This is a genomic window from Micromonospora maris AB-18-032 (assembly GCF_000204155.1).
GTDB lineage: Bacteria > Actinomycetota > Actinomycetes > Mycobacteriales > Micromonosporaceae > Micromonospora > Micromonospora gifhornensis.
This window is the reverse complement of record NC_015434.1, coordinates 6,322,892-6,379,702: the sequence shown is the minus strand read 5'-3', so window position 1 is coordinate 6,379,702 and position 56,811 is coordinate 6,322,892. Positions and strand designations below refer to the sequence as shown.

Annotated in this window: 53 protein-coding genes, 2 tRNA genes and 1 other RNA gene (2 of these 56 only partly in view); 20 read left to right on the top strand and 36 right to left on the bottom strand. The window is 69.3% G+C overall.

Annotation, left to right across the window (positions count from 1 at the left end):
- The 5 genes from VAB18032_RS28315 to VAB18032_RS28295 all read right to left on the bottom strand — a co-directional run.
- Positions 1–224, bottom strand: partial view of an ABC transporter ATP-binding protein gene (locus VAB18032_RS28315; RefSeq protein ID WP_013736372.1) — the start only. It extends 571 nt beyond the left edge of the window; only the first 224 of its 795 coding nucleotides appear in the window; the start codon lies at positions 222–224; its stop codon lies beyond the left edge, outside the window.
- Positions 221–1,249 carry a branched-chain amino acid ABC transporter permease gene (locus tag VAB18032_RS28310; RefSeq protein ID WP_013736371.1) on the bottom strand — a complete coding sequence of 343 codons (1,029 nt, stop codon included), beginning with the start codon at positions 1,247–1,249 and terminating at the stop codon, positions 221–223. Before VAB18032_RS28310 ends, VAB18032_RS28315 begins: the two co-directional genes overlap by 4 nt.
- Positions 1,246–2,121, bottom strand: a complete 876-nt coding sequence (locus VAB18032_RS28305) for a branched-chain amino acid ABC transporter permease (protein WP_013736370.1) — start codon at positions 2,119–2,121, stop codon at positions 1,246–1,248. The genes VAB18032_RS28310 and VAB18032_RS28305 overlap by 4 nt, the downstream gene beginning before the upstream one ends.
- A 66-nt stretch (positions 2,122–2,187) precedes the next feature.
- The gene (locus VAB18032_RS28300; RefSeq protein WP_013736369.1) at positions 2,188–3,414 is read right to left on the bottom strand and encodes an ABC transporter substrate-binding protein; all 1,227 of its coding nucleotides are present in this window, start codon (positions 3,412–3,414) and stop codon (positions 2,188–2,190) included.
- On the bottom strand, positions 3,405–3,920 hold the full coding sequence (locus VAB18032_RS28295) for a hypothetical protein (RefSeq protein ID WP_013736368.1): 516 nt from the start codon (positions 3,918–3,920) through the stop codon (positions 3,405–3,407). The genes VAB18032_RS28300 and VAB18032_RS28295 overlap by 10 nt, the downstream gene beginning before the upstream one ends.
- A gap of 139 nt (positions 3,921–4,059) precedes the next feature.
- On the opposite strand from VAB18032_RS28295, the gene VAB18032_RS28290 reads away from it, so the two are divergent.
- Positions 4,060–4,650, top strand: a complete 591-nt coding sequence (locus VAB18032_RS28290; RefSeq protein WP_013736367.1) for a TetR/AcrR family transcriptional regulator — start codon at positions 4,060–4,062, stop codon at positions 4,648–4,650.
- A gap of 33 nt (positions 4,651–4,683) precedes the next feature.
- On the opposite strand, the gene VAB18032_RS28285 is transcribed toward VAB18032_RS28290, so the two are convergent.
- From VAB18032_RS28285 to VAB18032_RS28275, 3 genes are all read right to left on the bottom strand, one after another.
- The gene (locus VAB18032_RS28285; protein WP_043722253.1) at positions 4,684–5,214 is read right to left on the bottom strand and encodes a thioredoxin domain-containing protein; all 531 of its coding nucleotides are present in this window, start codon (positions 5,212–5,214) and stop codon (positions 4,684–4,686) included.
- Between the two features lie 39 nt (positions 5,215–5,253).
- On the bottom strand, positions 5,254–5,811 hold the full coding sequence (locus tag VAB18032_RS28280; RefSeq protein ID WP_013736365.1) for a hypothetical protein: 558 nt from the start codon (positions 5,809–5,811) through the stop codon (positions 5,254–5,256).
- A gap of 256 nt (positions 5,812–6,067) precedes the next feature.
- A tRNA-Ser gene (locus VAB18032_RS28275) sits at positions 6,068–6,152 on the bottom strand.
- An 81-nt stretch (positions 6,153–6,233) separates the two neighbouring features.
- Between VAB18032_RS28275 and ffs the strand changes: the two genes are divergently transcribed.
- From ffs to VAB18032_RS28235, 9 genes are all read left to right on the top strand, one after another.
- An RNA gene (gene ffs / locus VAB18032_RS31000) (signal recognition particle sRNA small type) lies at positions 6,234–6,323 on the top strand.
- Between the two features lie 268 nt (positions 6,324–6,591).
- On the top strand, positions 6,592–9,492 hold the full coding sequence (locus VAB18032_RS28270) for a DNA polymerase III subunit gamma and tau (RefSeq protein ID WP_013736364.1): 2,901 nt from the start codon (positions 6,592–6,594) through the stop codon (positions 9,490–9,492).
- A gap of 237 nt (positions 9,493–9,729) precedes the next feature.
- Positions 9,730–10,038, top strand: coding sequence for a YbaB/EbfC family nucleoid-associated protein (locus VAB18032_RS28265; RefSeq protein WP_013736363.1), 309 nt, complete (start codon positions 9,730–9,732; stop codon positions 10,036–10,038).
- An 8-nt stretch (positions 10,039–10,046) separates the two neighbouring features.
- A complete protein-coding gene (recR, locus tag VAB18032_RS28260; protein WP_013736362.1) occupies positions 10,047–10,640 on the top strand; it encodes a recombination mediator RecR in 594 nt (197 codons plus the stop codon).
- A 340-nt stretch (positions 10,641–10,980) separates the two neighbouring features.
- Positions 10,981–12,645 (top strand): ABC transporter substrate-binding protein, encoded by a 1,665-nt coding sequence (locus VAB18032_RS28255; protein WP_043722246.1) that lies wholly within the window; start codon positions 10,981–10,983, stop codon positions 12,643–12,645.
- A 77-nt stretch (positions 12,646–12,722) separates the two neighbouring features.
- Positions 12,723–13,727, top strand: coding sequence for an ABC transporter permease (locus tag VAB18032_RS28250; RefSeq protein ID WP_013736360.1), 1,005 nt, complete (start codon positions 12,723–12,725; stop codon positions 13,725–13,727).
- Positions 13,724–14,692, top strand: coding sequence for an ABC transporter permease (locus VAB18032_RS28245; RefSeq protein WP_013736359.1), 969 nt, complete (start codon positions 13,724–13,726; stop codon positions 14,690–14,692). The genes VAB18032_RS28250 and VAB18032_RS28245 overlap by 4 nt, the downstream gene beginning before the upstream one ends.
- 4 nt (positions 14,693–14,696) lie before the next feature.
- Entirely contained in the window at positions 14,697–15,791 is a 1,095-nt protein-coding gene (locus tag VAB18032_RS28240) for an ABC transporter ATP-binding protein (protein WP_043722242.1), read from the top strand.
- Positions 15,788–16,891, top strand: coding sequence for an ABC transporter ATP-binding protein (locus tag VAB18032_RS28235; RefSeq protein WP_013736357.1), 1,104 nt, complete (start codon positions 15,788–15,790; stop codon positions 16,889–16,891). The genes VAB18032_RS28240 and VAB18032_RS28235 overlap by 4 nt, the downstream gene beginning before the upstream one ends.
- Before the next feature lie 129 nt (positions 16,892–17,020).
- Here VAB18032_RS28235 and VAB18032_RS28230 read toward each other — a convergent pair whose 3' ends face one another.
- Complete coding sequence (locus VAB18032_RS28230) at positions 17,021–17,464, bottom strand: hypothetical protein (RefSeq protein ID WP_013736356.1); 444 nt, start codon at positions 17,462–17,464, stop codon at positions 17,021–17,023.
- A complete protein-coding gene (locus VAB18032_RS28225) occupies positions 17,446–18,108 on the bottom strand; it encodes an HNH endonuclease family protein (RefSeq protein WP_013736355.1) in 663 nt (220 codons plus the stop codon). The genes VAB18032_RS28230 and VAB18032_RS28225 overlap by 19 nt, the downstream gene beginning before the upstream one ends.
- A 108-nt stretch (positions 18,109–18,216) precedes the next feature.
- Here VAB18032_RS28225 and VAB18032_RS28220 point away from each other — a divergent pair, with 108 nt between their 5' ends.
- Entirely contained in the window at positions 18,217–19,656 is a 1,440-nt protein-coding gene (locus VAB18032_RS28220; RefSeq protein ID WP_043722235.1) for an MFS transporter, read from the top strand.
- A 30-nt stretch (positions 19,657–19,686) separates the two neighbouring features.
- On the opposite strand, the gene leuA is transcribed toward VAB18032_RS28220, so the two are convergent.
- The 3 genes from leuA to VAB18032_RS28205 form a co-directional block, all read right to left on the bottom strand.
- Complete coding sequence (gene leuA, locus VAB18032_RS28215; protein ID WP_013736353.1) at positions 19,687–21,459, bottom strand: 2-isopropylmalate synthase; 1,773 nt, start codon at positions 21,457–21,459, stop codon at positions 19,687–19,689.
- A gap of 218 nt (positions 21,460–21,677) precedes the next feature.
- Positions 21,678–22,226, bottom strand: a complete 549-nt coding sequence (locus tag VAB18032_RS28210; RefSeq protein ID WP_013736352.1) for a nitroreductase family protein — start codon at positions 22,224–22,226, stop codon at positions 21,678–21,680.
- 84 nt (positions 22,227–22,310) lie between these two features.
- Positions 22,311–23,093: a hypothetical protein gene (locus VAB18032_RS28205; RefSeq protein WP_013736351.1), complete on the bottom strand. Its 783-nt coding sequence runs from the start codon at positions 23,091–23,093 to the stop codon at positions 22,311–22,313.
- 255 nt (positions 23,094–23,348) lie between these two features.
- Between VAB18032_RS28205 and VAB18032_RS28200 the strand changes: the two genes are divergently transcribed.
- Complete coding sequence (locus VAB18032_RS28200; RefSeq protein ID WP_013736350.1) at positions 23,349–24,614, top strand: aspartate kinase; 1,266 nt, start codon at positions 23,349–23,351, stop codon at positions 24,612–24,614.
- A 5-nt stretch (positions 24,615–24,619) separates the two neighbouring features.
- The gene (locus VAB18032_RS28195; RefSeq protein WP_013736349.1) at positions 24,620–25,681 is read left to right on the top strand and encodes an aspartate-semialdehyde dehydrogenase; all 1,062 of its coding nucleotides are present in this window, start codon (positions 24,620–24,622) and stop codon (positions 25,679–25,681) included.
- 206 nt (positions 25,682–25,887) lie between these two features.
- Here VAB18032_RS28195 and VAB18032_RS28190 read toward each other — a convergent pair whose 3' ends face one another.
- Positions 25,888–27,306, bottom strand: coding sequence for a sensor domain-containing diguanylate cyclase (locus tag VAB18032_RS28190; RefSeq protein ID WP_013736348.1), 1,419 nt, complete (start codon positions 27,304–27,306; stop codon positions 25,888–25,890).
- 186 nt (positions 27,307–27,492) lie between these two features.
- Here VAB18032_RS28190 and VAB18032_RS28185 point away from each other — a divergent pair, with 186 nt between their 5' ends.
- The 4 genes from VAB18032_RS28185 to VAB18032_RS28170 all read left to right on the top strand — a co-directional run bounded on the left by VAB18032_RS28185 (position 27,493) and on the right by VAB18032_RS28170 (position 29,638).
- The gene (locus tag VAB18032_RS28185; protein WP_013736347.1) at positions 27,493–28,272 is read left to right on the top strand and encodes a phosphodiesterase; all 780 of its coding nucleotides are present in this window, start codon (positions 27,493–27,495) and stop codon (positions 28,270–28,272) included.
- A 321-nt stretch (positions 28,273–28,593) separates the two neighbouring features.
- Entirely contained in the window at positions 28,594–29,052 is a 459-nt protein-coding gene (locus VAB18032_RS28180; protein WP_126711404.1) for a lamin tail domain-containing protein, read from the top strand.
- 47 nt (positions 29,053–29,099) lie between these two features.
- The gene (locus VAB18032_RS28175; protein ID WP_013736345.1) at positions 29,100–29,330 is read left to right on the top strand and encodes a hypothetical protein; all 231 of its coding nucleotides are present in this window, start codon (positions 29,100–29,102) and stop codon (positions 29,328–29,330) included.
- 71 nt (positions 29,331–29,401) lie between these two features.
- Positions 29,402–29,638, top strand: coding sequence for a hypothetical protein (locus VAB18032_RS28170; protein WP_013736344.1), 237 nt, complete (start codon positions 29,402–29,404; stop codon positions 29,636–29,638).
- Positions 29,639–29,674: 36 nt separating this feature from the next.
- On the opposite strand, the gene VAB18032_RS28165 is transcribed toward VAB18032_RS28170, so the two are convergent.
- From VAB18032_RS28165 to VAB18032_RS28085, 18 genes are all read right to left on the bottom strand, one after another.
- Positions 29,675–30,424, bottom strand: coding sequence for an SDR family oxidoreductase (locus VAB18032_RS28165; protein WP_013736343.1), 750 nt, complete (start codon positions 30,422–30,424; stop codon positions 29,675–29,677).
- 88 nt (positions 30,425–30,512) lie between these two features.
- Positions 30,513–31,766 (bottom strand): ATP-grasp domain-containing protein, encoded by a 1,254-nt coding sequence (locus VAB18032_RS28160; protein ID WP_013736342.1) that lies wholly within the window; start codon positions 31,764–31,766, stop codon positions 30,513–30,515.
- Positions 31,767–31,788: 22 nt separating this feature from the next.
- Positions 31,789–32,733 (bottom strand): TauD/TfdA family dioxygenase, encoded by a 945-nt coding sequence (locus VAB18032_RS28155; protein WP_013736341.1) that lies wholly within the window; start codon positions 32,731–32,733, stop codon positions 31,789–31,791.
- A 231-nt stretch (positions 32,734–32,964) separates the two neighbouring features.
- The gene (locus VAB18032_RS28150; RefSeq protein ID WP_013736340.1) at positions 32,965–33,807 is read right to left on the bottom strand and encodes a GntR family transcriptional regulator; all 843 of its coding nucleotides are present in this window, start codon (positions 33,805–33,807) and stop codon (positions 32,965–32,967) included.
- Between the two features lie 92 nt (positions 33,808–33,899).
- Positions 33,900–34,649, bottom strand: a complete 750-nt coding sequence (trpA, locus tag VAB18032_RS28145) for a tryptophan synthase subunit alpha (protein ID WP_013736339.1) — start codon at positions 34,647–34,649, stop codon at positions 33,900–33,902.
- The gene (trpB, locus tag VAB18032_RS28140) at positions 34,646–35,839 is read right to left on the bottom strand and encodes a tryptophan synthase subunit beta (protein ID WP_013736338.1); all 1,194 of its coding nucleotides are present in this window, start codon (positions 35,837–35,839) and stop codon (positions 34,646–34,648) included. Before trpB ends, trpA begins: the two co-directional genes overlap by 4 nt.
- 109 nt (positions 35,840–35,948) lie before the next feature.
- The gene (locus tag VAB18032_RS28135; RefSeq protein ID WP_013736337.1) at positions 35,949–37,202 is read right to left on the bottom strand and encodes an MFS transporter; all 1,254 of its coding nucleotides are present in this window, start codon (positions 37,200–37,202) and stop codon (positions 35,949–35,951) included.
- Positions 37,199–38,443 carry an ATP-grasp domain-containing protein gene (locus tag VAB18032_RS28130; protein WP_043722224.1) on the bottom strand — a complete coding sequence of 415 codons (1,245 nt, stop codon included), beginning with the start codon at positions 38,441–38,443 and terminating at the stop codon, positions 37,199–37,201. Before VAB18032_RS28130 ends, VAB18032_RS28135 begins: the two co-directional genes overlap by 4 nt.
- Before the next feature lie 54 nt (positions 38,444–38,497).
- Positions 38,498–39,532, bottom strand: coding sequence for an SGNH/GDSL hydrolase family protein (locus VAB18032_RS28125; RefSeq protein WP_013736335.1), 1,035 nt, complete (start codon positions 39,530–39,532; stop codon positions 38,498–38,500).
- A 49-nt stretch (positions 39,533–39,581) separates the two neighbouring features.
- A complete protein-coding gene (locus VAB18032_RS28120; protein WP_013736334.1) occupies positions 39,582–40,646 on the bottom strand; it encodes a helix-turn-helix transcriptional regulator in 1,065 nt (354 codons plus the stop codon).
- A 6-nt stretch (positions 40,647–40,652) separates the two neighbouring features.
- Positions 40,653–41,888 (bottom strand): ATP-grasp domain-containing protein, encoded by a 1,236-nt coding sequence (locus VAB18032_RS28115; RefSeq protein WP_013736333.1) that lies wholly within the window; start codon positions 41,886–41,888, stop codon positions 40,653–40,655.
- 50 nt (positions 41,889–41,938) lie between these two features.
- Positions 41,939–42,589 carry a LysE family translocator gene (locus VAB18032_RS28110; protein ID WP_013736332.1) on the bottom strand — a complete coding sequence of 217 codons (651 nt, stop codon included), beginning with the start codon at positions 42,587–42,589 and terminating at the stop codon, positions 41,939–41,941.
- A 37-nt stretch (positions 42,590–42,626) separates the two neighbouring features.
- Complete coding sequence (locus tag VAB18032_RS32190; protein WP_013736331.1) at positions 42,627–42,767, bottom strand: hypothetical protein; 141 nt, start codon at positions 42,765–42,767, stop codon at positions 42,627–42,629.
- A gap of 31 nt (positions 42,768–42,798) precedes the next feature.
- Positions 42,799–44,634, bottom strand: a complete 1,836-nt coding sequence (locus VAB18032_RS28105; protein WP_013736330.1) for a carbamoyltransferase family protein — start codon at positions 44,632–44,634, stop codon at positions 42,799–42,801.
- A gap of 38 nt (positions 44,635–44,672) precedes the next feature.
- Positions 44,673–46,679: an iron-containing redox enzyme family protein gene (locus tag VAB18032_RS28100; protein ID WP_013736329.1), complete on the bottom strand. Its 2,007-nt coding sequence runs from the start codon at positions 46,677–46,679 to the stop codon at positions 44,673–44,675.
- Between the two features lie 535 nt (positions 46,680–47,214).
- Entirely contained in the window at positions 47,215–48,189 is a 975-nt protein-coding gene (locus VAB18032_RS28095; RefSeq protein WP_043722217.1) for an SGNH/GDSL hydrolase family protein, read from the bottom strand.
- A gap of 428 nt (positions 48,190–48,617) precedes the next feature.
- Positions 48,618–48,691: transfer RNA gene (locus tag VAB18032_RS28090), tRNA-Pro, on the bottom strand.
- 68 nt (positions 48,692–48,759) lie between these two features.
- Complete coding sequence (locus VAB18032_RS28085; protein ID WP_043722212.1) at positions 48,760–49,653, bottom strand: metallophosphoesterase; 894 nt, start codon at positions 49,651–49,653, stop codon at positions 48,760–48,762.
- Positions 49,654–49,678: 25 nt separating this feature from the next.
- Between VAB18032_RS28085 and VAB18032_RS28080 the strand changes: the two genes are divergently transcribed.
- A complete protein-coding gene (locus tag VAB18032_RS28080; RefSeq protein WP_013736326.1) occupies positions 49,679–50,134 on the top strand; it encodes a GatB/YqeY domain-containing protein in 456 nt (151 codons plus the stop codon).
- A gap of 66 nt (positions 50,135–50,200) precedes the next feature.
- On the opposite strand, the gene VAB18032_RS28075 is transcribed toward VAB18032_RS28080, so the two are convergent.
- Complete coding sequence (locus VAB18032_RS28075; protein ID WP_013736325.1) at positions 50,201–52,663, bottom strand: penicillin-binding protein; 2,463 nt, start codon at positions 52,661–52,663, stop codon at positions 50,201–50,203.
- A gap of 404 nt (positions 52,664–53,067) precedes the next feature.
- On the opposite strand from VAB18032_RS28075, the gene VAB18032_RS28070 reads away from it, so the two are divergent.
- Positions 53,068–53,400, top strand: a complete 333-nt coding sequence (locus VAB18032_RS28070; protein WP_013736324.1) for a WhiB family transcriptional regulator — start codon at positions 53,068–53,070, stop codon at positions 53,398–53,400.
- Between the two features lie 19 nt (positions 53,401–53,419).
- Here VAB18032_RS28070 and bagB read toward each other — a convergent pair whose 3' ends face one another.
- Genes bagB through VAB18032_RS28055 form a run of 3 tightly spaced genes read right to left on the bottom strand, consistent with a single transcriptional unit; the run spans position 53,420 to position 56,217 of the window.
- On the bottom strand, positions 53,420–54,571 hold the full coding sequence (gene bagB, locus VAB18032_RS28065; RefSeq protein WP_013736323.1) for an ArsA family ATPase: 1,152 nt from the start codon (positions 54,569–54,571) through the stop codon (positions 53,420–53,422).
- Between the two features lie 54 nt (positions 54,572–54,625).
- Complete coding sequence (bagA, locus tag VAB18032_RS28060) at positions 54,626–55,603, bottom strand: ATPase BagA (RefSeq protein ID WP_013736322.1); 978 nt, start codon at positions 55,601–55,603, stop codon at positions 54,626–54,628.
- 26 nt (positions 55,604–55,629) lie between these two features.
- Positions 55,630–56,217 (bottom strand): Rv0361 family membrane protein, encoded by a 588-nt coding sequence (locus tag VAB18032_RS28055; RefSeq protein ID WP_013736321.1) that lies wholly within the window; start codon positions 56,215–56,217, stop codon positions 55,630–55,632.
- Positions 56,218–56,543: 326 nt separating this feature from the next.
- On the opposite strand from VAB18032_RS28055, the gene VAB18032_RS28050 reads away from it, so the two are divergent.
- Positions 56,544–56,811, top strand: the 5' portion of a protein-coding gene (locus VAB18032_RS28050; RefSeq protein WP_013736320.1) for a hypothetical protein. The gene runs 188 nt beyond the window's last position; 268 of the gene's 456 nt are visible here — the first part of the coding sequence; its start codon is at positions 56,544–56,546; its stop codon lies beyond the right edge, outside the window.

Genomic DNA, 56,811 nt, shown 5'->3' with positions numbered 1-56,811 from the left:
GCGGTGATGTTGCGGTGGCCGATGTGCACGGAGCCCTCGGCGATCGGGGTGAAGCCACTTATCGCGTTGAGCAGTGTCGTCTTGCCGGCGCCGTTGGGGCCGATCAGGCCGCTGATCCCGCCCGCCGGCAGGCTGACGGTGACGTCACGCAGTGCCTGGAAGGCGCCGTACCGGACGGTCAGCCCTTCGGTCCGTACGTGCGGCGCGTCGGTGGTCGTGTTCATTTGGATTCCTCCTCGTCCCCACGTACGCCTCTGATCCGACGCCACACGTTGCGTCCGAGCCCGACGATGCCGTCGGGCACCACCAACGCCACGATCGCCAGCAGGGCGCCACCCACGATCGGGTAGAGGTTCGGCTGGCCGGCCAGGGTGAACACCTCGGGCATCAGCACCACGTACGAGGCGCCCAGCCAGGCCCCCAGCACGGTGCCCGCGCCGCCGATCACCACGGCGACGAAGAGGTACACCGAGGCGAACAGGTCGAAGTCGGGCGGTGCGATGAATCCGGTGATGCCGGCGTAGAGCCAGCCGGCGACGCCCGCGTACACGGCGCTGATCAGGAACGCGGTGATCTTCGTGCGGGCCACCGCCACGCCTACCGACTCCGCGGCGAGTTCGCTGTCGCGTACGGCCAGCATCCGGCGGCCGAGCTGGGTCCGGCCGAGGTGCACGGCGAACGCGGTGGCGATGGCCGCGGGAACCAGCGCGATCAGGTAGGCGTGCAGCGGTTCGCTGGAGTCCAGCCGCCCGAACTGGAACGGGTCGACCGAGGCCCCCTGGGTGCCGCCGGTGAGGTCGGTGGTGTTCCGGATGGCCCAGGCCAGCAGCTCACCGAAGGCGAGCGTCACCAGTGCCAGCCGCATGCCGGACAACCGCAGCGTGGGTACGGAGACGACGAGCGCGGCGACCAGCGCCACGCCGATCACCGCGGCGAGCTGCATGGCGGGCCCGTAGCCGTGGGTCGCCATGACGTAGGTGGTGTAGGCCCCCACGCCCATGAAGGAGGCGTGCGCCAACGACATTTGCCCGGTCCGCCCGTACAGGATGTCCAGGCCCAGGGTGGCCACCGCGAACGCGAGGACCTGCGCCGCCATGAACACCCAGTAGTCGTCGAAGAGCAGCGGCGGAACCGCGGCGATCACGGCGAAGACGGCCACCCGGGTCAGCAGGCGGGGTACGCCCCGACCTTTGCCCACCGTCGGGTTCTTCCCGTCGCGGCGTGGCCGCGTCATGGTGGTGCCGGTCATGCTCGCACCTCGTTCCGCTCGTTGACGAACCGCTTCGGCACCAGCGCCAGGACGACGATGATCAGGAGGAAGACCGCCGGCGTGCCGGCGCTCGCGCCGAGCAGGTACACCGCCAGTGACTCGTAGACCCCGAGCGCCACGGCGACCACCAGCGGCAGCCAGAACCGGTCGAGGCCGCCGATCATCCCGGCGATGAACGCCTTGATCAGGAACGGCGTCATGTAGAACGCATCGACCGACAGCCGGCTGGCGACCAGGATGGCGACGACCGCCGCGATCAGACCGGCCACCGCCCAGGTGGCGGTCCGCAGCGCGCGGACGTTCACGCCGGCCGCCTGTGCGATGCCGGCGTCCTCGGCGCTGGCCCGCAGCGACGTGCCCAGGCTGGTCCGGTTGAGTAGCAGGTACGCCGCCAGAACGGTCACTACGGTCAGGCCGATGACGATGCCGTCACTCATGCTGACCACCACCCCGGCGACCTCGGTGCGGGTGTCCGCGCCGAGCGAGACGAAGGTGTGCGCGTTGGCGTCGATCAGCTGCTGCATGACGGCCGTGATGAGCAGGAAGATGCCGAGGGTGACGACCAGGTCCAGGCCCGGCCGACCCGCCGGGATCCGGCGAATGGCGGCGAAGTCGATCGCGCTGTTCACGATCACGGCGATCAGCACACCGATCACCAGCGCCACCGGCACGGGCAGGCCCTGCTCGGAGTAGAAGAACCATGCGCTGAAGGCGGCGATCATGCCGACCTGCCCGTACGCGAAGTTCATGCTCTTGCTGACCTGGAAGACGATCAGCACGCCCAGCAGGAAGAGTGCGTAGAGGCTGCCGGTGGTGACACCACCGAGAAGGATCTGACCGAGGTCACCCACGTGGACTCCTGGTCTCGTACTGGTCCGGGGGTGGGTCGGGTTGCGCCGGACCCACCCCCGGAGGGGTCACTTCTGCAGGGACTTGGTCTCTTCGAGGACGACGAGCTTGTCGCCCTTGATCTGGCCGATGCCGACCGCGTCGACGCCGGCGCGGTCGCCCTTGCCCCAGGTGACCGGGGGCAGAATGCCGGTCTCGAAGTTCTCGAAGGTCTCGAGCGCCTCGACCACGCAGCCACGGTTGAGACCCTCGGCCCGCTTCAACGCCTCGGCGGTCAGCTGCGCCTGCACCCAGCCGAGCTGGTTGAACTTGCTCGGCGCCTTGCCGGTCTGCGCGGTGAAGTCCGCGACGAACTGCTTGACCAGCGGGTTCTCGCTGTCCAGCGACGAGGTCTCCAGCGCGACAAGCATGTCCTGCGAGAGCGCGCCGAACTCCTTGATGTAGGAGTCGTCGCTCATGCCGGCCCAGGCACCGGTCTTCGGGGTGTACCCGATGCGGGACATCGCCTGGAGCAGGCCGCCGGTGTCGGCGTTGGTCAGGATGAGGAACACGTACTCGGCGTCGAACTGCTTGAGCTGGGTGGCGATCGGGGTGAAGTCGGTGGTGCCCGGCGTCTCGGGGACGTAGAGCAGTTCGATGCCCTTGCCCTCCAGCGCCTTCTCCATGCCCAGCTTCGCGTTGTCGCCGACGTTGCCGGCCACACCGACGAGCGCCATCTTCTTCGGCGTCTCCTGGTCGAGCACGTAGTCGGTCAGGATCTCGAATTCCTGGATGTAGTCGACAGTCGCCATGAAGACGTGCTGGTTCTTGTCGCCGCCGAGCTCGTCGCTCGGCGCGTACGGGGCGATGGCCGGTACCTTCTTGCGGTCGAGGTACGGCACGGCGCCGAGGAAGTTGGGGGTGCCCTCACCGCCGGAGACGACGAGGATCTCCTCCTTCTCGACCAGCTGACGCATCTGCTTCTGCGCGGTCGACGGGTCGTACGCGTCGTCGAGGATGATCGGCTTGATCTTCCGACCCTGCACGCCACCCTCGGCGTTCAGCTTGGCGTAGTACGCCTCCTGCCCTTCCTTGGTGCCGAGGCCGCCCGCGGCACCGGAGCCGGACAGTGGCATGGTGGTGCCCACCAGGATCTCACTGTCCGTGACACCCGGACCGATCTCCTTGGTGTCGCAACCGTTTGCCGACGAGCCCGCCGACGAGTTGGAGTCGCCGGTCGCGTTACCGCACCCGGCGGCGAACAGCATGCAGGTGCTCGCCAACGTGGCGACGACCAGCCGTCCTTTCAACCGCATGTCTTCTCCCTAGTTGTGCAATCTGTTGGTGCGAACACCTCGGCCGGGTGAGCGTCATCGGTGATCTTGGATAGGACCCGGGTGGCGACGGCCAGGGCCACGTCCACGGCGGATCGGATACTGTGCGTCGCGACGCCTGTGGAGTCGGCGGTGAGCAGTTGGTACTCTCCGGCGACTGCGGCGAACCGCAGGGTTCCTCCGGGCACCGCGATCGGCGCCCATGGGCGGACCTCGTGGTCGAGTGCGCGGGTCCAGTGCAGGCCTACGGAGAAGCCCGACTCGACGGGAAGGATGCCCACGTGCAGATCCCAGAAGGATCGGCTGGCGAAGCCCAGGGCACTCCATTCCCAGCTCGCCTCGACGGCACGGAGCGCCGCGGCGGCGGGGGAAGTGTCCTCAGCCAGTTCCGGGCCCCAGGCGACGTGGATCTCGGGGCGTCCGGCGAGGGCCGTCCGCAGCCCGTCATGGACCGCGAGCAGGCCATCAGCTGCTGCACTATCCGGCATGTGTCACCTCCCCAGCGACCCCTACCGACCAGTCGGTACGTTGAGGAGGACCGTACCGGACCGACCGGTCGGTCCGGTAGCTTGAAATCGAAACGTAACCCGCTCGCATTCGGCCGGGGTTATTGAAAGGGACGATCTGATGCGAACGAGGAGCGAAGACACGCGGGCCCGCATCCTCACCGCCAGCGCAGACCTGTTTGCGCGGCAGGGGTATCACGGGACGGGTCTGGCGGAGCTACTCGACGCGGTCGGCCTGCAAAAGGGCGGCTTCTACCACCACATCGCCAGCAAGGAAGAGCTGCTGCTGGAGATCATGCTCGACCCGATCGACCGCATCCTCGTCAGCAGCGACCAGATCCTGGCCACCGACGGTGACGCCACCACCAAGCTGCGGCAACTCGGTACCGACCTGGGCAACGCGATGGCCGCCGACCTCGCCGCCTGGACGGTGTTCCTCCGCGAGTACAGCGTCCTCGGCGCGGACGGCAAGGCGCAGATCCTCCAGCGCCGCCAGCAGTACCTCGACCGGTGGCGGCAGGTCCTCCAGGAGGGCGCGACCGCCGGCGAGTTCCGGCCACTGGACCTCGCGTTCGTGGAGGGCATCCTGGGCCTGTTCATCTACACGTTCGTCTGGGCCCGTGCGTCGACCCCGCCCGAGGAACTGACCCGTTCGATCATGCAGGTGCTGATGCCCGGGATCTGCCTGCACCCGGTCCCGCAACCCCGCTGAGCAGGCCGGCATTCGGGCGCTGGTCTCGCCGGGTCAGCAGGGGCCGTGGCCCTCGACGAAGAGGCGATGTGCCCAGCTGGCGTAGCCGGCGATGATCTTCTGGACCGCCTGACCGTCGTGCAGGAAGAGGTAGGCGCGGTCGCCGTCGCGAGCAAGTAGACCGTCGAGACGGTACGTCCCCTGTGGAGCGTTCAGCTCGCGTACCGTCGGGTATGCGGCCCGGACCTCGGCGATCGGTGCGCCGGCCGCGATCCCCTCGGGGGTGCGGACCGGGTCGCCGGCCCAGAGCAGCACCAGCCGATCGTCGATGAAGATCGGACTGACCATCGCGTGACCGGCAAGCGTCGGTCCGCAGGCGTCGACGTCGGTCCGAAGTATCCCGCGTCGGGTCAGCTCGGCCTCGGTGTCGCCGAAGTCCACATCGGCCAGTCCGTCGAGATCGACAACGGTGACCGACGCGACGGGTTCGGGCATGGCGATGCCCTCCGGTGGCATGGGTCCGCTGCCCGATGCCGAGGCAGCCAGAAGCAGTGCGGCGATGAAGCCGAATTGTCGCAATTTCATCAGAATCCCCCAGTCACCAACGTGACGGGGACGCAGAGGTTATTGCCGGGCTTCCCATTCCTCGGCCAACTCGTCCCAGTAGTCGGCGCTCAGCCCGCGTCGCCCGTGCGCGAGCCACCCTTCGGTGCTCCGCTCGACGTGCAACCCCAGCTCGGCGAAGGGATCGATCCAGTTGCCGGGCTCCGCGCCCAACTCAATCAGCGCGGCGTTGATCGGCCACTGCGGGCGCGGCCCGTCGAACGCCGAGTCGAACCGCGGCCCCCAGGCCGGCGCGCCGTCCAACCAGACGGCCGCCGCCTGGTGCCCGACGCCACCGGCGAACTCCGCCTCGACGTACGCCACCGGCCCCCGCCGCGACCAGCGGGTCAGCGTTTCGGTAAGCGCGGGGGAGAGGGCCAGGGCGAAGGGCTGCTCCGGCCCGGGCTCGCCGGTCGCGTAGTCCAGAGCGGCGCCGGTCAACTCCTCCACCAGCTGTGGGGTCACCGGCAGCAGCGCGAAGTCCTGCCGCAACTCGCCGAGCACGGCATGATCCAGGTCGCGGGTCTCCTCGCGCAGCAGCTCGGCGTCCGCGACAATCGCGCTGAGCTGGTAACTCATCCCGCGTCCACAGCCTGTGGATAGAACATGTGTACGACGCCGGTCTGGGGCGGGTTCGCCCGCGCACGTGCTCCCACCCGGCCAGTATCACCGCTCGGTCGCCGCGGCGTGGGCACGCGCCGTTTCGGCGATATGGCGGTGACAGTGCCGCCCGGATACCGCCACTTCACCGATACGGAGTTGATCAGCCCCGTACCGACGACTCAGGGCCGGTCCCTGTGAGGGCCGGCCCTGTCGTTCGAGCAGCTCGTGCGAGCGGAGGATACGAGATTCGAACTCGTGAGGGTGTTAACCCAACACGCTTTCCAAGCGTGCGCCCTAGGCCTCTAGGCGAATCCTCCGCGAGCCAGGATACAGGTCTCCGAGACGTTGCCCACCCCACCACCCCCTGAAGATCGACGACGGGTCGGGTAGGCTGGTGCTACCTCCCGTGCGGCGGTACCTCGTGAACCTCCCCAGGGCCGGAAGGCAGCAAGGATAAGCGAGCTCTGCCGGGTGCACGGGGGGCCTTTCTGTCTCCGGCCTGGCTGCGCCGCGCTCCCGTCGCGGCTGCCGGGGCTTCCGGGCAACTGGATGGCACGACGTGCCGCAACCCGAGATCACGCAGTCGGCGGAGTGCTGCCCGACCCAGGTGCAGCGCTCGGCGCAGATGTTAAGAAGGGGCCCTTCCTCTACCGGAGGCGTTAATAAGGTGCCCTTCCTTACATCCCGTCAGCGGGGTGGGTGGTCAGTCGGGCGCGGGCGGCGGAGAATGGCGCGGTCGAGAGGAGGCGGGACGCCGTGGCATTGGCGCTCTACCGCAAGTACCGGCCGCGTACCTTCGCCGAGGTCATCGGGCAGGAGCACGTCACCGAGCCGTTGTCGCAGGCACTGCGTAGCGGGCGGCTCAACCATGCGTACCTCTTCTCCGGGCCGCGTGGGTGTGGCAAGACCTCCAGCGCCCGGATCCTGGCCCGCTCCCTCAACTGTGAGCACGGTCCCACCCCGGAGCCGTGCGGGGTCTGCGCGTCGTGCCGCTCGCTGGGCAGCGACGGGGCCGGCTCGATCGACGTCATCGAGATCGACGCGGCCAGCCACGGTGGCGTGGACGATGCCCGTGAGCTGCGGGAGAAGGCCTTCTTCGCGCCGGCCAGCAGCCGCTTCAAGATATACGTCATCGACGAGGCGCACATGGTCTCGTCGGCTGGCTTCAACGCCCTGCTCAAGCTGGTCGAGGAGCCTCCGGAGTACGTCAAGTTCATTTTCGCCACCACCGAGCCGGAGAAGGTCCTCGGCACGATCAAGTCGCGGACCCACCACTACCCGTTCCGGCTGATCCCGCCGAAGGTGCTGCGGCCCTACCTGGAGCAGCTCTGCCAGGCCGAGGGCGTCGAGGTCGAGCCGGCGGTGTTCCCGCTGGTCGTGCGGGCCGGTGGCGGCAGCGCCCGGGACAGTCTCTCCGTACTCGACCAGCTCATCGCCGGTGCCGGCCCGGACGGCGTCACCTACGCCCGGGCCGCCGCGCTGCTCGGTGTCACCGACGCGGCACTGATCGACGAGATGTGCGACGCCCTGGCCGCCGGGGACGGCGCCGCCGCGTACGCCACGGTTGACCGGGTCGCCGAGGCCGGGCACGACCCGCGCCGGTTCGCCTCGGATCTGCTGGAACGGCTGCGTGACCTGATCGTGCTCCAGCAGGTGCCGGACGCCGCCGCCAAGGGCCTGATCGACGGCCCGGCCGACCAGATCGAGCGGATGACCGCCCAGGCCCAGCGCCTCGGCCCCGCCACGCTGTCCCGCTGCGCCGACATCGTGCACAACGGCCTGGTCGACATGCGCGGCACTACCGCGCCCCGGCTGCTGCTGGAGCTGATCTGTGCCCGGATGCTGCTGCCCGCCGCGGACGACTCCACCGGCGGCCTGCTCCAGCGCCTCGAACGCATGGAGCGCCGGCTCACCCTCGCCGGCACCGACGCCCTGCCGGCCGCCGCCGACTCCGCGCCGACCACCACCCCGGCGGTACGCCCCCAGCCGCCCGCCCCGCCCGCGGCTGGCGCCGCGTCTGCGGCTCGGACCGCCGGTGAACCGGCGGCTCCCGGTACCCCTTCCGGGGTGGCCGCCGCCCGTGCCGCCGCCGCGAATGCCGGCACTCGCGCGCAGGCCGCCGGTGGCCCGGGTACCCGTGGCTCGGCGGCAAGCGACGCGGATGCCCATCAGCCGTCCGCCGGTGCTCCGGCAGCCGACGACGGAAGCGACCACGGTGTGAACCGGGAGGCGACGAGAGCGCCGAACCCGAACGGTGCCGGTCCGGGACCGACCGGCGGGCATGCCGGTGACACGGCCTCGTCCGGTGTTCCGGCCGATGCGCCACCGTCGCGTCGTCCAGTGCCGCCCTCGGCGGTCATGCCAGACCCCGTCACACCCGAACCGCCTCGACCCGGCGCGGTACAGCCCGGTGTGCTCGACGCCGCCGCGGTGCGCCGGATCTGGCCCGAAGTGGTCGGCAAGGTGGGCCGTAAGAGCAAGAAGGTCGCCGCCTGGGCCCGCGAGGCCACGGTGCGTGAGGTCGACGGCCAGACGCTGGTGCTGACCTTCCGCTATCCCTTCCACGCCCAGGCCCTCTCCAACGAACCCGAGTTGCTGATCGAGGCGCTCTACGAGGAGTTGGGTGGCCGCTGGCAGATCCGGTGCGAGGTGGCCGGCGAGCGTGGTGGCGGCGCGCCGGTCGGTCCGCGTGCCGCGTCGGCTCCACCCCGTCCGGCACCCGCCCCAGCCGACAGCAGGGCGGGGACCGGACCGTCCGCCGGCTCGTCCAGCGCGGAGCATGGCGCGCCAGGCCGACCCGGTGGAGGCACCGGACCAGCCACCGGTTCCGCAAGCGCGGCCGGGGCTGCGGGTCCGGCCGACGTTGCTTACTCGGCCCGGGCTGCGGGCTCGCCCGGAGCTACGAACTCGGTCGGCGCTGCGGGCTTGCCCGGGGCCACGACTTCGGCCGGTGCCGCCAGTTCTGCCGGGGCTAGGAACTCGGCTGGTGCTACCAGCTCGGCCGGTGCCGGAAGCTCAGCCGGGGTGGCGAGTTCGGTCGGGGTGGCGGAGGCGGTCGACGACGAGGGTTGGCCGGAGCCGGCCCGGCCCGGCGGCTCTGCTCCCGTCGTCTCGGCGGCGACCGATGTGGTCGACGAGTGGCCCGAGCCGGCGCGTCCGGGGGGCGGAGGTGACCAGACGGCTCCGTCGGCCCGTGGCGCGTCCGCCGGCACGACCGCAACCGCCCGTGCCGCGACCGAAACCGTCTCGCCCAGCGGCGCGTCAACCAGCGGCAACACCAAGGCGACCCCGGCGAGCAGCACCAGGGCCGTTCCGCCGGGCAGCACCAGGGCCGCCCCGGCGAGCAGTGCGATCGCCGCGGCCCGTGCGGCGGCGGCCGGGCGAGGTGCGCGTACCGATCAGGCGACCCGGCAGACCGCGGACGCCGAATTCGCCGGTGAGCCGCCGTACGATCCGGATTTCGACGGCCCGATCCGCAGCACCGGTGCTCAGCCTGCCCCCACCGCCGCCTACGAAGGCTTCGATCCGGGCGACGAGCCGCTGGACGAGATCATCGACGAGAAGACCGCCCGCGAGTCGAGCGAGGAACAGGCGCTCCGCCTCCTCCGCGAAGCCTTCGCCACCACCGAGAAAATCAGCGAACCAGACGCCCGCTAACCCCCCCCGTCCCCCCGTCCCCCGTCCCCCTACACCGTCGATCTTGCACTTTCTGCCGGGGTAAAGGCCGCATTCTGGGCAATTCGGCGACCGGAAGTGCAAGATCGACGCGGGCGGGGCGCGGGGCGGGAAGGGGGTGCATGGGGGCGGGGTGGGGTCGGTGGGGGCGGTTAGGGTGGGCGTGGTTACGTAAGCCGAGTCAAGGGAGCCGTCGTGCGGCCTGGTGGACAGCCGAACATGCAGCAGATGCTGAAGCAGGCGCAGAAGATGCAGCAGCAGATCGCCAAGGCGCAGGCCGAGTTGGCCGAGGCCGAGGTCACCGGCACCGCCGGTGGTGGTCTGGTCACCGCGACGGTCTCCGGGGCGGGCGAGATCAAGAGCATCAAGATCGATCCGAAGGCGGTCGACCCGGAGGACGTGGAGACCCTGGAGGACCTGGTCGTCGCGGCGTTGCACAACGCCAGCGAGGCGGCTCGCCAGTTGACCGAGCAGAAGATGGGCCCGGTGGCGGGCGGGATGGGCGGCCTCGGCCTGCCCGGGTTCTGAGCCCGCAGATGTACGAGGGTGCCATCCAGGATCTGATCGACGAGTTGGGTCGGCTGCCGGGCGTCGGTCCGAAGAGCGCCCAGCGGATCGCCTTCTACGTGCTGTCCGCGGATCCGGCCGACGTCAATCGGCTGGCGGGCGCGTTACGCAAGGTCAAGGAGTTGGTGCGGTTCTGCACCAACTGCTACAACGTCGCCGAGTCCGACCAGTGCCGGATTTGCCGCGACCCGCGTCGCAGCGACGAGGTGATCTGCGTGGTCGAGGAGCCGAAGGACGTCGTGGCGATCGAGCGGACCGGTGAGTTCCGCGGGCGCTACCACGTGCTCGGTGGGGCGATCAATCCGCTGGAGGGCATCGGTCCGGACAATCTGCGCATCCGGGAGTTGATGACCCGGCTCGGCGGTGGTGCGGTCCGTGAGTTGATCCTGGCCACCGATCCGAACACCGAGGGCGAGGCGACCGCCACCTACCTCGCGTTGATGGTCAAGCCGATGGGGATCTCGGTGACCCGGCTGGCCAGTGGGCTGCCGGTCGGCGGTGACCTGGAGTACGCCGACGAGATCACGCTGGGCCGAGCCTTCGAGGGCCGGCGGGCCGTCTAGCGCCGCCGCCGGGCGGGTCGCTGGGCGGGCCGACGGGCGGGTGTGTTCGAGCCGTGCCCGCGCTGGCGGGTACGGCTCGCGCGGGCCCGTGAACGTATGACACTGTCGTGATCGGACGTTCGATCGATGTAACAGAATGATATCGATTGGCGTGGGATAATTGGGCTGTTTGTCCGATAGTCCGACAGGGGTTGTTACAGCGGTCGGTCACTAAGGACACGATCCGGTACCAAGAGCTTCCCGTGCCGTTTCCGGCCAGTCCGAACGGGAGCTAAGGTCACCGCCAGCGGTGACCCTGTCACCACGTTGTCCGTACCCCCTAGGACGAGGTGAAAGCACCATGCGTGCATCCAGGCCGAAGGTCGCTATCGCGGCCATCGCGGCCGCGGCCCTCGCGGTAGCAGGCTGCGCCGAAAGCGACCGCGAAGAAGGCTCCGGCGGTAATAAGAAGGACACCCTCGTCTTCGGCGTTGCCGGAGACCCGAAGGTGCTGGACCCGAGTCTCGCGAGCGACGGTGAGTCGCTGCGCGTGGCCCGTCAGGTGTTCGAGACCCTGGTCCGCCCGGAAGACGGTGGCACCAAGGTCAGTCCCGGTCTCGCCGAGTCCTGGGAGCCGGACGCCGCCGGCACGACCTGGACGTTCAAGCTGCGCTCCGGTGTGAAGTTCCACGACGGCGAGGAGTTCAACGCCGAGGCCGTCTGCTACAACTTCAACCGCTGGTACAACGCCAAGGGCCTGATGCAGAGCCCGGACGTGACGGCGTACTGGCAGGACATCATGGGCGGCTACGCCGCCAACGAGGACCCCGCCCTCGGCGAGAGCCTCTTCAAGTCCTGCACCGCCACCGACCCGACCACGGTCAGCCTGGCCTTCACCCGGGTCTCCAGCAAGATCCCGGCCGCCCTGATGCTGCCGTCCTTCTCCATCCACAGCCCCAAGGCGCTGGAGCAGTACGACGCCAGCAACATCTCGGGTAGCGCGGATGACATCAAGTACCCGGCGTACGCGACCGCGCACCCGACCGGTACCGGCCCGTTCAAGTTCAAGGCCTGGGACGTCCCGAACAAGACGCTGACCCTGGAGCGGAACGAGGACTACTGGGGCGAGAAGGCCAAGCTCAAGACCCTGATCTTCAAGACCATCTCGGACGAGAACGCCCGTAAGCAGGAGCTGCGTTCCGGCGGCATCCAGGGTTACGACCTGGTCGGCCCGGCCGACGTCGAGCCGCTGAAGGGTGAGGGCTTCAACGTCCTGACTCGCCCGGCCTTCAACATCCTCTACCTGGCGATCAACCAGAAGGGGAACCCGAAGCTGGCCGACCTCAAGGTCCGGCAGGCGCTCGCGCACGCGATCAACCGCCAGGCCCTGGTCGACTCGAAGCTGCCCCCGGGCGCCCAGGTCGCGGTGAACTTCTTCCCGGACACCGTCGAGGGCTGGAACGGCGACGTCACCAAGTACGAGTACGACGCCGAGAAGGCGAAGGCGCTGCTGGCCGAGGCCGGTGCGTCGGACCTGACTCTGCGGTTCCACTACCCGACCGAGGTCACCCGGCCGTACATGCCGAACCCGAAGGACCTGTTCGAGCTGATCTCGGCGGACCTCCAGGCGGTCGGCATCAAGATCGAGGCGATCCCGCTCAAGTGGAGCCCGGACTACCTCAACGCCACCACCTCCGGTGACAAGCACGACATCCACTTCCTCGGATGGACCGGCGACTACGGCGACGGCTACAACTTCATCGGTACGTTCTTCGACCGGCAGAAGGACGAGTGGGGCTTCAACAACCCGGCCCTGTTCGAGAAGTTCAAGAAGGCTGACAGCACCGCCGACATGGCGGAGCGGGTCGCGCTCTACAAGGAGCTGAACGCCGACATCATGAACTTCCTGCCCGGTGTGCCGATCTCGCACTCGCCGCCGGCCATCGTGTTCGGCAAGGACGTGACCGGGGTCAAGGCGAGCCCGCTCACCGACGAGCGGTTCTCCACCGCCGAGTTCAAGTCCTGACCTGAAGCACCGACCGCGGGCGGGCGCTGTTACCCACAGCGTCCGCCCGCGATCCTCAGCACCCCTCCGAGGCCGCCGTGTTCCGGTTCATCATCAGACGCCTGCTACAGCTGATACCCACGCTGTTCGGGCTCTCCATTCTGTTGTTCATCTGGCTCCGGCGGCTGCCGGGCGGCCCTGAGACCGCCATCCTCGGCGAGCGGGGTACGCCTGAGATGCGGGCCGCCATTCGCCGTAACCTCGGCCTCGACGAGCCGATCCTGATCCAGTACGGCCGGTTCGTGAAGCGGATGATCCGCCTCGATCTCGGCACGTCCATCTCCACCAAGCGCGAGGTCACCACCGAGTTCCTCCAGCGCTTCCCCGGCACCATCGAGCTGACCATCACCGCCATGGTGATCGCGATCGGCATCGGCATCCCGCTGGGCTACCTGGCCGCCCGCAAGCGCGGCCGGTTCCTCGACTACGCGTCCGTCGGTGGATCGCTGATCGGCATCTGCATCCCGGTCTTCTTCCTGGCGTACGTGCTCAAGGCGATCTTCTCGGAGAACCTCGGCTGGTTCCCGTCGAGCGGTCGCCAGGACCCGATTCTCGGCGCCACCCGGATCACCAACTTCTTCGTCCTGGACGGGCTGATGACCCGGGAGTGGGACGCCGCCGCCGACGCCCTCTGGCATCTGGTCCTGCCGGGCATGGCACTGGCCAGCATCCCGTTGGCGATCATCGTCCGGATCACCCGGGCCAGTGTGCTCGAAGTGCTGGGCGAGGACTTCGTCCGCACCGCCGAGGCCAAGGGCTTGACCGAGAACGTCGTACGCCGCCGGCACGTGCTGCGCAACGCGATGCTGCCGGTGGCCACCTCGATCGGTCTGCTCACCGGCGGACTGCTCTCCGGCGCGGTGCTCACCGAGACGGTCTTCGCCTTCAGCGGGATCGGGGCCTTCCTCGCCGAGTCCATCAGTAACCGTGACTATCCCGTACTGATGGGCTTCATCATGATCATCGCAGTGGTCTACGTCATGGTGAACCTGATCGTGGACCTCTCGTACAGCCTGATCGACCCGAGGGTGAGGGTCCGATGACGATCATCAGCGGGAAGAAGCGCGAGAAGATCGACCGGCTCGCCGAACTGGCCGCCCGGGAGGACGAGCGCGGGGTCAGCCTCTGGCAGGACGCGTTCCGTCGGCTGCGACGTAACCCCGCCGCCATCGTCGGCGCGGTCATCCTGGCCATCTTCGTCCTGGTCGCCATCTTCGGGCCGTTCTTCGTGCCGTACGGACCGAAGGACACGATGGGCATCCGCGAGGGTGTGGTCAAGGTGGGGCAGGGCCTCATCCCCGGCCCCTCCTCCGAACACTGGCTCGGCTACGACCACCAGGGTCGGGACGTGTTCAGCCGGATGATCATCGGAGCCCGGCAGACCCTGCTGGTCGGCGTGGTCGCCACCCTGATCGGTCTGGCGCTCGGCGCGCTGATCGGTGGTGTGGCGGGTGCCGCCGCCGGGCTCGGTGGCCGCTGGGGCCGCATGGTGGACGCCGTCCTGATGCGCTTCATCGACATGCTGCTGGCGCTGCCCAGCCTGCTGCTCGCGGTGAGCATCGCGGCGCTGCTCGGGCCGAGCCTGATCACCGTCATGATCGCCGTCGGTATGGTCTCGGTGCCGATCTTCGCCCGGCTGCTGCGCGGCTCGATGATCGTCCAGTCCAACAAGGAATACGTGCTGGCGTCCACCTCGCTCGGCGTCAGCAAGTCGAGGATCGCACTGGCGCACGTGCTGCCGAACTCGCTGGCCCCGGTCATCGTGCAGGCCACGCTGACGCTCGCCACCGCGATCATCGAGGCCGCCGCCCTGTCGTACCTCGGTCTCGGTAACCCGGACTCCTCCGTACCCGAGTGGGGCGTCATGCTTGCCGACGCGCAGCCGTGGCTCGGCATCCGGCCCGCACTGGCCATCTACCCGGCGGTCGCCATCATCATCACCGCGCTGGGCTTCACCCTGCTCGGTGAGGCGATGCGTGAGGCCCTCGACCCGAAGCTGCGGAAGTAGAAAAATGGCACTACTTGAAGTGGAAGACCTCTCGGTCAGCTTCGCCCGGCGTGGTCAACGCACCGTACGCGCCGTCGACGGGGTTTCCTTCACGGTCGACACCGGTGAGGTGGTCGGCCTGGTCGGTGAGTCCGGCTGCGGCAAGTCGGTGACCTCGCTGGCCATCATGGGGCTGCTGCCCAAGCAACCCGGCCTGACGGTGGGCGGCAAGGCCGTCTTCGACGGCACCGACCTGCTCCAGCTCGACGACCGGTCCCGGCGCGACATCCGGGGTCGGGACATCGCGATGATCTTCCAGGACCCGCTGTCGTCGCTGAACCCGGTCATCCCGATCGGCCTCCAGGTCACCGAGGTGCTGACCCGGCACCGCGGGATGAAGGGTGACGCGGCGGCGAAGGAAGCCGCTCAACTGCTGGACCGGGTGGGCATCCCGGATCCGAAGCGGCGACTGAAGGAATATCCGCACCAGCTCTCCGGCGGGATGCGGCAGCGGGCCCTGATCGCCATGGCGGTGGCCTGCCAGCCGCGCCTGCTGATCGCCGACGAGCCGACGACCGCCCTCGACGTCACCATCCAGGCGCAGATCCTGGAACTGCTCAAGGACCTGGTCCGCGACTCCGGCACCGCGCTGGTGATGATCACCCACGATCTCGGTGTGGTGGCCGGCATGTGCGACACGATCAACGTCCTGTACGGCGGCCGGGTGGTGGAGACCGCCCGACGCCGTCCGCTGTTCCGCGAGCCCAGGCACCCGTACACCGTGGGGTTGCTCGGGTCGGTGCCGCGTCTGGACGCCGGACGTGGCGAGCGGCTCACCCCCATCCCGGGCTCGGTACGGGATCTGCTGCCCTGGGCGGAGGGTTGTGCCTTCGCCCCGCGCTGCACCCGGCGGGTGGATGCCTGTGTGGGTCAGCCGCCGGAGCTGGTGACGGCGCACGACGGCCGCAGCTACCGTTGCGTCAACCCGGCTCCGCCGGCGGGCGCGACCCCGGCAGCGGCACCCGTCGACCCGGCGGCATCGGCCGATTCAGCGGCTACCGGCGAGGCGGCCTCGGCCGGTGGCCAGGTGCCGGCGCCGCGCGAGGAGGAGAAGCCATGACCGACAGCGACATCCTCGTCGAGGTACGGGACCTGAAGGTGCACTTCCCGATCAAGCGGGGAGTGCTGTTCGACCGGACGGTCGGCTACGTCAAGGCGGTCGACGGCGTCGACCTGCGCATCGCGCGGGGCAAGACCTACGGGCTGGTCGGCGAGTCGGGTTGCGGCAAGTCCACCCTCGGGCGGGCGCTGCTCCAGCTCAATCCGCCGACCGCCGGTCAGGTCAGCTTCGACGGCGTCGAGCTGACCACCCTCGCCCCGAACAAGCTGCGCGCCATGCGCAAGCGGATGCAGATGATCTTCCAGGATCCGATGTCCAGCCTGGACCCCCGGCAGAACATCGAATCGATCTTGACCGAGGGTCTGCAGACGCACGGCATCGGCGGCAACCGGGAGGAACGCCGGAAGATCATCTCGGAGACGCTGGACAAGGTCGGGTTGCCCCGCTGGGCCCTGTCCCGCTACCCGCACGAGTTCTCCGGCGGCCAGCGGCAGCGCATCGGCATCGCCCGCGCCCTGGTGCTGGGGCCGGAGTTGATCGTCGCCGACGAGCCGGTCTCCGCGCTTGACGTGTCGATCCAGGCCCAGGTGGTCAACCTGCTCGACGAGTTGCAGGACAGCCTCGGCCTGACCTACCTGGTGATCGCACACGACCTGGCGGTGGTCCGGCACATCTCCGACACGGTCGGCGTGATGTACCTGGGCGCGCTTGTGGAGGAGGCGCCCGGTGACCGGCTCTACACCGAGCCGCTGCACCCGTACACCCGGGCGTTGATGTCGGCGGTGCCGGTGCCGGACCCCGACGTCGAGGACCGGCGCGAGCGCATCCTGCTCGCCGGTGACCTGCCCTCACCTGCCAATCCGCCGGCGGGCTGCCGATTCCACACCCGGTGCCCCTGGGCCCAGCCGACCCGCTGTGCGGACGAGCGTCCCGTGCTGCGGGAGATCGGCGAGAGTCGGGTCGCCTGCCACTTCGCGGAGCGGATCGCCAGCGGTGAGCTGCGTCCGCACAAGGTGAGCGTGGAGATCGTCCGGCCGGCGGGTGAGGGCGAGGAGCCCGGCACCGTCTCCGCTCCCACCGAACCCGGCTCCTTCGTGTAAGGAAGGGCCCCTTCCTAACGCCTGGCGTATAGGAAGGGGCCCTTTCTAACGTCTGCGGCCCTGCGCTGGCACGCTCCAGCGGGCCCGGGCGGGCTCGGCGCTCGGGCAGGCTGAGCGTCCGGGACGGGCTCAGCCCTCGGGACGGTTCAGCAGGCCGACCGCAATGCTGTGCACGGCGTCCAGCCCGGCGGCGTCGTCCAGCGGGGCCTTGCCGCCGCTGACCACGTACCACTCGTCCGCGTCCTTGTACTGGACGTGCAGCGTGACCTGGCCGTCGGCGAACTCGGTGCGCAGGGTCAGCTCACCGGTGACCACGCCGACCTCGTCGGTCATCACCCCGCCCGGCCCGGGCACGATGTCCGTCGTGCGGCTCTGCGGGCCGCTCGCGCCCCCGGCGTCGGCGATCATGCCCGCGCCCGGCACCTCGACCTCGCTCGCGGCAGCGCCGTCGGCGGTCATCCCGGCCGTGGTCGGGCCCGGGCCGCCGGTCGCCGCCGCCTCCGCTGCGTCGGCGTCCGGCGTACGCTCGGACGTCGGGTCGTCGGCCGCTCCGGTTACGGCTTGCTCTCCCATGTGCAGCCCTCCAACATGTCGGTCAGTGCGGCCTTCTCGGCACTGGTCACCGTCAGCTGCCAGTGGTGCTTGACCGCCACCCAGTCGTGGGCGTATTGGCACCAATATGACTGGCTTGGCGGCTTCCACTGGGACGGATCCTGGTCACCCTTTGCCCGGTTGGAAGAGGCGGAAACCGCGAAAAGCTGCGGCCGGTCCAGATCGTTTGCGAAATCGCCCCGCTTGGTGTCGTCCCACTCGTCGGCTCCGGAACGCCAGGCGTTGGCCAGCGGAACCATGTGGTCGATGTCGACCTGCAGGGGATCGGTGAAGCTGCGGCCGTCGTACACGCTCTCCCACTGGCCGCCGACGACGTTGCAGCCGGAGCGCTGGATGCCCTTGCCATCGCGCTCCAGCACCGTGTCGCGGACGTCGCAGTTCTGGCCGGTCTTACGCCAGTGCGGGAAACGCTTGCGGCTGTAGCCGCGCATCGGGTTGGCCTCGGCGACGGTCAGCTCGGAGAGCATCTGGTTGGCGGTGCCACCGCCGCTGCTCGACGAGGTGTCCGGCACCTCGTCGAGCGGAACACACCCGGCCGCGCCGAGGGTCAGCGCCGCGACGAGCGCGAGCGCCCCCAGGGCGCGGGGTCCTGATCTGGTACGCACAGACGACACCTCTCCAGCTTGCGGGTATTCGCCGATCCCGCACAGTACCCGTACGGTGTTTTGGCGTTTCGTAGTGTCTGGCAGATGGTGCACGGCAGATTGGTAGGCATGCCTGAATCAGCACCCGCCCTACGGATGAGTACGGCAGCCGGCCGGGGCACCCTCGCCGCCGCCGTACTCGCCTCCGGCATGGCCTTTCTGGACACCACCGTGGTCAACGTGGCCCTGCCCAGGCTCGGCGCCGACCTCGACGCCTCGGTCTCCGGCCTACAGTGGACGGTCAACGGGTACCTGCTGACCCTGGCCGCGTTCGTCCTGCTCGGAGGCGCGCTCGGCGACCGGTTCGGCAGGCGACGGGTCTTCCTGCTCGGCGTCCTGTGGTTCACCGGCGCATCGGTGCTCTGCGGTCTGGCCCTGCGGACCGACTGGCTGATCGCCGCCCGCCTGCTGCAAGGGGCCGGCGCGGCCCTGCTGACACCCGGCTCGCTGTCGTTGCTGCAGGCCAGCTTCCACCCCGACGAACGGGCGAAGGCGATCGGCGTCTGGTCGGGCCTGTCGGGGGTCTCCACGGCACTCGGCCCGCTCCTCGGCGGCTGGCTGATCGACGCCCTCTCCTGGCGGTGGATCTTCTTCCTGAACGTGCCGTTGGCGGTGCTGGTGGTGCTGGCCGCCCTGCGCTGGGTGCCGGAGAGCCGGGACGAGAGCACCTCGCGGACCCGTGGGACCGGCGAGCGGGGCCGACGCTTCGACGTCGCCGGTGCGCTGCTGGGTGCGGTCGCGCTGGCCGGTGTCACGTACGCCCTGGTCGACGCGCCGGGTCGGGGCCTGCAGTCGCCGCCGGTGGCCGGGGCGGCCGTGGTCGCGGTGCTCGCCGCGGTGGCGTTCGTGCTGGTGGAGCGGCGACGCGGCGAGACGGCGATGCTGCCGACCGGGCTGTTCGGCAGCCGGCTGTTCTCGGTGCTGAACGTCTTCACCGTGCTGGTCTACGCCGCGCTCGGCGGGTTCACCTTCTTCATCGCCGTCTACCTGCAGAACGTGGTCGGCTGGTCGGCGTTCGTGACCGGGCTGGCGCTGGTGCCGATGACCCTGCTGCTGCTGGTCGGCTCACCGGTGGCGGGTGCGCTGTCGGCGAAGATCGGACCACGGCTGCTGCTGACCGTGGGGCCGGCGCTGGCCGCTGTCGGTCTGCTGCTGCTGCGCGAGGTCGGTCCGGGCGCGTCCTACTGGCGGCAGGTGCTGCCCGGAGTGGCGGTGTTCGGGCTCGGGCTGACCATGGTGGTGGCGCCGCTGACCGCGTCGGTCCTGGCCGCGGTCGCCGACCGGTTCGCCGGGGTGGCCAGCGGCTTCAACAACGCCGCGTCCCGGGTGGGCGGGCTGCTCGCGGTCGCCGCCCTGCCGCTGCTGGTCGGGCTCTCCGGCACCGGGTACGCGCAGCCGACCGAACTGACCGCAGCCTATCGAGGGGCCCTGCTCTGGTGCGCCGGGCTGCTGCTGGCCGGGGCGGCCATCGCCGCGGTGTTCGTGCACCGTCCACCCCGCGAGGGGTAGGGGAGGGCTCGGCGGCCCTCCCCCTGGACCTCAGCGGTGGGCGCGGTTGACGGCGCTGGTGACCGCCTTGATGGAGGCGGTGACGATGTTGGCGTCCATGCCGACGCCCCAGACCGTACGACCGTCGACCTCACACTCGACGTACGCCGCGGCCTGCGCGTCGCCGCCGGAGGAGAGCGCGTGCTCGTGGTAGTCGAGCACCCGTACCGCCACTCCGGTCGAGGCCAGCGCGTTGACGTACGCGTCGATCGGGCCGTTGCCGATCGCGGTCAACGCCTGGGGCTTCCCGGCGACGTCGACCTGCGCGGTGATCTCGACCTTGCCGTCGGCGGTGCCGATGGCGTACTCGGTCAGGGTCACTCTCGGGTCGCTCTGGTGGTCGAGCAGGTACTGCGCGGCGAAGATCTGCCACATGGTCTCCGGGGCGACCTCGCCACCGTCGTGGTCGGTGACCTGCTGCACCACGCCGGAGAACTCGATCTGGAGCCGGCGGGGCAGGTCCAGCTGGTGCTCGGTCTTCATGATGTACGCGACGCCGCCCTTGCCGGACTGCGAGTTGACCCGGATGACCGCCTCGTAGCTGCGGCCCAGATCCTTCGGGTCGATCGGCAGGTAGGGCACCGCCCAGGTGAACTCGTCGACAGGTACGCCGGCCGCCGCCGCGTCGGCGTTCAGCGCGGCGAAGCCCTTGTTGATGGCGTCCTGGTGGGAGCCGGAGAAGGCGGTGTAGACCAGGTCACCGGCGTACGGGTGCCGCTCGTGCACGGGCAGCTGGTTGCAGTACTCGACGGCCCGCTTGACCTCGTCGATGTCGGAGAAGTCGATCATCGGGTCGATGCCCTGGGAGAACAGGTTCAGGCCCAGCGTGACCAGGTCGACGTTGCCGGTGCGCTCGCCGTTGCCGAACAGGCAGCCCTCGATCCGGTCCGCCCCGGCCAGCAGGCCCAGCTCGGCGGCGGCGACCCCGGTGCCCCGGTCGTTGTGCGGGTGCAGGCTGAGCACCAGGCTGTCGCGGCGGGGCAGGTGCCGGTGCATCCACTCGATCGAGTCGGCGTACACGTTCGGCATGGCCATCTCGACGGTGGCCGGCAGGTTGATGATCAGCTTGTGGTCCGGCGTCGGGTCGATCACCTCGATGACCTTCGCGCAGACCTCCAGCGCGTACTCCAGCTCCGTGCCGGTGTACGACTCGGGCGAGTACTCGTAGTGGATGTCGGTGTCCGGGGTGTGGATCTCGGCGTACTTCTGGCACAGCCGGGCGCCGGTGGTGGCGATGTCGGCGATGCCGTCGCGGTCCAGCCCGAAGACCACCCGCCGCTGGAGCGTGGAGGTGGAGTTGTAGAAGTGCACGATCGCCCGGCGTGCGCCGCGCAGGGACTCGAAGGTCCGCTCGATCAGGTGCTCCCGGCACTGGGTCAGCACCTGGATCGTCACGTCCTCGGGGATCAGATCCTGCTCGATCAGCTGCCGGACGAAGTCGTAGTCGGTCTGGCTGGCCGACGGGAAGCCGACCTCGATCTCCTTGTAGCCCATCTGGACCAGCAGTTGGAACATCCGGCGCTTGCGCTCCGGCGACATCGGGTCGATCAGAGCCTGGTTGCCGTCGCGCAGGTCGACCGCGCACCAGCGGGGGGCGGCCTCGACGTGCCGGGTGGGCCAGGTGCGGTCGGGCAGGTCGATCCGGAACTGCTGCCGGTACGGCTCGTAACGGCGGTACGGCATCCCGCTGGGACGCTGCCGGGCGATGGGATCGATGTCGGTGGTGCTGGCTTGGTGAGCCATGGCGAAAGTCTCCTGGGTCATGTGACGTCAGCAGTGGCTGTCGGCAGCGGTGCCGAGAGGGAAGGATCCGGGGCAGTGCTGGCGGCGCGGTTCGACTCCGCGACGAGGTGCCGGCCGTCAGGCCTCGTCGCGGCGACCAAGGAGAAGGCTCGCCTGCCACATGACAGAGTCACCCTACGTGATGGGGGTGAGAGTGGGAAGGTGCGTCCGCAATATGAGACGCAGTTCGCATCTGTTGGTCACCGAGACGCATCGTCGCAGGTCAGGACCATTTCGCCGAGAGGTCGGCGGTGGCGCAGACCCGTTTCGTCGGGCACCAGGTCGGCCGGCAGGCTCAGCGGATCACCCAACTTCCCGACCGCGACCACCACGTACGGTCGCAGGTCGTCGGCTAGGTCGAGGTCGGTCGCCAGGCCCGCCCGATCCAGGTCGGTGAGTTGGCGGACGTACAGGCCGAGCGCGGTCGCCTGCACGGTGAGGTGGGCCACCGCCTGACCCAGGTCGTACGCGGCCATCGGGTGTCCGGTGCGGGGGTGTGCGACGAGCAGCAGCAGACTGGCCCGTCCTGCCCAGCGCTGTTCGCCGGGCGGCAGGTTGACCAGGATTCGTTTGAAGGTGTCGTCGTCGCGGTGACCGACTGCGAACCGCCACGGCTGCCCGTTGTCGATCGAGGGTGCCCAGCGGGCCGCCTCCAGCAGCGTCGCCGCCTCGGCTCGGGTCAGTTCGGCGTACGGGTCGAATGCTCGGGGGCTCCACCGGAACGCCAGTAACGGGGTGAGGTCGGTCATGCGAACAGTGTCCCCTATGGGGGATTTGATCACTTTGGTCCGGGCGGGTGGATGTGGTGAAAAGCACCCGTAACGGATATGCCGTCAGGGCGTTCCTGTACCGGTCGGGTCGCCCTCCGCCGTCGGCGGTGCGTCGGGGGGAGCGGTCAGGCCCAGCGGCTCGCCCTCCACCACCGGCCCGGCCAACTGCACCGAGGCCGGGGCCGGCTCCGGCGTCGCGGCAAGCGTCAGGGTGCCGAACGCCGCGCGTACCGCGGTGAGGGTGCCGTCCGCGTCGAAGCAGTAGATCCCCACGTCCAGCGGCGGATTGATCGACGCCGCGGTGGTCTCCACGGAGTAGCAGGAGCCGCTGGCCCCGGCGGGTGCCATGGCGGGGGAGACGGACAGCGGAGCGCGTCGGTCGGTCAGCACGTCCAGCCAGTCAGTGAACGGGTGCTGCACCCGGGGGTCGAGTCGGCGTGGCAGGGTGTCGTCCCGTTCGCCCAGGCGTACGCAACTGGCCGGCTCCGGGCGGGTCGGCGTGGGAAGCGCGCACTGGAACAGCCCGTCGGTGGTGGCCGCGAGCGAGATGTCGGCCGTGCCGCCGAGCGCACCTCCGGGCACGTCCACCCGCCAACTGCCGTCGTTCGCGCTGGTGACCAGGATCAACCGGTCCGCCTCGCCGTCGACCCGCAGTGTGTAGCGGGCGACCAGGTGCCGATCCTGGGCGGCGGCGGCGTGCGCGGCCAACTCGTCGCGGGCGGCGTCCATCCCCACCGGGCGAGGCGCCGAGGTCGGTGGCGGCGGATCGGCGGGCGGATCGGTCGAGCAGCCGGCGAGCAGCACGGACAGGGCAAACACGAACGGGGCGACCCGGTGGGCGTACACCCGGTCATTCTCGGCGTTGAGGGCGTCGCGCGGACACCCCCCGGCATGCTCCCGTTTCCGGCGTGTCGCGCGCCACGTCGCCCGCGTACCCGGGCCGGATCGTGGGATCACCTGACCCGACGGTCAGAGCAGACCGATACGCTGACGTCGACCGACCCGCGCCGCCGGCCACCGGTGCCGGCGGCGTCGGCACGCTCAGCCTGAGTGCCGCCCGGCAGCGGCACGCTCAGGGCAACCGGGAGGGAGTGCGCCGTCGTGGCACTCGTGGTGCAGAAGTACGGCGGATCCTCCGTCGCCAACGCCGAGCGGATCAAGCGGGTGGCCGAGCGGATCGTCGCCGCCCGTAAGGCCGGCGACGACGTGGTGGTCGTGGTCTCCGCGATGGGTGACACCACCGACGAGCTGCTCGACCTGGCCAACCAGGTCAGCCCGCTGCCGCCCGGTCGCGAGCTGGACATGCTGCTCACCGCCGGTGAGCGGATCTCCATGGCGCTGCTCGCCATGGCCATCCACAACCTGGGCTACGAGGCCCGCTCGTTCACCGGTTCGCAGGCGGGCGTGATCACCACCTCGGTACACGGTCGGGCGCGGATCATCGACGTCACCCCGGGGCGGCTCAAGGGCGCGCTCGACGAGGGCGCCGTGGTGATCGTCGCGGGCTTCCAGGGCGTCTCCCAGGACACCAAGGACGTCACCACCCTGGGGCGGGGCGGCTCGGACACCACGGCGGTGGCGTTGGCCGCCGCGCTGAACGCCGACGTCTGTGAGATCTACACCGACGTGGACGGCGTCTTCACCGCCGACCCGCGGATCGTGCCGAACGCCCGGCACATCAAGCAGATCACCTACGAGGAGATGCTGGAGCTGGCCGCCTGCGGCGCCAAGGTCCTGCACCTGCGCAGCGTGGAGTACGCCCGCCGGGCGGGCCTGCCGATCCACGTTCGTTCGTCATACTCGACAAACACCGGCACGATGGTCACCGGATCGATAGAGGAGCTTCCAGTGGAGCAGGCACTGATCACCGGAGTGGCTCACGACCGCAGCGAAGCCAAGATCACGATCGTCGGGGTGCCCGACGAGCCGGGCGCTGCGGCGCGGATCTTCGACACCGCGGCGAGCGCCGAGATCAACATCGACATGATCGTGCAGAACGTCTCCACCGAGGGCACCGGTCGCACGGACATCTCCTTCACCCTGCCCAAGGCCGACGGCCCCACCGCGATGGCCGCGCTCAGCAAGATCCAGGAGTCGGTCAACTTCAAGGGCCTGCTCTACGACGACCACGTCGGCAAGGTCTCCCTGATCGGTGCCGGGATGCGCTCGCACCCCGGTGTCGCCGCCGGCTTCTTCGCCGCGCTGGGCCAGGCCGGCGTCAACATCGAGATGATCTCCACGTCGGAGATCCGGGTCTCCGTGGTCTGCCGGGACACCGACCTGGACGCTGCGGTCCGCGCCATCCACGAGGCCTTCGACCTCGGCGGCGACACCGAAGCCGTGGTGTACGCGGGGACGGGACGGTAGGGCGGGTGGCCGGGCTGCCCACCCTGGCCGTGGTCGGGGCGACGGGAGCCGTCGGCACGGTCCTGTGTGAGCTGCTCACCGGGCGTCGCAACGTCTGGGGCGAGATCCGGCTGCTGGCCTCGGAACGGTCCGCCGGGCGCAAGGTCCGCTGCCGGGGCGAGGAACTCACCGTCCAGGCGCTGACCGAGGAGGCGCTCGACGGCGTCGACGTCGCGATGTTCGACGTACCGGACGAGGTCGCCGCACACTGGGCGCCCATCGCCGTACGCCGGGGAGCGGTCGTGGTGGACAACTCCGGTGCCTTCCGGATGGACCCGCACGTCCCGTTGGTGGTGCCGGAGATCAATCCCGAGCAACTGCGGGACCGGCCACGAGGCATCGTCGCCAACGGCAACTGCACCACCCTCGCGATGATCATCGCGGTGGCGCCCCTGCATCGCGAGTACGGGCTGCGTGAGCTGGTGCTCGCCTCGTACCAGGCGGTTTCCGGGGCCGGTCAGGCCGGTGCGGACACCCTGCACGACCAGCTCATCAAGGTGGCTGGCGACCGCGCGCTGGGCTCCCGCGCCGGCGACGTACGGCAGGCGGTCGGTGACGACCTCGGTCCCTTCCCCGCGCCGTTGGCCCTCAACGTGGTGCCGTGGACCGGCCTGCTGGCCGACGAGGGGTGGTCCTCCGAGGAGATGAAGCTGCGCGACGAGTCGCGCAAGATCCTCGGCCTGCCCGACCTGAAGGTCTCCGCCACCTGCGTACGAGTACCGGTGGTGACCGGCCACTCGGTGGCGGTGCACGCGGTCTTCGCCACGGAGATCGACACCGACGGCGCCCGCGAGGTGCTGCGCAACGCGCCCGGGGTGATCGTGGTCGACGACCCGGCGGCCGGCGAGTTCCCCATGCCGATCGACGCCGTCGGCACCGACCCGTCCTGGGTCGGCCGGATCCGTCGCGCCCTCGACGACCCCCGTGCCCTCGATTTCTTCGTGACCGGCGACAACCTCCGCAAGGGCGCCGCCCTCAACACCGCCCAGATCGCCGAACTTCTAGCCAAAGACCTAACCCACCCCTGACCTCCCCTCCCGTGACCACGACCCCCTGGTCCGCGTCGATCTTGCACTTTTCGTCCCGTCATATCGGGGCAAAAGTGGCACAACGGCGACGGGAAGTGCATGATCGCTGGGGCTGGGGCTGGGGCTGGGGCTGGGGCTGGGGCTGGGGCTGGGGCTGGGGCTGGGGCTGGGGCTGGGGCTGGGGCTGGGGCTGGGGCTGGGTGGGGTCAGGCGGCGGAGAGGCGGACGCCGTCGCGGCCCTGGCGTTTGACGGCGTAGAGGGCCTGGTCGGCGCGGCGGAGCGTCAGTTCGGGCGACTCGCCGGGGCGGGGGAGGGCGACACCGACGCTGATCGTACGGCCGATTCGGCGGGCGGCCTCGGTGAGTCGCTCGGCCACCCGGACCGCTTCCTCGGGGCGGCTCACCTCGATCACCGCGACGAACTCGTCGCCACCGATGCGGTACAGCTCGTCGCCCTGCCGCAGCGCGCCTTCCAGGGCTCGGGCCAGCCCGACCAGCACCCGGTCACCGGCCTGGTGGCCGTACGTGTCGTTGACGGTCTTGAAGCCGTCCACGTCGATCGCCAGCAGGGCGGTACGCCCCGGAGTGGCGGTGGCGATCCGCTGCCCGAACGGGCCGGTGTGCCGCAGCCCGGTGAGCGGGTCGGAGCTGGCCTGCTCCCGTAGCCGGTCGAGGGTGCGCAGCCGGTCCAGGCAGGTCCACGCCTGGCCGGCCAGCAACTCCAGGAGGTTGACCGTCCGAGGGTCCGGGCGCAGCAACCGCTCGCCGGCGACCAGCAGCACCCCGCCACCCTCGGGTGAGCCGAGCGGTACCGCCACCAGGGTGCGCACCCCGGCCCGTACCAGCGGGTCGTGTTCCTCGGTCGGTGGGTGGCCCGCCTCGCCGAGGGTGTGACCGGTGCCGTACCGGTGGGCTCGGGCGACGATGGCGCGCAGCGCCTGCGGGCCGGCCTCGGCCAGTTCGGCGCGGATCCGGGTCTCCAGCTCGCCGGGGGTGGCTGTCGGCTCGCTGAGTTGCGGACCGCTGCGGCCCGACAGCAGCAGCATCGCCGTGTCGAGGGCGGACACGTCTCGGGCGGCCCGGGTCGCGGTCGCCAGCAGGTCCCACTCGGTGGTGGCGGCGGTCATCGCGGCGGCGTGCCGGAGCAGTTTCTCGCTGCGGCTCTCCGCCGGGCCGCCGAGCGCCATGATCCGGGCACCCAGCCGTCCGGCGACCCGCTCGGCGGTCGCCCGCCACGCGGCGAGCTCGGCAGGGCCGGTCCACTGCACGTCGAGTACGCCGATGCGGCGGCCCGCCGGATCGCAGATGGGTACGCACACCTCGGCGGTGACGTCGGGGCGTACCGGGATGTGGTCGGGGTCGGTGCTGATGTCCGGGACGACGGCCGACCGACCACCGGTGAAGACCCGCCCGACGATGCCGGCGTCGGGGGCGACGGTGGCGAAGACCTGCCAGGAACCGGTGGCGGCGACGCAGCGGAGTCGACCGTTGACGTGCAGCAGGACGGCGATCGTCGCGGGGGTGTAGCGGGCCAGAGCGTCCACGGTCGCCTGGCAGACCTCGGCGACGGTCGACGCCATGGGTAGGCGGACCGTGACGTCGCGGATGACTTGCTGGTGATCCACTTGTGCGTCGTCCCAGGTCGGCTCGGGTCCCGGCCGGTTCCGGGACGCTGATCAAGCGTACTCATGGTGGCGGGGAGCGGATTTGTTCGTACACACGTGCTATCCACAGGCTGTGGATGCAGCCTGTGGGCCCACGCGCGGGCCGTCGCAGCGATAGCGTGAGGGTCCCGGTCGAGTGGAGGCGCCATGCTCATCGCCCACCTCAGCGATCCGCACCTCACCACCGGCGTACTCGGTGCCGAGCCGGCGGCCGGGCTGCATCACGCGCTCGGGCGGGTGCTGGCCCTCAATCCCCGGCCCGACTGCGTGGTGATCACCGGTGACCTCGCCGACCATGGTCGGCCCGACGAGTACGCCGCGCTGCGCGAGGTGATCGGTCGTTTCCCGCTGCCGCTGTATCTGACCACCGGCAACCACGACGATCGGGAATCGCTGCTGGATGCCTTCGGCGGTACGCCCTGGCTGGGGGGCAGCTTCTCGGCGTACTACCAGGTGGAGCAGCCCGGCTTGACCCTGGTGGTGCTCGACTCGTTGGTTCCGGGCTCGAACGGCGGTCGACTCGGTGCCGAGCAGCTCACCTGGCTCGACGGGGTGCTCGCCGCGCGGCCCGACGTGCCGGCCGTCCTCTGCCTGCACCATCCGCCGGTCGAGGTCGGCATCCCGGCCGCCGACGAGATCCGCCTCGCCGACGGTGACGCCTTCGCCGAGGTGCTGCTGCGACACCCCCAGGTGGTACGCGTCGCCGCCGGGCACCTGCACCGGCCGGTGACCACCATGTTCGCCGGAACGGTGCTGACCGTCGCGCCGAGCACCTGGCGGCAGGCCACCTTGACCATGAGCGACGACGAGCAGATCGGCTGGGTCACCGAGCCGACCGCCCTGCTGCTGCATCAGGTGAGCGACCGCGGCTGTGTCACGCACACCGTTCAGGTCAGCCACACCGCCGGCATGACTTGCGGCTACTGAGCTTCCTGTACGGGTGGGGCTGGCCAACGGGGCCCTTCCTGGGCCGCGCCGATGCCCAGAGCCGTCGAGGCACCGTCCACAACGGCCGACGAAGCACCCTTCGGTCGATGTGAATCTGGACCAGGGTCGGTCCTGATCATCCAGAACGGCTGATCGATTCGACCCGGCCGGATGTCCGATCAACCCGCGCGGATCGTATTCGACGGCACGGCGTGCGCGGGTATTCACGTTGCCCGTTCCCGTCGCTAACCTCGCTGCCGTCACGCGCGTCGGTGTGACACGACCGCGCCGAATTCGGCGCTCTCAGTGGGGGAAAGACGCATGACGAGAAGGCTTCTCGGACTCATCACCGCGGTTGCCATGACGGTGGGTGGCTCGCTGGCCGCCGCCGCTCCGGCGCAGGCCGCCACTCCGGCCATCGAGATCACGAAGGTGTACTACGACTCGCCGGGGACGGACAACCGCTCGAACTCCAGCCTCAACGCCGAGTACGTGAAGCTGACCAACCGGCGGTCCAGCACCATCAACCTGAAGAACTGGACGCTGCGCGACAAGGCCAACCACGTCTACAAGTTCAGCGGCGACTTCAAGCTCGGCAAGGGCAAGAGCGTCATCATCCGTACCGGCAAGGGCAAGAACACCGCCAGCACCCGCTACTGGGGCTCGGGCAACTACATCTGGAACAACACCGGCGACACCGCCTACCTGCGTAACGCCAGCGGCAAGCAGATCGACAAGTGCTCGTGGAGCAAGAAGGGCAAGGGCTACACCAACTGCTGAGCTGCTCGGAGCGGGCGCCGTACGGAAACGGTTCTACACTGGCCGGCGTGCGGCGCCCACGTCTTCGACAGGTACTGCTCGGCCTCGGCTTCCTGCTGTGGCTGGTGGCCGGTCTCGACCTGTGGTTCGACTGGCTCGGATGGCTCACGCCACCGTTGCTGCTGGTCGCGGGCGCCCTCGTGCACGGCCCGGACGTCGTCCGGGCGTGGCGGGAACGCACTTCGAAGCCGCCGGAACCAGCGGAACGGGTTCTGCGGCACTACCCCACCTGGTGGTGATCCACCAGCGGCAGCGGGCACAGCCGGTAGCTGGGGCAGGCAATCCGTCCCAGGTGAGATCTAATGATCCCGTGCCCAAGCTTTTCGACAGCTCACTCAGCCACCACCTGCGCTATCCACTCTGGGTGTACGCGGTGCCCGTGGTCCTCTTCGCCGCTCTGCCCGCCTGGATCCTGATCGACGGCGACAACCTGCTCGCTGCCGTCCTGGTCGTGCTCGGCAACGTGCAGGCGATCCTCCTGGGCCGGATTCTCCTCGCTCGAAACCTGGTGGCGAAGGGAAAGCTCAGAGCAGAGGACCTGGGCTGAGCCGCCTGGCACGGCGACTCAGCCCGCAGCCGGTCGTCAGCCGCCGAAGAGCGGCTGACGGTGCACCTTGTGCTGGGCGGCCTGGGCGACCGGACGCACGACGAGACGATCCACGTTGACGTGACTGGGCAGCCCCACCGTCAGGGCGATGCACTCGGCGATGTCCTCGGCGACCAGCGGCCGGTCCACACCCGCGTAGACGGCGGCGGCCTTGTCCGCGTCACCCTTGAACCGGTTCACCGCGAACTCGTCCGTACGGACCATCCCCGGCGCAATCTCCACGACCCGGATCGGTTCGCCGCACAACTCCAGCCGGAGCGTTTCGACAAGCGCGTGTTCCGCGTGCTTGGCCGCCGTGTAGGTGCCGCCGAACTCGTAGTTCACGTGGGCCGCCGTCGAGGTCACCGTCACGATGGTCGGCGCGTCGGAGGACCGCAGCAGCGGCAGTAGCGCCTGGGTGACGTGCAGCATGCCCAGCACGTTGACCTCGAAGCTCTGCATCAGGTCCGCCGGGGACGCGCTGGCCAGCGGGTCAGCCCCGACCGCCCCACCCGCGTTGTTGACCAGGACGTCGCAGCGTTCCAGCCCGGCGGCCAGAGCCTGGGCGGACGCCTGGTCGGTGACGTCGAGCGCGACCGCCTGACCACCGATCTCCGCCGCCAGAGCCTGGAGCCGGTCCAGTCGGCGGGCCGCCACCACGACGAAGAACCCGTCCTTGGCCAGCCGGCGCGCCGTCGCCGCTCCGATGCCGCTGCTGGCGCCCGTCACGACCGCGGTGCGCTTCATGGCGTTTCGTCTCCCGTTCCCACTGTTCCGGCAGGCGTGTGCCGTCCCGGAGGACGGCACTTCGCCCGATCGCAGCCGCGTGGCTGCATCAACCGATGGCGAATTCTATCTGTGCGTTGATCGCCTCGGCCTTGGCGATCGCGTCGAGCGCGTCGGTGCCGGAGGCCAGGATGTAGCCGTTGCTGCAGTCGGCGACCGTCAACAGCGGCGCGACCTCGTCCCCCGGGTTCTTGGTGATGACGACGGCGGTGTCCTCGGCGCCCAACTCGAACAGGTACGGCATGAACACCTTGGCCTGCTCACCCGGCGGGATCCGCAGCACCTTCGCCGGGATGTCCTCGTGCACGGTGATCGACTTGATCGGTCCCGGATCCGGGGTCAGGAACAGCGCGACCGCGCCGCCGATCGGTGCCGGAGACTCCAGCGGAAGCTCGTCGATGCCAAGCGGGACCGTGAGGAACATGCGGTTGAGGTCCAGACCGAAGGCCCGGCGGACCAGTTCCGGGGCGCCGCTGCCGGCGAGCCGGGCGTGCGATTCGAGGACCCGGGGACCGTCCGGGGTGAGGACGAACTCGCTGTGCGACGGCCCTTCGGTGACACCGACGGCGTCCAGCAGCTTGGCGGTGAGTTCCCGCAGCTCGGCGAGGTACGGCACGGCGACCCGACTCGGCGTGCTGACCTCCCACTCCACGAACCGGTCGTTCATCCGGTACTCCGAGTAGCCGATCGTGAGGTGCCGGCCCTCGAAGGAGAACGAGTCGACGCTTACCACCGGGCCGGACAGGAACTCCTCCGCCATCGGGTTGGTGATCCCCGCGGCGGCCAGCTCCGCCATGGCCTCGGCCACCTGCGCGGGGGTCTCGACCTCCTTGATGTGCAGGCTCGCCGCGCCGTCGAGCGGCTTGAGGACGATCTTGCCGCCGACCTGCGCCAGGAAGGCGACCGCCTCGTCCACCGAGCTGACCACCTGGTAGCGGACGTTCTCCACCCCGGCCTTGGCCAGGCACTCCCGGGTGAGCGCCTTGTCCTTGAGCGCACGGGCGGTGAACTCGGTGACGCCGGGCAGACCGAACTGGTCCACGACGTAGCCGGACGAGATCGCGGCGACCTCGGTCGTGGTCATCACCCGGTCGAACGGGCGCTCGGCATGCAGCGGGCTCAGCGCGGCATGGATCGCCGGGCCGTCGGCCAGCGGAGCGTGTACGACCCGCTCGGTGTGCTGCAGGATGGACTGCTCGTACTTGCCCTCCTCGTGCACCAGCACGACGTCGATGCCGAGTTCCTTGGCGCCGTGGATCGGCGCGGGCATACCACCGATGACGGCGACGCGATATTTGCCCATGGTCTTCCTCCGTGTACCCAGGTCAGCTTGCATAGCAACGACGCAACCAGCGGGCGGTCTCCGTCGGGCCGGGCTGGAAGGCCCGTCGGCGGTGCAGCACCCGGTAGTTGTCGAAGATCAGGAAATCTCCGGGGCTCAGCACGAACTCCTCGGCTCGCGCCTGCTCCAGGGCCTGGACCCAGCGGTCCAGGGCAGCGGCCGCCGCAGGGGTGGTCCCGGTGACCGTGCCCCGGTCGTACCGTGCCCGGGTGCCCTCGTAGCTCTGCTCCAACAGGGCGGCGTCCGGCAGGGGCGCGGTCTCGTCGTTGGACGCGGGCGGGCCGACGAGGAACTGGGCCGACTGGAGGGCCTGGACGGTGGCGTCGTCGAGGGCGGCCACGGCGTCCTCGATGGCGAGCACCTCGGTGGGTACCTGCTCCTCGTTGCGGACCGCATAGAAGCTGAGGTAGCGCGGGACGTACCGGCGCGGGTCGACGCCCTTGCCGCCGAACGGCAGGTGCGGGTTGTCGGTGTGCCAGAAGAACTCCGAATCGGCACCCCAGGAACTGGTGGTGCCGGCCGCCGCCGGATTCGGCGCGACATTGCGGATGTAGCGGCCGTTGTTCTCGTAGTCGACCGCGAACGGCGTCAGCGAGAGCAACTGCAGCAGACCGAAGTGCAGCGCGTTGGTCACGGCCATCGCGGTCTCGTCGGTGAAGCCGTTGCGCGGTGTGGCCGGGAACTCCTGCTGCGGCAGGTTACCGATGGTCAGGACGTGCGAGCCGGTCGCCGGGTAGAACGTCAACGCCTGGAGGATCTCGCCGGGAAGATGGGTCTGCAGGGCGTGTGCGCCGATTCGGGCGAGGATCGCCTCGTGCGCGTCCGAATCCAGCGTGATGTCGCAGAGGGCGGCCGTGAGCTCCTTGTCGAGCAGGTCACGGGTCCTGTCGTCCAGGTGGTGACGGGCCACCCGAAGTGCGCGGGACATGTCTGGCTCCGATCATGGGAGTCGCCGCGAATCCCCAACTCGCGGTCGTGTCGGGTGGAACGCCCAGTCGTTCGGACACCCGAGACCCCAAGATGCCGCACGGACACGATGGGTAACAACGCCGTCGCGGAGGCCAGAAGTGGCCAGGCACCTTGCTGCCTTCCCCGGCGGTGACGCGCGCTTCTTCGGCGGTGACGCGCGCTTCTTCGGCGGTGACGCGCGAGCGGTCGCCTACCGCACCGGTGCTTGCGGGGCCTGTCGCTCGTCGCCCGAGGCGGCCGGGGAGTGCACGGCACCCCACCGCACCGACAGTCGGGTCGCGGCCCGCTCGGCACGGATCTCCATGGCGTTGCCGACGATCACCGCCCGGTCGACCACCACTGCGGTGCCGTCGAGGGCCACTGTCGTCCGCTCGCTGACGAAGACGGGACTGCCGACCGGCTGGCGTAGGTGCCCGGCCACCGGCGCGGAGAGCACGCCCGGGACGATCCGCTCCGAGGCGCGCAGGATGGCGACTCCGCAGTCGGCCAGGGCGGCGTACAGCGACGTGGTGACGAAGTCGCGCTCCCGGATCGCCGCCCCCTGCGGCGACCGCACCCAGGAGACCTGGTGGATGGCGGGACGGCCGTTGAGCAGGCGCAGCCGTTCCAGGCGCAGGGTGCGCTCGCCGTCACCACCTGCGAGCCGGTCGGCCACCCAGGCCGGCGGGCGTCGCAGCCCGCTCGACAGGACCTGGGTGACCACCTCGTGGCCCTGCTCGCGCAGGTCCTCGGTGAAGCTGCGCAGCGTGTCCACCCGGTACGCCGCCTGAACCGGCGTGACGTACGTGCCCCGCCCTGCCTGCTGGACGATGAGTCCCTCGTCGGACAACTGTTGCAGGGCCTGACGCAGCGTCATCAGCGTGACGCCGTAGTGGGCGCTCAGCTCCCGCTGGGCGGGCAGCGCTTCGCCGGGCGCGTACTCGCCCTGGTGGATGCGGGACGCCAGGTCGGCTGCGATCTGGCGGTACCGCGCGGGTGGCCGGCCACCGGATGCCGGCGCACCCGCTCCGGGCGTCGTCGTCGCATCACCCATGGGAGTCTCCCGTCCACCGCACCGCCGTACCGGTGCCCCAGTCTGGCGCACCGTGGGCGGCAGCGGCACAGGGCACCTGCCCAGGCCCGCGCTTACCCGCCGACTCCCACGACCACGCCGTCCAGCGCCGCCCGGAACTCCGCGATCGTGGCACCGATCTCCTCGGGGCCGGCACCGTCGAGCACCATCCGCATCAGCGCCGACGCCACCACGACACCGTCGGCGGCGTCGGCGGCCGCCACCGCATGGGCGGGCTGCGAGATGCCGAAGCCGAGCAGCACCGGCAGGTCGGTCATGGCCCGCAGCTCACGGGCGAGCCGGAGGGCGTCCTCGCCGAGCCGGTCACGCTCACCGGTGGTGCCCATGACGGACACGGCGTAGACGAAGCGTCGACTGCGCTGCGCGATGGCGGCCAGCCGCGACGGGGTGGTGGTGGGCGCGGCGAGCAGGACGAGGTCGACCCCGGCCGCCGTGGCCGTCGCCTCCAGCTCGTCCACCTCGTCGATCGGCACGTCGGGCACGATCAGCCCGCTGACGCCGGCCGCGGCGAGATCGGCGCAGAACGACGGGTTGTGGATCACCAGGTTGTAGTACGTCATCGCGATGAGCGGTACGTCGACGTTCAGGCCGGTGAGGTCGTCGAGGATGGAACGCACCGTGACGCCCTGTTGGAGGGCGTGGTGCGACGCCTGCTGGATCGTCGGTCCGTCGAGGATCGGGTCGGAGAACGGGAGCCCGATCTCGATCATGTCGGCGCCGTGGCGCGCGTACTCCTCGACGTACCGGGTCCAGTCGGGTCGGATGCCGCCGGTCACGTAGGGAACCAGGAGTTTGCCGCTCATGCCGCTTCCCGAATGGTGTGGATGTCCTTGTCGCCGCGCCCGGACAGGGTGACCAGCACGGTGCAGAAGGGGGGCAGTTCGCCGCTCTCGGCGGCCCGGATCACCCAGGCGATGGCGTGGGCCGATTCGAGGGCCGGCAGGATCCCCTCGGTGCGGGCCAGTCGCCGTACCGCCGGGATGACCTCCTCGTCGCTGACCGTGACGTAGCGGGCCCGCCCGGAGTCGTTGAGGAAGGCGTGCTCCGGGCCGATGCCCGGGTAGTCGAGCCCGGCCGCGATCGAGTGCGCCTCGCTGACCTGACCGTCCTCGTCCTGCAGAACGTACGAGCGGAAGCCGTGCAGCACACCGACCCGGCCGAAGGCGACCGCCGCCCCACCCTCGGCCTCCACGCCGATGAGCTGCGCCGGGGTGTCGACGAAGCCGGCGAAGGTGCCGGCGGCGTTCGAGCCGCCGCCGATGCAGGCCACCACGTAGTCGGGCACGCCGGTCCGCAGCTCGGCGGCGCACTGTGCGCGGGCCTCCTCACCCACGACCCGCTGCAACTCCCGCACGATCCACGGGTACGGGTGCGGGCCCATCACGGAGCCGATGCAGTAGTGGGTGTCGTCGACCCGGGTGACCCAGTGCCGCAGGGCCTCGCTTGTGGCGTCCTTGAGAGTGCGGCTGCCGCCGGTGACCGGAATGACCTCGGCACCGAGCAGTTCCATCCGGAACACGTTGAGTGCCTGCCGCTCGACGTCCTTGGCCCCCATGTAGACGGTTGCTTCCAGGCCGAGCAGCGCGGCGGCGGTGGCCGTCGCGACGCCGTGCTGGCCGGCACCGGTCTCGGCGATCAACCGCGTCTTGCCCATCCGGCGCGCCAGCAGGGCCTGACCGAGCACGTTGTTGATTTTGTGCGAGCCGGTGTGGGCGAGGTCCTCCCGCTTGAGCAGCACGTTGATGCCGAGCTCGGCGGAGAGCCGCCAGGCCGGGGTGAGTGCGGTCGGGCGGCCGGCGTACACGGCGAGCAGTCGGTCGAGGTCGCGGCGGAAGCGCTGATCCGCCCACGCCTCCCGGAACGCCTCCTCCAGCTCGGCGCAGGCGGGGATCAGCGACTCGGGCACGAAGCGGCCACCGTGCCCACCGAACCTGCCGCGCTCGCCGGGATCGGCCATGAGGCTGCCGTTGGGCAGCACGGTCAGGTCCGTCACGTCGGCTCCATCTGTTCTAGAACTGTTGCCTGTCAGCATGGCACACCGACAGGTCGGGCGGAAGCCCGACCCTTCTAGAACTCCCACCGTGGGAGTGACGGAGAACCGGTCAACCGACCTTCTCCGGAGCAGCCTTCTGATCGTCGGCATCCGGCTGGCCCCGCATGGTCCGCAGCGGCGAGAAGTAGACCGGCAGGACGGCGACCAGGCTCAGCACGGCACCCACCCACAGGGTCTCGCGCAGCCCGATCTGCTCACCGAGGAAACCGCCGAGGAACGAGCCGATCGGCATGGCTCCAAAGACGAGGAAGCGGATGGTGGCGTTCATCCGGCCCTGCAACTCCTGCGGACACAGCTGCTGGCGGATCGCCATGCTGTTCACGTTGTTGATCACCAGTCCGGTGGAGACCAGCGCGTTGCCCGCCCCCGCGAGCCAGAGTCGCCAGTCGGCGTCGGCGAGCGGTACGACCAGGCCGGCGACACCGGCCACGGCCATGCCGACCCAGACCGTCGGCCCCGGCCCGAGCCGTACGCTGATCCGCTGGACGACGAAGGCACCGACCAACCCGCCCAGCCCGCCGATGGCGAACCACAGTCCCACCGTTCCGGGGGAGATGCGCAGCTGCTGGGCGAGCAGCACCACGACCACCGTCCCGGTGACGTACACCCCGAGGTTGAACAGCGCGCCCGAGACGGCGAGCGCCCGCAGGACGCGATGCCGGAAGACGTACGACAGCCCTTGTCGGATCTCCCCGACGAGATGGCTGCTGGCGCCCCGGACGGGAAGGGCCTCCCGCATGCGGATCCGGCTCACCGCCAGCGCCGAGGCCAGGTAGCCGCCGGCGACGGTGAGCACCGCGAGCGGGGGCCCGAACCACTGGACGAGGTAGCCGCCGAGCGTCGGGCCGCCGACCTGGGCGACCGACCGGGTGCTCTCCAGCTTCGCGTTGCCCTCGACCAGCTGTCCGCGTTCGAGCATCAGTGGCAGATAGCTCACGTACGCCGTCTCGAACAGCAGGGTGCCGACGCTCACCCCCAGCGCGACGATGTAGAGCTGGGTCAGCGTCAACACACCCAGGTAGGCCCCCACCGGAACCCACGCCAACAGCAGGCCGCGGCCCAGGTTCGCGGCGATCATGATGGGACGTTTGCGCCGCCGGTCCACCCACGCTCCGGCGGGAAGGCCGACCAGGAGAAACGCCACGGTCTGGAACGTCGCCAGCAGACCGGCCTCGAAGGCGGTCGCGTCCAGGGCCAGGATCGCCACCAGGGGCAGTCCGACACGGCTGAAATGCGTGCCGAACTGGCCCAGGGTCTGCGCGGTCCACAGCAGCCGGAAGTCGTGATGCCCCAGGAGTGTCACGTGTGGAAACGGATCTTCTCGTCGACCAGCACGCAGGTGTCGACCGCCGCATCCGCGTCCGCCCCGGTGGCCAGCACGTAACCGGAACTGCAGTCGGCAAGCGTGTGGATCGGGGTGATCACGTCGCCGGGGTTCTTGTGCACGACCGCGCCGACCGGAACGTCGACCAACTCGCCGAGCAAGGGGAGGTACACGTCGGCCAACTCGCCGGGCGGTACCCGCTTCACCACCGCCGGGATGTCCTCGGCCACCGTGATGTCGCGGATCTTCCCGGGCTCGGGCCGCAGGAACCGGATCGCTGCTCCCGCGCTGGGCTGCGGGGCTTCGGCAGGCAGTTCGTCGATGCCCAGTGGCACGGTCAGCCACATCCGCGCCAGATCCAGGCCGTACGCCCGGCGTACCAACTCGGGGATGGCGTGGCCACCGAGCCGGGCGTGTGACTCCAGCACCCGGGGACCCCGGTCGGTCAGGACGAACTCGCTGTGCGACGGGCCCTCGGTCAACTCGACCGCGTCCAGCAGGCGTACGGTGAGGTCCCGAAGCTCCGTCAGGTGCGCTGCGGCGAGCCGACTCGGCACGCTTACCTGCCACTCGACGTGGTGCGAGTTCACCAGGTACTCGGAGTATCCGACGGGCAGGTGCCGTCCGCCGAAGGAGAACGACTCCACGCTGACCACCGGGCCGGCGAGGAACTCCTCGGCGAGCACCGAGGTGTTGCCGGCCTCGGTGTGCCGACGCCAGGCGTCGCGCAGCCCGGCGGCGTCGTCCACCCGCAGGATGTGCCGGCTGGCGGCACCGTCGATCGGCTTGAGGACGACCGGGCCGCCGATCTCCGCGAGGAAGTCGAGCGCCTCCTGCTCCGACCGCACCACCCGATACCGGACGGGGCTCAGGTCGTACTTGGCGAGTCGCTCGCGCATCAGCGCCTTGTTCTTCAGCAGGCGCGCGGTCCGCTCCGTGGTCCCGGGCAGGCCGAGGCCGTCCACCACGTGCCCGGTGGGTACGCCCCACGGTTCCGAGACGGTCAGCACCCGGTCGAAGGGCCGCTCCTCGTGCAGCGGTCGCAGCACCTCAAGCATCGCCGGGCCATCGGCCAGCGGCGCGTGCACGATCTGCTCGCAGTGCTGACGGATCGACTCCTCGTACTGGCCGGGCTGGTGGACCAGCACGACGTCGACGCCCAATTCCCTGGCTCCCTTGATCGGGGCGGGTCGCCCCCCGATCACGGCTACTCTGAACATCAGTTGAGCACCTTTTCGTGGTGATTCGATGGCTTCCTGGTCATCGGCCGGGTCTCAGGACAGGCCGAGTTGCTCGGCGAGCAGCGCGGCGACGATGTCGTTGCCCTCGTCGGTCAGGTGGGCCCGGTCGACGTACAACCAGGTCTGGTCGGTCACGGCCGCGCGCAGCACCGGGTTGAGGTTCACGAACCGTACGCCCCGCTTCTCGCAGGCCGGTGCGAGCGCGTCGGCGTACCGCTGCCCGGCCTCCACCGAGGCGACGTCGCCGTACAGCGCCTCCCAGGTGCCCAGCTTGGAGATCCGGTCCAGCTCGTCGAAGATCAGCTTCTCCTGGGGCGCGGTTTCCTCCCGCAGCCAGGTGGCCAGCGGCTGCAGCACGAAGGAGACCCGGGCGCCGGTGGCCGCGGCGAGCACCTGCCAGCTGTCCAGGTGTCGGCCGACCAGGTCGACCGCGCTGGCGATCGCGTCGTCGAGCTCCGGGCGTACCTCGTCGGGTGAGGGCCAGGCCGGCACCGTCGGCTTGTTACGGCGACCGAAGCCACGGGACGACTTGCGGTGCCGGGACTTGACCTCCTCCATCTGCTCGAAGAACTCGCCGCAGAAGTAGAACGGGCCCTGGTCCGCGCGGTGCATCTCGACGAGTCGGGACATCACCAGGGTGTTGAAGCCGCTGAAGATGACGATCTCCTCGACCGGCGGCAGCAGGTGCCGGTAGAGCAGGAACAACAACAGCTCCTGAGTGGAGTTGTAGCAGTGTCCGGCGTACGTGAGCCACGGACGCGACGGGGCGTGCTCGGTCCACAGTCGCGAGGCCATGGTGGCCGCGTCGCTGGTGGAGCCGTAGCCGAGCGGGACGGAGCCGCCGACCAGCAGGCGGACCGGACCCTCCGGCACGCTGCTGCCGACCGACGCCTGCTCCGTGGCACTGTGCGAGATGCGGAAACCCAGCCGGTCGGTGTTGATCGCGTCCGACCGGTAGTTCGGCCGGTTGAAGTACATCAGGTACGGCACGTACTCGGTCTCGCCGCGCGACGAGAAGTCGTCGTACTGCAGCATCTGGGGCGTCAGGATCTCACGCTGGAGCTTCATGTCTGCTCGGCTCTCCTTGTCGGTACGGGGGAAGGGCGACCTGCACGGGTCACCACAGCGGGCTGATGTCGGTCCGGCCGGACTGCTCGGAATCGATCACCTCGTCGGTGAGAATCCCGAGCTGGGCGATCTTGATGCCGGCCTGGAACCGGCTGGACACATTGAGGCCCTTCAGGATCGAGGAGATGTGCCGCCGGCAGGTACGCAGGGCCATGCCCAGTCGATTGGCGATCGCCTCGTCCTTCAGCCCCGCGGACATCAGCCGGAGGATCGCCATCCTGGTGTCCAGGGAGACCTCGTCCATCTGGTCCTCGGGCAGTTCGAGCGGGACCGCGTTGGCCCAGAGGTGCACGAACGTGCGGTACAGGTACTCCACCACCAGCTCGTCGGAGATGACCGCCGCGCCCCGACCCGCTGCTGTCGGGGCGTCGACGGGGATGAACGCCAGCTTGCGATCGAAGATGACCAGGCGCTCGAAGCTCGCCGCGGTGGTACGGATGCCTCCACCGTGCTCCGCGACCGCCTTGGCCCGGGCGACCAGGCCCAGATTGGAGCGGGCCGTGTGGTGGTAGAGGAACTGGCACCGCAACCCCCGTTCGAAGATCGAACTCGCCGACGTCGCGGAGGCGCTGAAGTGGTCCTGCGACCGCAGGCCGCCCGGACGCAGTGAGTGGATCTCCGTGGTGCAGCGCAGGATCGCCGCGTCGATCTCGTCGCGGAGAGCCTGCTCGCCACGGACCACCCGGACGCCGTCGCGCTGCCTGCCGTTCTCGGCCAGCTGAGCCAGCCGCATGCTTATCGACTGGATCACCCGGCCGTTGGTGGCCATCGCCTCCTCGCGCTGCCGGATCTCGTCGCTGAGCGGCGCGTTGAGAATGCTCAACGCGATCTCGGGATGCACCGCCGTCAGGCCACCGTCGTCGGCACGGGACAGCAACCGGCGTCGCAGCAGGCTCTCGCAGGCGTGGGCCCAGTCGCTCCGGCTGATGCCGACCTCCGGCGGCGGGCGGTCGGCGTCGATCCGGTTTCCCAGCACCGCGAACTCGTACGCCCTGGACTCGATGCTGCTCAACGGGCCGCGCGGATGGCTGAGGAAGGACAACGAGGCGGTCATCACGGGTCAGCCCGCGACCGGCAGGTCCGACTGGCTGGGCACGCACTCCAACCAGAGCTGGCCGGCCGTACGGCGGATGGCCTTCTCCACGTCGTCGGTCGCCGCCCCGGAGAACCGGAACCGGGCCCCGACGTGCTCGTAGCCGCCGGCCTTCGGAATCACGGTGCCCACGTCCGGGATCACCCGGGCGTAGGGCCACTCGGCCGGTGGCAGGTCGAGTTCCGCCACGGTGATCCGGCAGGGCGCGGGCACCGGGGTCGGCACCAGGAGCCAGCCGCCGACCCGCTGACCGCTGATCGACCGTACGATCGGGCGGCGGCCGAGTTGGATGTGCACCGCGGCCTCCACCAGATCCACGCCGTGCACCTCGCGCCAGACGAACGGGATCTCCGCGCCGCCGACCCGGGAACCGGCTTCCAGGAAGTTGATCCGGATGCTGCCGTCGGCCCGGTGTCCGACGAACGCCTCCATGTGGAACACCCACGGCTCGTCACCGAAGGCGGCGCAGGCCCTTGCGAGGAACTCGCCAAGCGGGCCGAGCAGCTCGGGGTCGTCCACCTCCACCGAGCCGAGCACGTCCCCGGCGGCGAACTCCATGCAGGTGTTCACGTAGCGCGAAGCCCGCCAGGCACCCAGTTCGGAGCCGGTCCAGAGGCCGTCGATGTGGAAAACCTGATCCGGGCAGAAGGTCTGCACCATCCGTGGTTCGGGCGCGAGCCGGTCGAGTTGGACCAGATCGTCGACCGAGTTCAGGCGCAGCACGTCCCGGCTCGCCGTGCCGCGTCGTGGTTTGACGATCACCGGCCAGCCGTGCAGGTCCGCGAAACGCACGACGGCCTCGGTGTCGGGTGCGTCGGCGAACTCCGGGATGGCGACGCCGCCCGCCACCACGGTCTGCGCCATCACCAGCTTGTCGCGGAACGGAGCGAGCTGGTCGGGATGATCACCGGCCACCGCCAGGTGGGCGCGCAGCTCGGCCGCCGTGTCGAGATCGCCCTCGTTCAGGGCGATGATCCGTTCGGGCCGGCCGAATCGCTCGATCAGTCCGTCGGCAGCGGCGCTCACCAGGTCCAGGCGGTCGGTGGCTGCGACGATCGACACGGCGGAGGCCGCGGCAGGTACCGAAGCGGTGGCCAGTTCGGTGCATATGTAGGTGACGTGGTGGAGGTCGTGGTCGAGGTAGTCCGCGTACCCGGCGTGGTGGTCACGCCAGCGGTGAATGATCAGAATGTGCGGCTTCATCAGGACGGCCTCCTCGCGTCTGCGTCGATGTCCCGATTCGAACGGGTGAATCACTGTCGGGGTGCTGCTGCTTCCGTTCGGTCGAAGGCCATGCTCACGGCGAGGCCGATGAGCACCGTCCCCATGGCGTAGCGCTGTGCCCGCAACCAGGTCGGCTTGCGGGCGAGGAAGGAGGAAACCGAGCCTGCGGTGAGCACGATCAGGCAGTTGACGGTGAGCGCCACCGTGATCTGGATCAATCCCAGGGAGAGGCTCTGCGCCGCGATGTCACCCTTCGCCGGATCGACGAACTGCGGGAGCAACGACACGTACAGAACGGCGATCTTGGGATTCAGCAGGTTGGTCATCAGGCCCATCGTGAACAGCTTCCGGGGCCTGTCGATGGGCAGATCCTTGGGCGAGAACGCCGACTGGCCGCCGGGTTTGATGGCGTTCCAGGCGAGCCACAGCAGGTAGCACGCACCGGCGATCTTGATTGCCGTGTACATGGTCGGTACCAGCGCGAACACCGCGGAGACGCCGGTCACCGCGGCGAGCAGGTAGGCGAAGAACCCGACCGCGACGCCGAGCAGGGAGATCAGGCCGGCGGCCCGGCCCTGGGTGATCGACCGGGAGACCAGGTAGATCATATTTGGACCTGGGGTGAGTACCATCGCCAGCGCCACCGCGGCGATGCCCAACCCTGCGTCGATACCGATCACGTGCTGCTCTCCTGGTTCTGCCGACCGGTGGCCGGTGTCAACGCGGTCTCTCGTCGAAAATCCAGTACGTGCTCAGCTCCGGCTGCCACTTCCGACGGAGCGGATCGCGGAACAGTCGAAAGAAGATGCCGACCGGCACGAATACCAGAAAGTAGATCAACGACCATAAGATTTTCATGATCAATCCTTGTGGGCGAAGTGGTGGTCGGTCAGTCCAGGGCGATCTCCTTGCGCCAGTCGCCCTGCTCTCGCCACGCGGGTTGGTCGGCCTTGTTCAGCAGGAAGTTGCCAAGCGCAAGCAGGTCGATGTTGGTGCGCATGAAGCACTGGTACGCGTCGTACGGCGTGGCCACGATCGGCTCACCACGGACGTTGAACGAGGTGTTCACCAGCACCGGGCAGCCCGTCACCTGCTTGAACGCGGTCAACAGGCGGTGATAGGTCGGGTTCGACGACGCGGTCACCGTCTGCACCCGCGCCGAATGGTCGACGTGGGTGACCGCCGGGATGGTCGAACGGTGGACCTTCAGCCGGTCCAGCCCGGTGGCCTGCGCCGACTCTTCGGCGTCCAGTCGCCGCTGCTTCGCGACCGGTGCCACGACCAGCATGTACGGGCTCTCCTGGTGCAGGTCGAAGTACTCCTCGACCTCCTCGGCCAGCACCGATGGCGCGAACGGGCGGAACGACTCCCGGAACTTGATCTTCAGGTTCATCGTCGACTGCATGTCGACGTCCCGGGGGTCACCGATGATCGACCTCGCCCCGAGCGCACGCGGACCGAACTCCATCCGGCCCTGGAACCAGCCGACGATCTTGCCGGTGGCCAGTTCCTCCGCCACCTGCTTGGCGATGGACTCCTCGTCCAATCGGGTGTACGGCACACCCAGGTCGTCCAGGAAACGCGCGATCTCCTCGTCGCTGAACCCGGGACCGAGCAGCGAGGAGGACATCCCGTCGCCGCCCTCGGCGAGATGTGCGCGCGGCGCACCGAGTTCCGCGGCCACCATCAGCGCGGCACCCAGGGCCCCACCGGCGTCACCGGCGGCAGGCTGCACCCACACCGAGTCGAAGACCTTCTCCTGGATGACCTTGCCATTGGCCACACAGTTCAGCGCCACGCCACCGGCCAGGCAGAGGTTGGCCTCACCGGTCATCTGGCGGGCGGTCCGGGCCAGCTTGAGCACCACCTCCTCGGTGACCAGCTGCACCGACGCGGCCAGATCGAACTCCCGCTCGGTCAGCGGGCTCTCCGGCTCGCGGCGCGGCCCGCCGAACAACTGCTCGAACCCGCGACCGGTCATGACCTGACCGCGCAGGAACTCGAAGTTGCTCATGTTGAGCCGGAACGAGCCGTCGTCCTTGACGTCGATCAGATGCTGCCGGATCACGTCCGCGTAGCGCGGCACGCCGTACGGGGCCAGGCCCATGAGCTTGTACTCGCCGGAGTCGACCTTGAATCCGCAGAAGTAGGTGAACGCCGAGTAGAGCATGCCCAGTGAGTGCGGGTACCTGATCTCCGCCAGGTGGCGGATCCGACTGCCCTGGCCGTGCCAGAGCGTGGTGGTGGCCCACTCACCGACACCGTCGATGCACAACACCGCTGCCGACTCGTACGGGCTCGGCAGGAACGCGGAGGCCGCGTGGGATTCGTGATGCCGCCGGACGTTGATCTCCGGGACCGCGCCCTGCCCCAGCTCGGCAAGCGACCGGCGCACCCGCCCGACCGTGTCGCGCTTCCAGGACGTCCATTCCGGTAGGACCCGGGTGAAGGCCTCCAGGGAGAAGGGCGACGAGGCGGCAAAGCTCGTCAGCACCCGGCCGAACTTCAGCTTCGGATCCTCGTAGTAGGCGACCGCATCCACATCGTCGAGTCCGACACCGCCTTCAGCCAGGCAGTACTTCACCGCCTCCGCCGGAAAGGCCGGGTCGTGGCGCTTACGGGTGAAGCGCTCCTCTTGAGCGGCTGCGATGGGCCTTCCGTCCCGCACCAGCACGGCCGCGCTGTCGTGGTAGTAAGCGGACAGGCCCAGAACCAGCTTTCCCACGATCGATCTCCTCAGTGTGGGTGTGGTGCGTCGGTCGATCAGATGGCGGCGAGCGATCTGCTGGCCTTGCGGGCGCGACGAAACGCCCGCCGGGCCAGCAGGCCGGACGGTGGGTTGAGCGATCGGAACCCGGTGCGTACCCGTTCCCAGACCTCGGCGACCGCGCCGGCGCCATGGGACACGGGCAGCGAGGCGAGGTAGGTGTCGACCGCGTCGGCGGCCCAGGCGGAGTGCCCGGTGGCGACGTTGTCGATGGTGTTGTGGATGTCGACGAACTTCGTGGAGAAGCCGTACTTCTTCAGCGCCTGGCGCGCCCGCCGGTAGGTGCCACCGACCCCGGACAGCTCCATGGCCAGGTTCAACCCGAGGATCTCCGGCATGAACGTACGCGGAAAACGTCCGATGCTCAGCCAGTACACCGGCAGCTCGAAGGACTCGTCCCGGAACCCGTCCCACATGGCGAATTCCCGCGACGCGGTCGGCGGCACCTTGATGTCCATCTCGGCGAGCACCTGCCGGTAGATCAGCGGATGGTTCAGCCGAGGCACCCCGTTGCCGAGCTCGTCCCAGTAGGTCTCGAACAGGAAGTAGCCCTGTTCCGAAGCCGCGTGTTCGTAGTCGGTGAACCCCTGCAGCCAGGCGCCGTCGATAAGCGTCAACGGTGCCAGCTGCACGGTGGAGTCGATGAGTTCTTCCCGGGTCGGCATCGGGGTGGTGGCGGACGCCTCGAAGTCACGTCCCTGCCGGTCGTGCTGCTCGACCAGCCAGGGGCGCAGACCTTCGCGTCCCCAGACCTCGGGCAGGCGCTGCGGATCCGACGCCATCCTGTGCCGGGACCGAGCCAGCCAGCCCCGCACATAGTCCAAGGCGAACCGGCGGATCGCCGGGGTGTCCGTCCGCTGCTGGAGCAGGTGGTACGCCTCCCGGATGTCACCGGGCTCCCGGCCCTCGTCGACCGGGCCGGCCATGACGGTCGCCAGCAGCTTCGCCGACACGGCATCTGCCTCAGTTGCCGCTTTCGGCGGCTCGGGCTCGGGCTGCCGGCTGGGCAGCGAGTCGATCCATCGGCGGATGACAAGCAGGTCGGCCGGAGAGAAGACCCGGAACATCGGGCCACGCTCACTGACCAGGCCGTTGACGAGCGGACTGTCCGCGGATCGGCCCGGCTTGACCAGGCGGCTCTTCGCCAGCTCGGTCAGCAGCTCGCTGGGGTCGGTCCGGGCGTCGTGGAGCCAGTCGGACAGCGATCGACCGGCGATGGCGAAAACCTGGTGGTACACCGCGCCCTCGCGGGCCCGGTGACGCAACAGCTCGGCCATCTCGTACGCCGGGTCACGGGCGTTGTCGAGCTCGGCGAACAGGCTTGCGCTCCACCGCTTCAGCACCGTGAACGCCCACCGGAAACCGGTACGCACCCGAGCCAGCTCACCGTCATCGAACCCGTGCTCGACGATCGCCAGGCAGAGCTGGAGCCCCGAGCGCTCATCGTCGGCCCGGGCGGCGGACGGGTCGATCGCGGTCCAGTCCACGAGCTGCGGATGCACCTGACGCACCAGTCTCAACGCCGGCAGCAATCCGACCGTACGCAGGCACAGGTCAGCGCCGACGAGTTCGGGCCGGAAGTCCTCCGGTCGCCTGCTCATCGCCAGCAGAGTCGCGGCCAGATGGAAGTGGTGGTCCGCCACCCGAGGGTCGTGCACCATCCGGGCCACCGGAGCGGCGTGCTCGGACAGGTGCAGTTGACGGAGCAGGGACAGATAGACACTGCCTCGGGAATCCTGCGGCCGACCGACACCGACATCCGAGGCATAAAGGGTCAGGATGCGCAAAACGGTCTCGTCGTCGGCATTGCCCGGTGCGCTCTGCCACTGCAACCAGGCGCCCGACCGCAGCGCGAGTGGTGCCGCCGCCAGCGCGGCGCGGCGGACGAGGGAATCCGTGGTCAGTGGGTCCGCAGAACTGCTGACCAGTCCCTCGAAGCGACCGGCCTCGGCGGCACACCACCGCACCGCCTCGTTCCGCAGCTCATCCAGTGGGGTCGGCATGGGCTCACGACCGGCGATATCACCGATCTCCGCCTGGATCTGTTCGATGAATGGAGTTCCGGGAAATGAGGTCTCGGGATCAACCGCGATGACATAGAGCCGGCGAGAGTGATCCTGTTGACCAAGCTGTCGGGCGGCATTCCGACCCGACTCGTGGACCGCATTCGTTGACACTGTCAATCCCTCGACTAGTCCGCACACACGCCCGTAACCGGGCGTTTACACCTTGCGTCGTCGCGAGGAGTTCGGAGCGGAGGTATCGTCCGTTCACTCCAAAAGGGTCGTCCCGAGACGCTTCGGCTCAACTGGCTTCCGACTGCGCCTGAAGCGATTCGGTCCGGCACGGAAAGCACGGCAGAACCCTGCTCTCCATTACTGGTACGAAAGGTGAGGCGCCGCTGTTGCGGGGCAAGCTAGAACATCGGATAGATCGAGGCGTCGTTCTTCGGCTTCTTCTTGCGACCGAAGATCTTCCCGAAGATCCTGCGCAGCAGGTTCATGTTCCCGTCCTCACTTCTGATGATGAACCGATGGTCTAGCGCGACAGATCCAGCTCCCTGGCCAGCAACTGCGCCACCAGGTCGAGTCCGTAATCGGTCATGTGCGCTCGATTTACATAGAGCCAGCTGTCGTCCGCGGCGCTGTTCGCGAGGAGAGGATTGATGTCCAGGAAGTTGACATCAATTTTCTCGCAACCCAACTGCAGTAGTTCGGCGTACCTTCGGGCCGTCTCCCTGGTGGCGATGTCACCGAACAACTCCCAGAAGTTCGAGATCTTGTCCAACTCGTCGAAGAGTCGTCTCTCCTGGGGTGCGGCCGTCTCGCGTACCCAGGTGGCCAGGGGTTGCAGCACGAAGGTGATCCTGGTGTCGGTGCCGGCGCAGAGCTGCTTCCAGGACTCCAGATGCCGGATCGTCAGCGCTGCGGCGTCCGCGATCCGCACCTGGAGCGGGCGGACCGGTTCGTCGCCGCCGGTCTGCTGACCGCCTGACCCGAAGTGGTGCGTCCGGAACTGGGACTTGAGTTTGTCCATCTGGCCGAAGTAGTCGCCGCAGTTGAAGAATGCGCCGTCATCACCGCGTTGGCTGGCGGGAAGTCGCGCCAGGGCCAGGTTGTTCAGCCCGGAGAGGATGACAATTTCCTCCACCGGCGGCAACAGGTGTCGATAGAAGAGGAAGAGCAGCAGTTCCTGAGCGGAGGAATGACTGCGCCCGGCGAAGTTCAACCAGGGTCGTGACGGCGCATGGGTGGTCCACAGTCGCGAGGCGAGCGTCGCCTGATCACAGGTCGCTCCGATGCCCATTGCCATTGAACTGCCCGCCAGCAACCGGACCGGGCCGTTTGCCGGCTCACCGCCCGCCGAGGTCTGACTGTCGGTGCCGTGAGAAATGCGAAAGCCCAAGCGATCGGTGTTAATTACGGGAGATCGGTAGTTGACCCGGTGGAAATACATCACATAGGACATCCAGCGGGCCTGGCTGCGATGGTCGAAATCGTCGTATACGAGCATCTGCGGCGTCAACTCGGAGCGCGCCGAGCTAGGACAACGCACTGTTCCCCCCATTGAAAATTCCCAGCCAGGGCTCACAACCCGTACGATCGCTGTTTCGGTCAGTACGGTAACACGATGAGTGGTGGGGAGACAGTGGTGAACGTCAAAGAACCGACACCTGTCTGGTTTATCCTGAGTTGAGCGGAGGATTCCTAAACAAGCAAATATTGAGCGGATCTCAGTACGTTTGCGGTAGCAATTTGTATTAGCAACGAGCTGCCCTGGTTGAGACGGGCGGCAGTGTCACCCGGAATCGGGCGACTTGCGGCAGTGTGATCGGACTCTAGTGCACCGTCTCGCACTCCGGGGGGCGGGTCCTGCGTCCCGAGCCGTGGATAGAACACGAGGCCCCGATCAGCGTGTTGCTGATCAGGGCCTCGCATCTGTCGGGGTGGCCGGATTCGAACCGACGACCTCTTCGTCCCGAACGAAGCGCGCTACCAAGCTGCGCCACACCCCGAGGCGTGCCGACAAATAGTAGCCCACCCGTCCCGAGGGTCAAACTCGGTACCCCCGGGGGCGGGACGGTCAGCGGGGAATCAGGGTGAGCAGGCTGGCCTCGGGGCGGCAGGCGAACCGGACCGGCGCGGTCGGGTGGGTGCCGAGACCGGCGGAGACGTGCAGCCAGGCGTCCGAGCCGGGCCAACGGTGCAGGCCCTTCGCCATCGACCGGGGCAGCCCGCAGTTGGTCACCAGCGCCCCCACGCCCGGTACGCAGACCTGGCCGCCGTGCGTGTGACCGGCGAGCAGCAACGCGAAGCCGTCGGCGGCCATCTCGTCGAGCAGCGCCGGCTCGGGGGAGTGGGTCAGTGCGATGGAGAGATCCGCCGAGGCGGAGACCGGGCCGGCCACGGCGGTGTAGTCGTCCCGCTCGACGTGCGGGTCGTCCACGCCGGCCATGTCGATCGCCCGACCGCCGGCCTTGACGGTGCTCCGCCGGTTGTTCAGATCGGCCCAGCCGGCCCCGATGAGGACGTCTCGCAGCTCCTCGGAGGGCAGCTCGACCCCCTCGGTGTACTCCCGGTCCGGCAGGAAGTAGCTGAACGGGTTCTTCCAGACCGGCCCGGTGTAGTCGTTGGAGCCGAAGACGAAGGCACCGGGGTAGTCGAGCAGCGGTTGCAGTGCCCGGAGCACCCCCGGCACCGCCTCCGGATGGGCCATGTTGTCGCCGGTCACCACGACCAGATCGGGATCGAGGGCAGCCAGCGAGGCCACCCAGTGCTGTTTGCGTACCTGGTTGGGGGTCATGTGCAGATCGGACAGGTGCAGGACGCGCAGCGGCTCGGTGCCGGCGGGCAGCACCGGGACGTCGAAGCGCCGCAGCGTGAACATGTTGCGCTCGACCAGGGACGCGTACGCCAGGGCGGCGGCGCCCGTCGCGACGGTGGCCGTCGCGAGCCGGAATAGTGTGCGCTTTCGCATGGCGATCAGGGTAGTTTGGGCGTCCATGAGCACGCTGAAGGACCGCCTCACCGCCGACATGCGCGCCGCCCTCAAGGCCCGCGACGAGTTGACCACCTCCACCCTGCGGATGGCCCTGGCGGCCGTCGGCACGGCTGAGGTCGCCGGCAAGGCCAAGCGCGAGCTCAGCGACGACGAGGTGCTGGCCGTGCTGACCAAGGAGGCCAAGAAGCGTCGGGAGGCCGCGACGGCGTTCTCCGACGCGGGGCGTACCGAGCAGGCCGCCAAGGAGACCGCCGAGGGTGAGGTGCTGGAGCGTTACCTGCCGCAGCAGCTCTCCGACGCCGAACTGACCGATCTGGTCGCGGGGGCGCTCGCCGCGGGCGGCTTCACCGGCAAGGCCCAGATGGGCCCGGCGATGAAGGCGGCCCAGGCGGCCGTGGCCGGCCGGGCCGAGGGAGGCCGGGTGGCCGCCGAGGTACGCCGCCAGCTCGGTCTCTGAGCTGTCGAAGAAAACGGGCGGGCACTCCGTGAGGAGTGCCCGCCCGTTCGGCGTTACAGGTCGCGGTCAGCCGCCAGGACGGTCTGTCCCCGGCCGGGTGGGCGGCCCGTTGCCCGGTCGACCATTGCCGGGTCGACCGTTGTCGTCGTCATCATCGTCGTTGTTGCCTCCGCCGCCGGCGCTGACCGTGATGGTCACGATGCCGCCCTTGATGGTGCGGCCCTCCGGGCTGGTGCCGGCGGCGCTGCCGGCCGGACAGTCCGAGGTGACCCGAGCGCTCGACACGATGGGCGTGAAGCCGGCACCGGAGAGGCGGGACTTCGCCTGGTCGATGCTGAGGCACCGGACCCCGGGGATGCTCCGCTGGTCGCCCAACGCGATCTTCTGGCCCGGCGGGTCGAAGTTGATCGCCTTCTTGCCTGCCATGGCGGCCTTGAGCGTCTGGAAGACCGGCGGGTTGATGCCGTCGGCCGGCTTGTGCTTCATCTTCACGTTGGTCTGCGGCCAGTCCGGGTCGGCCAGGATGCCGGCCACCGCGTACTGCTTGGTCATCGCGACCAGGGAGGCGGACTTCTCCGCGTCGGTGGTGCCGGACTTGCCGGCGATCGGCTTGCCGACGATCCAGCGGCCCTCAGCGGCCGTACGGCTGCCGCCGCACTTGCTGGTGGAGGAGTTGTCACCGACCGGGCAGCGGGCTGCGTCGACGGCCGCGCGGGCCACCTCCGTGCTGATCCGTTTCTCGCAGCGCGGGTTGGCCACGTCCAGCTTGTTGCCGTTCAGGTCGCGGATCTCCTGCACCGGGGTCGGCTCGCAGTACTTGCCGTCAGCGGCCAGTGTGGCGTACGCGTTCGCCAACTCCAGCGGCGTGGTGTCCGTGACGCCGAGGGTGAACGCGCCCCACTGGTTGGCGGCCGTCTTGTCGTTGGCCCAGTCGTTCTCCTTGGTGACCCGGAACTGGATGCCCAGCCGCTTGGCCGCGTCGACCACGTTCGCCGCGCCGATCTGCTGTTGCAGCGGCACGAAGTAGGTGTTGGTCGAGGCCGAGAAGGCGCTCCACATGTCCTTCACGCCGCCCGGCTGCTTGTTCGAGTTGGTCGGGCAGTAGAAGTGCGTGCCCGGGCAGGTGGCCGGGGCGCCCTGGCGGAGGATGTACTCGGACTTGAACTGCTGCGGCGCGTTGATGGTGTAGCTGAGGGGGATGCCCTTCTCCAGCGCGGCCACGATGGTGAAGATCTTGAACACCGAGCCGGCCTGGTAACCGGTGATGCCGTCACCACCGGTCAGCAGCGGGTTCACCGTGTTCGGGTAGTTGCCGAGCTTGCCCTTGGCGCGCTGGACCGGGTCGCTGTGCGGGCGGTTCTTCGGGTTCTTCGGGTTGTCGAGCTTGAAGTTCCGGTTGACCGACAGGGCGCGTACCCGACCGGTGCCGGGCTCGATCACGGCGATCATCACGGCTTCCTTGGCGGTCACCGGCTTGGCGGCGCGGACCGCCTTGTCGGCACCGTCCTGGGCCTGCTTGTCCAGCGTGGTGACGATCGTATAGCCGCCGCTCTTGAGCCGCCGCTCCCGGTCGTACGAGGTGGCGCCGAACGTCTCCTGCGACATCCACCAGCGGTAGAAGTAGTCGCAGAAGAAGCCCCAGGCGTTCTTGTTGGTGGCGACGCAGCCGTTCGGCGCGCGCTTGCCCTTCACCACCAGCTTGACGGCCTTGGCCTTCTCGGCCTGCTCCTTGGTGATCGCCCCGGTGGTGACCATGTGGTCGATCACGTAGTCGCGCCGGGCGACCGCCTGCGGGTAGCCGCTCTTGGTGGTCGGGTCGAACGAGGTGGGGGCCTTGACCAGGCCGGCCAGCATGGCGGCCTCGTCGATCGTCAGGTCCTTGGGCTTCTTGTTGAAGTAGACCTGGCTGGCGGCGAAGACGCCGTACGCGCCGTTGCCGAAGGCGGCGAGGTTCAGGTAGCGCTCCAGGATCTCGTCCTTCGACATCTCCTTGTCGAGCTGGATCGCGTAGCGCATCTCGCGCAGCTTCCGCGCGCTGGTGTCCTCGGTCGCGGCGAGCACGTCGGCGGGGTGCGTCGCCGTGTAGGCGATGCTCATCCGGACGAACTGCATGGTCAGCGTCGAGGCGCCCTGCCGGTCGTTGGTGGCGGAGCTGTTGTTGACGAAGGCGCGGGCCACGCCGTTGAGGTCGACTCCGTTGTGCTTGTAGAAGTCGTGGTCCTCGGCGGCGATGATCGCTGCGCGCATGTACGGCGAGATGTCCTCGAACTTGACGTCGCGTCGATTCTCGTCGTACATCGTGGCCAGCGGCGTCTTGCCGTCAGAAGCGAGCAGATAACTGATTTGGGGGGCGCGGGCCATGGTCAGTTCCCCCGGCAGCGCACCGAAGGTGTCTGCACCCGCCTTCGCGGCCAAACCCGACATCGCCACCGCGGGAAAGGCCGCGGCGGCGACGACCACGCCGGCCAGCAGCCCACAGATGAGCAGCGATGCGGCATTGGTCAGGACGTTATGGTCACGTTTCCGCATCCAGGTCACCTCGACAGGGTACGCGAACAGGTAACGAGCGGCGCTGGGGCGTCTTTTCCCCATTTCCTGCGCGCGCCGGTCTCGTTGTGCTAGACGCGTGGCACCGGGTGTCCGGTTGCGTGATTCCGTGCTGAGTTTCCTCCACGCGGGGGCGGCTCGCAGCGTTTTCGCGGACTCCGGTGGGGTAAGCGGCGGACCCTGGCCCGAGAAGCCGGGGTTGTCCGGAATGATGGATTTGGCCGACAACGTTGCGTAATCAGGCAACTACAGAGCATGATGGGGGCGGCGAAAGCGCCACATGAGTCGTCCGTGCCGCCTTGGGGTGAGGCGTGCCGGTCGATCGGGGGGAATTGCCGGCTGGCCCGCGACGGCGTCGGTAGTACTGCAAGGGGGGACGAGTACAGATGGGCATGATCACTGACTGGCCGTCGCTGGCGGCGTGTCAGAACGGGGACCCGGACGCGTTGTTCGTACAGGGCGCCGAACAGAACGTGGCGAAGCGGATCTGCCGTAGCTGCCCAGTCCGGTACGAGTGCCTGGCCGACGCGCTGGACAATCGGATCGAGTTCGGCGTGTGGGGCGGCATGACCGAACGCGAACGCCGGGCGCTGCTGCGCCGCCATCCGCAGGTCGCCAGTTGGCGCAAGATGTTCGAAGCGGCGATGAAGAAGAACGCCAAGGACAAGAGTGGCAAGGACAAGATCCTCGTCACCACCGGCGCGGTCGGCAACGACTGATCGCCGCACCGACCGCCGTTCAGGAGCGGCTGATCGCCGCTGCGATCGTGCGTAGCCCGTCGACGTCGTGCACGTCGGCGGGCTGCGCTGTCACCGACACGGTCGGCACCTGCGGGAACTCCTCGGTGAACCGCGCGGCAACCTGCTGTTCGCGGACCGCCTGCTCGGCCAGGGTGGCGTGCGCGAGCAGCACCTCGACCGTGCCCTCGTGGCCACCGACCGACCGCAGCCGGTCAGCGGCGGCCCGGCTGGCCTGAGCGTCCAACTCGGGCACCGCCGGACGGTGCACCCGGTTGAGCACCAGACCGACGAGCGGCATCTTCTCCTCGCGTAGCCGCCCGGCAAAGTAGGCGGCCTCCCGGACCGCGTCCGGCTCGGGCGCCGCGACCAGCAGAAACGCGGTCTCGCGGGCCTGCAGGATGCGGTACGTCTGCTCCGCGCGCTGCCGGAAGCCGCCGAACATCGAGTCGAACGCGGCGACGAAGCCGGACAGGTCGGTCAACAGCTGCGTGCCGAGCACCTTCTGCACGACCCGGGAGAACATCCCGAAGGACGCGGTGACCAGGCTGAACATGCTCCGACCACCGGTACGCGCCGGGGCGAGCAGCAGCCGCAGCATCCGGCCGTCGAGAAACCGGGACAGCCGGGCCGGTGCGTCGAGAAAGTCCAACGCCGAGCGGGACGGTGGGGTGTCCACCACGATCAGATCCCACTCGCCCCGGGCGTGCAGCTGACCCAGCTTCTCCATGGCCATGTATTCCTGGGTGCCGGAGAAGGTGGAACTCATCGCCTGGTAGAAGGGGTTCGCAAAGATCTCCGCTGCCTTCGCCGGGTCGGTGTGCGCGAGCACCACATCGTCGAAGGTGCGCTTCATGTCCAGCATCATGGCGTGCAACTCGCCGCCGCTGGCCTCGACGTCGATCCCCTTGACCTGCCGGGGCGTGTTGTCCAGCTCGGTCAGGCCGAGCGACTGGGCCAGCCGCCGGGCCGGGTCGATGGTGAGCACCACCGTACGCCGGCCGTGCTGTTCGGCCGCACGGAGCGCGAGCGCTGCGGCCGTGGTCGTCTTGCCCACTCCGCCGGCCCCGCAGCAGACCACGATCCGTACGCCGGGGTCGGCCAGGATCTGGTCGACGTCCAGCGGTGGCGCGGCGTTGTCGGAAGGCACCAATCGAGCGTATCGGGCCAACCCCGCTGACGTGTCAGCCCGACGTCAAGGTGTGAGTCAATCGCCCCTCAACAGGGCTGCGGCGAGGACGTCGAGGCCGGCTCGGTCCATCCCACCGGGCAGCAGGGGCAACTCCACAAGCGGTATGCCCAACTCCACCAGGTCAGCGCGGAGCGAATCCTCCAGTTCCCGGCGGATCACCTGGTCACGTGCCTCGTCGTGCAGGCCGGCGACGAGCCGCTGCTCGACCGGCAGGCCGGCGGCGCGCAGCCCGTGCTCCAGCTCCGCCTCGGTGACCAGCTGTCCCGTCGGCAGCGGCGGTCGGGCCGCGTTGATGATCACTTTGCCCACGCCGAAGCCGAGCGAGGTCAGCTCTCCGATCGCGTCGATCGTCTCCTGCACCGGCATCTCTTCGAGCAGGGTCACCACGTGCACGGCGGTCATCGGCGAACGCAGCAACGCCGCGACCCCCTCGCTCTGGGTCTTGATCGGGCCGACCTTGGCCAGCCGGGCGGTCTCGGCGGTCACGTTCAGGAAGCGGCCGATCCGACCGGTGGGCGGGGCGTCCAGCACCACGGCGTCGTACACCCGTCGCCCGTCGGCGGTGCGGGTGGTGGCCTCCTTGACCTTGCCGGTGAGCAGCACATCGCGCAGCCCGGGGGCGATGGTGGTGGCGAAGTCGATCGCACCCAGCTTGCGCAGCGCCCGGCCGGCCGCGCCGAGCTTGTAGAACATGTCCAGGTATTCCAGCAGCGCCTCTTCGGCGTCCACCGCCAGCGCGTACACCTCGCCGCCGTCGCGCGCGTCCACCAGGTGCCGCTCGGCGTACGGCAACGGCTGCGTGCCGAAGAGTTGCGCGATGCCCTGACGCCCCTCCACCTCGACCAGCAGGGTGCGACGCCCACCGGCGGCCAGGCCCAGGGCCAGCGCGGCAGCCACGCTGGTCTTGCCCGTGCCGCCCTTGCCGGTCACCACGTGCAGGCGGGCGGGCCAATCGGTGCCGGCCCGATCGGCCGGTCGCTGCGTTGCTCCCACCTGTCGAGCCTATCCATCCGGCGGGCTCAGGCGACCTCGCAGACCCACCAGCCCGTCTTGCGGATCACGGTGAAGCGCAGATCCTGGTTGGCGATCTTCTCGTCGGCCGTGGTCACCGTCACCGTGGTGGTGACCGTGGCACGGTCACCGGTCTCGTTGTCCACCTTCGGGGTGTCCCAGCGGAACCGGGGGCTCTGGTGAGCCGACAGGTATTCCTCGACCTCGGCGACCTTGGCGCGGATCTTCTGCTGGTCCCGGGCGGAGCTGCACACCAGGCGGGACGCCTTCGCCGCATCCCGTTCCTGGTAGATCGCGGTGAGGAACTCGTCCACCGCCACGGAGGGCTCGGGTGCGCCCTCGCCGGACTCGGCGTTACGCACCGTCAGGAACGCGGCCACGCCGCCGCCGGCGCAGAGCACCAACACCACCGCGAGCGCGAGCGCGGCCAGCAGGGCACCGCGCTTGCGGGGCGGCCGGCCGGCCGGTGCCGCGTGCGGCGGGTAACCGGTCGGCGGGTAGCCGGGCGGGGGATAACCGGGCGGGGGTGGCGAGGTGGGCGGGGGCGGCGGTAGTTCCGTGGGGCCGGTCGGGCCGCTGGTGGGTGGCTGGGTCATCGCGTCCCCCCGGTATGGGCGCATCGCCGCGGGGCGTCGGCGAGCGATGGGATCGGGCGGCCGGGCAGGGTGCCCGTCCAGACGGGAAGGGTAGCGGTCCGGGTGGGGACTGCGGGGGGCGTGGTGTCTGTCGGGCGCGGGCGCGATCACCGTACTGCTGGACAGGTGTCACAAATGCGACCGAACGCCCCTGGCGCGCGCGTCTTGGTTGATGGGACCTGCGGGCCGTCCTACGGTCGCTCCGGCACGTCCGGGGCCGGGGTCGGAGGCAGTGGCTCCGGATCGTCGGGGGTGCCGTGACCAGGTACGACGCCCGGAGGAAGCGCATGCGCGACACGGAAAACACCCCCCGAGCCCAGTTCCCGTCCGGGGCACGCGGGGGCGGCCGGCCGGTCGGGGTCGGTGCCCTGGGCCGGCTGCCGGTCAACGAGCGGTCCTATCGGCGTCCGGTCGATCCGCCGGGCCTGGAGCCGGCCGGTGGGCGGGACGAGGAGAGCCCCGGGTACGTCATCCATCTGCCGATCAAGGTGACCGACCTGGCCGCCGCGACCACCCTGGCCGGCCGGGTGGCCACCTCCCTGAACTTCCTGCCCG

Bases quoted from the DNA above. Each gene is read 5' to 3' on its own strand.
- VAB18032_RS28310 (WP_013736371.1), bottom strand. From the start codon at position 1,249: ATGACCGGCACCACCATGACGCGGCCACGCCGCGACGGGAAGAACCCG.
- VAB18032_RS28300 (WP_013736369.1), bottom strand. From the start codon at position 3,414: ATGCGGTTGAAAGGACGGCTGGTCGTCGCCACGTTGGCGAGCACCTGC.
- VAB18032_RS28295 (WP_013736368.1), bottom strand. From the start codon at position 3,920: ATGCCGGATAGTGCAGCAGCTGATGGCCTGCTCGCGGTCCATGACGGG.
- VAB18032_RS28290 (WP_013736367.1), top strand. From the start codon at position 4,060: ATGCGAACGAGGAGCGAAGACACGCGGGCCCGCATCCTCACCGCCAGC.
- VAB18032_RS28285 (WP_043722253.1), bottom strand. From the start codon at position 5,214: ATGAAATTGCGACAATTCGGCTTCATCGCCGCACTGCTTCTGGCTGCC.
- VAB18032_RS28280 (WP_013736365.1), bottom strand. From the start codon at position 5,811: ATGAGTTACCAGCTCAGCGCGATTGTCGCGGACGCCGAGCTGCTGCGC.
- VAB18032_RS28265 (WP_013736363.1), top strand. From the start codon at position 9,730: ATGCAGCAGATGCTGAAGCAGGCGCAGAAGATGCAGCAGCAGATCGCC.
- recR (WP_013736362.1), top strand. From the start codon at position 10,047: ATGTACGAGGGTGCCATCCAGGATCTGATCGACGAGTTGGGTCGGCTG.
- VAB18032_RS28255 (WP_043722246.1), top strand. From the start codon at position 10,981: ATGCGTGCATCCAGGCCGAAGGTCGCTATCGCGGCCATCGCGGCCGCG.
- VAB18032_RS28245 (WP_013736359.1), top strand. From the start codon at position 13,724: ATGACGATCATCAGCGGGAAGAAGCGCGAGAAGATCGACCGGCTCGCC.
- VAB18032_RS28240 (WP_043722242.1), top strand. From the start codon at position 14,697: ATGGCACTACTTGAAGTGGAAGACCTCTCGGTCAGCTTCGCCCGGCGT.
- VAB18032_RS28235 (WP_013736357.1), top strand. From the start codon at position 15,788: ATGACCGACAGCGACATCCTCGTCGAGGTACGGGACCTGAAGGTGCAC.
- VAB18032_RS28230 (WP_013736356.1), bottom strand. From the start codon at position 17,464: ATGGGAGAGCAAGCCGTAACCGGAGCGGCCGACGACCCGACGTCCGAG.
- VAB18032_RS28220 (WP_043722235.1), top strand. From the start codon at position 18,217: ATGCCTGAATCAGCACCCGCCCTACGGATGAGTACGGCAGCCGGCCGG.
- leuA (WP_013736353.1), bottom strand. From the start codon at position 21,459: ATGACCCAGGAGACTTTCGCCATGGCTCACCAAGCCAGCACCACCGAC.
- VAB18032_RS28210 (WP_013736352.1), bottom strand. From the start codon at position 22,226: ATGACCGACCTCACCCCGTTACTGGCGTTCCGGTGGAGCCCCCGAGCA.
- VAB18032_RS28185 (WP_013736347.1), top strand. From the start codon at position 27,493: ATGCTCATCGCCCACCTCAGCGATCCGCACCTCACCACCGGCGTACTC.
- VAB18032_RS28180 (WP_126711404.1), top strand. From the start codon at position 28,594: ATGACGAGAAGGCTTCTCGGACTCATCACCGCGGTTGCCATGACGGTG.
- VAB18032_RS28165 (WP_013736343.1), bottom strand. From the start codon at position 30,424: ATGAAGCGCACCGCGGTCGTGACGGGCGCCAGCAGCGGCATCGGAGCG.
- VAB18032_RS28160 (WP_013736342.1), bottom strand. From the start codon at position 31,766: ATGGGCAAATATCGCGTCGCCGTCATCGGTGGTATGCCCGCGCCGATC.
- VAB18032_RS28155 (WP_013736341.1), bottom strand. From the start codon at position 32,733: ATGTCCCGCGCACTTCGGGTGGCCCGTCACCACCTGGACGACAGGACC.
- VAB18032_RS28150 (WP_013736340.1), bottom strand. From the start codon at position 33,807: ATGGGTGATGCGACGACGACGCCCGGAGCGGGTGCGCCGGCATCCGGT.
- trpA (WP_013736339.1), bottom strand. From the start codon at position 34,649: ATGAGCGGCAAACTCCTGGTTCCCTACGTGACCGGCGGCATCCGACCC.
- VAB18032_RS28130 (WP_043722224.1), bottom strand. From the start codon at position 38,443: ATGTTCAGAGTAGCCGTGATCGGGGGGCGACCCGCCCCGATCAAGGGA.
- VAB18032_RS28125 (WP_013736335.1), bottom strand. From the start codon at position 39,532: ATGAAGCTCCAGCGTGAGATCCTGACGCCCCAGATGCTGCAGTACGAC.
- VAB18032_RS28120 (WP_013736334.1), bottom strand. From the start codon at position 40,646: ATGACCGCCTCGTTGTCCTTCCTCAGCCATCCGCGCGGCCCGTTGAGC.
- VAB18032_RS28115 (WP_013736333.1), bottom strand. From the start codon at position 41,888: ATGAAGCCGCACATTCTGATCATTCACCGCTGGCGTGACCACCACGCC.
- VAB18032_RS32190 (WP_013736331.1), bottom strand. From the start codon at position 42,767: ATGAAAATCTTATGGTCGTTGATCTACTTTCTGGTATTCGTGCCGGTC.
- VAB18032_RS28100 (WP_013736329.1), bottom strand. From the start codon at position 46,679: ATGCCGACCCCACTGGATGAGCTGCGGAACGAGGCGGTGCGGTGGTGT.
- VAB18032_RS28095 (WP_043722217.1), bottom strand. From the start codon at position 48,189: ATGCTCGTATACGACGATTTCGACCATCGCAGCCAGGCCCGCTGGATG.
- VAB18032_RS28085 (WP_043722212.1), bottom strand. From the start codon at position 49,653: ATGCGAAAGCGCACACTATTCCGGCTCGCGACGGCCACCGTCGCGACG.
- VAB18032_RS28080 (WP_013736326.1), top strand. From the start codon at position 49,679: ATGAGCACGCTGAAGGACCGCCTCACCGCCGACATGCGCGCCGCCCTC.
- VAB18032_RS28075 (WP_013736325.1), bottom strand. From the start codon at position 52,663: ATGCGGAAACGTGACCATAACGTCCTGACCAATGCCGCATCGCTGCTC.
- VAB18032_RS28070 (WP_013736324.1), top strand. From the start codon at position 53,068: ATGGGCATGATCACTGACTGGCCGTCGCTGGCGGCGTGTCAGAACGGG.
- VAB18032_RS28055 (WP_013736321.1), bottom strand. From the start codon at position 56,217: ATGACCCAGCCACCCACCAGCGGCCCGACCGGCCCCACGGAACTACCG.